Genomic DNA, 57,534 nt, shown 5'->3' with positions numbered 1-57,534 from the left:
ACCTGCGGATCGTCACCGTGTTCCGCCGGCCCGCCTTCGCCGACCTGGCCCGCGAGATCGCCGACCTGGCCCGCGAGACGACCGACCTGGCCGGGGAGACCACCGACCCGGCCGGGGAGACCACCGACCCGGCCGGGACCGAGCGGAGGGGGCACGGCGATGGACCTGGGCGACCCTGACCTCTACCTCGACCCCGACCGGTTCGCCCGCTGGCGCGACCACGCCGCCGCCGACGCCGTGCTGTGGAGCGATGCCGGCACGTCGCCGGGCGGCTTCTGGTCGGTGTTCTCGCTGGCCGCGTGCCGGGCGATCCTCGCGCCGAAGGCGCCGTTCACCTCCGAGTACGGGATGATGATCGGCTTCGACCGCGACCACCCCGACAAGGCGGGCGGCGGGATGCTCGTGGTCGCCGACGGACCCCAGCACGGCCGGCTGCGCAGCGTGATCATGCCGTTCCTGTCCCGGGCGATGGCCGAGTCCCTCGACGACGTCGTCCGGCAGGAGGTGCGCCGGCTCGTCGCCGACGCCGTCTCGGCCGGCGGCGTCGACGTCGCCGCCTCGCTCGGGCCGGTGATCCCGGCGAGCGTCGTCTGCCGGATCCTCGGCGTGCCGGCGGACGACCGCGACATGCTCATCGAGCTGACCAACCACGCGTTCGGCGGCGCGGACGACACCTTCGACCGGATGTCGCCGGAGGCGGCCCACTCGGAGATGATCCTCTACCTCGCCGACCTGGTGGCCGACCGGCGGCGCAGCCCGGGCGACGACCTGATCAGCGCGCTGGCCGCCGACAGCCGGTTCGACCTGCGCGAGGTGCTCCTCAACTGCGACAACGTCCTCGTCGGCGGCAACGAGACGACCCGCCACGCGATCGCCGGCTGCTTCCACGCGCTCGCCACGTCCCCGGGGACCCTCGCCGGTCTGCGGGCCGACCCGGGCCTCGTCGGGCCGGTCGTCGAGGAGGTCATCCGGTGGACGTCGCCCGCGATGCACGTGCTGCGGGTCGCCACCGACGACGTCGACCTGCCCGGCCAGCGGGTGTCGACCGGCGACGCGGTCGTGGCGTGGCTGCCGGCGGCCAACCGGGACCCCCGCCACTTCGACGCCCCCGACGAGTTCCGCCCCGGCCGCACCGCCAACCACCTGGGCTTCGGGTACGGCCCGCACCACTGCCTGGGTGCGGCGCTGGCCCGGCTGGAACTGCGGGCGCTGCTGCTCGCCCTGGCCGAGTTCGCGGAGGCGGTGGCCGTGCTCGGGGAGCCGGTGCCGCTGCGCTCCAACCTGGTCCACGGCTATCGCCACCTTCAGGTGCGGCTGGAACCCGTCGGCCGCCCCGCCAACCACCGAGAGGCGCTGAGTTGAGTGACCGCGTTCAGGGACGGCCGGTTTCGGCGGCTGTACATCGGCGACGCACTGTCGGGCTTCGGCGACACCGCGCTGCTGCTGGCCCTCGGCATCTGGGTCAAGGACCTCACCGGCAGCAACTCGGCCGCCGGTGTGGTCTTCCTGGCCATGGGCCTGCCGGTGCTGTTCGCCCCGCTGGCCGGGCGGCAGATCGACCGGGTACGCCGCAAGACACTGCTGATGGTCACCAACGGCATCGCCGGGCTGGTGGTGCTGGCGCTGCTCGGGGTGCGCAGCGCCGAGGACACCTGGATCATCTACGCCGTCGCCATCGTGCACGGCTGCGTCGCCACGGTGCTCACGGCGGGGCGCAACGCCCTGCTCAAGGACCTGCTGCCCGACCGTGACCTGCCGTCGGCCAACGCGGCGTTCGGCACGCTGTTCGGGTTCACCCGCATCCTCGCGCCGCTGGTCGGCTCCGGCATCTACGCCGCGTTCGGCGGCCACCTGCTGGCGCTGATCGACGCGCTGACCTTCCTCGCCGCCATCACCGCGCTCGCGTCCGTACGCGTCAACGAGTCGCCGCCGGAACCCACCGGCGAACGGTTCGGCACGGAGCTGCTCGCCGGCCTGCGGCACATCCGGTCGGTTCCGCTACTGTCCCAGGTCACCCTGGTCAGCGCCGTCGCGTTCGGGGCGGTGGGGTTCCTGGAGCCGATCATCTTCGTGGTGGTCGAGGACGGGCTGCACCGGCCGGCGGCGTTCTTCGGGGTGATCGTCAGCGTCCAGGGCATCGGCTCCATCGCCGCCGGGTTCACCGGCGCGTGGCTGCTGCGCCGCGCCGGCGAGGCCCGGGCCATCGGCGGGGCGCTGGTCGGCCTGGGGATCGGCTGCGCCGCCCTGGCCGTCGGCGCGACCCCCGTCGTGCTGGGCGGGGCGATCGGGATCGGGCTCGCGGTCACCTGGTTCTCGATCGGCTGGAACACCCTGCTGCAGCGGCACACCCCCTCGCGGCTGCTGGGCCGGGTCTTCACCACGGCGGGCATGCTGGTGACGGTCCCGCAGACGGCGTGCATCGGGGTGGCCGCCGTCCTCATCGGCGTCGTGGACTACCGCGTCCTGCTGGCCGTCCTGTCGCTGGTGATCCTGCTGTCGGGGCTGCGGCTGCTGACCCGCCCGAGGCCGACGCCCGCGCCCGCCGAGGAGAAGACCGACCAGACCGAGTTGGAGGTGGCCCCGTGACCGCGGCCGAGACCCCGACTCTCCACCGGACGGTGCGGGTGCCCTTCGCGGGGCACCGCGCGGGCCGCTGGCCGCTGCCCCACGGGCAGAGCAACGTCTTCGACTGGATGCCGCACGAGGGCACCGGCGCGGTGTTCGTCGTCCACGCCGACCTGCCCGCCGGCCGCACCGTCGACGACGTGCTCGACGCGGCCGGCGCGCTGGTGTCCCGCCACGAGGGACTGCGGACGGTCTACGAGGTGGGCCCCGGCGTCGAGCGGGCCCAGGTGGTGTCCCGGTCCGGCCACGTCGAGGTGACGCTGCTCGAACTCGGGCCGCAGGCGCGCGACCGCACCTGGATCACCGATCCGCCCCGCCCGTTCGACCACGGCGCCGACTTCCCCGTCCGGATGGCGGTCACCACCGACGCCGGGGTGCCGGTGCGGGCCGTCTTCGAGTTCTCCCACACCGTCGCGGACCTGGTGGGGGCGAACATCGTGCTGGACGAGTTCGTCGGGCTCGTCGCCTCGCCCGCCGACCGCACGGCGGGCGGCCACGCTGACCAGCATCGAGCCGACCCGCCGGCCTGGCAGCCCGCCGACCAGGCCGAATACGAGCAGACCCCCGAGGCCCGTCGGCGGATGACGAGGACGCTCGACTACTGGCGCAGGCAGCTGGAGACCATGCCGCCCTGCCTCGTCTCCACCCCGGCCCGCCGGGAGGGGGAGCCGGAGCACCGGCTCGCGACGCTGCGCTCCACCCCCGTCGCCGCGGCCCTCGCCGAGATCGCCAAGCGGGCCAGGGTCACCCCGGCCAGCGTCCTCGTCACCACCACGGCGACGCTGCTGTGCTGGTGGACCGACACCGACCGGGCGATGCTGGAGGCCCTCTACAGCAACCGGGCGCTGCCCCGCATGCAGAACTTCGTCGGCAGCATCGCGCAGAGCGCGCTGGTCCCGTTCGCGCCGGCCCCCTCGTTCCACGAGACCCTGCGGCAGACGCACCTCAACATCTTCAACGCCTACCAGTACGCCTACTTCGACGCGACCGCCGTGGAGGAGCTGGTCCAGTCGATCGGCTCCCAGCGGGGCTGCCAACGGCACCGTGACCTCGTGATCAACGACATGAGCACCTCCCGGGGTGGCGTGTTCGACGGGCGGGCCGGGGTGCCGGTGCGGGGCACCGAGGTGGAGAGCGGCCTGGAGACGCAGACCACCGGCCCGGTGCAGCTCGTCATCCTGCGTACCCGGCCCACCGTCGTGGTCGGCCTCACCCACGACGTACGGCACGTCACCACCGACGAGGCGGCGGAGCTGCTGTGGTCGATGGAGCGGATCCTGCTGACCGCCGCCGAGCGGGACATCGACTACAGCATGCTCGGCGACCTCGTCGGGCTCGACCGGGTCATGCGCGGCGACAACTGGGTGGAGATCGACTCCGCCTGGATCGACCTCGCCCTCAGCGAGCGGGTGCTCCGGGAGGCGACCGGCGACCCGTACGCCAGGATCGTGCTGCGGAACGGGCCCGTCGGCGCCCGGTCGCTCGTCGGGTACGCCGCCCCGGCCGACCCGCGCGTCGACCCGCGCGACGTGCACCGGGCGATCATGGCGACGCTCGGCGGCCGGCACGGCGCGACCGCCCCCGACTCGTACGTCCTCTGCGCCCACCCGCCCCGCCACCCCGAGGACCCGGCCGCCTGGCAGGCGCAGCCGTTCCGCGCGGCGGGCACGGGCAGGTAGGGGCAGCGCCCGTCGAACCTTTGCCGCCCCGCGTCCGTACCACTGTGCGGGAGGTCGACACCATGGCCGTACGCCGCACGTTCGCCGCCGCCGCGGTCGCCGCCGCGACCGTGGCGCTCGCCGCGCCCCCGGCGTACGCCCACGGGGCCCCCACCGACCCGCTGAGCCGCGCCGCCGCGTGCCGGCCCGGCGGCCCCCACGCCGCGACCCCCGCCTGCCGGGCGGCCGTGTCGGCCGGCGCGGCGGTCCGCGAGTGGGACAACATCCGGGTGGCCCGCATTGACGGGCGGGACCGGCAGCGCATCCCCGACGGGGAGCTGTGCAGCGGCGGGCTGTCCGCCTACCAGGGGCTGGACCTGGCACGCTCCGACTGGCCGGCGACCGAGCTGACGGCGGGCGCGAAGTTCACCTTCCGCTACCGCACGACGATCCCGCACCGGGGCACGTTCCGGCTCTACTCGACCGTCGACGACTACGACCCGAAGCGGCGGCTGACCTGGGTCGATCTGGAGGCCGAGCCGTTCCTCACGGCGACCGACCCGCCGATCCGCGACGGGGCGTACACGATGACGGGCCGGCTGCCGGCGGGCCGTGCCGGGCGGCACCTCATCTACACGATCTGGCAGAACTCCGACACCCAGGACACCTACTATTCCTGCTCCGACGTCATCTACCGCGAAGCTGCGGCCCCTCGCGGTGGCGCGGCGGCGGAGAAGCCGGCGACCACCGCCGCCGCCTCCGCGGGGGAGTCGGGGCCGGCGAACGCGCCCGAGGTGCTGGCCGCCGACGCGGGCACGCTGGGCGAGACCGTCGGGGGCGCGCCCGGGGTGCCGGTGTCGTCGGTGAGCCGGCTCGGCCCGGGCGGGTGGCCGGTCGCGGCCGGCGCGGCGGTCGCGCTGGTCGTGCTGCTGGCCGCCCTGGTCGTACGCCTGCGCCGGCCCGCCGCCCCGCCACCCGGCCGCCCCTGCGGGGTACGCAACCACCGCGCGGGCCGCCGCCGGGTCTGGTGACGTTGCTTAACCGAGGCGGCTGTCGATCTCGGCCGGCTTCTCGACGGGGACCAGGACACCGCTGCCGGACCAGTTGATGTCCTCGCTGGCGAGGGCCTTGTCCGGCTCGCCGTCCTCGTCCAGGGTGGAGTAGCCGGCGTGGTAGCGGCCGAAGCCGTATCCACCGGCCGCCAGGGTGGCCAGCGCCCAGGGCAGCAGCCCGTCGCGCAGCTTGTCCGGCACCTGCTGGTCGACGGGCACCCGGACGACCCCGAGCAGGTCGTACCACTCGTTGGGCGTGCCCGCTTCGCGCACCCGGCAGAGCGAGAACGCGTGCCGCACCTTCGGCTCCAGACCAATCCACCTGACCTCGTTCAACATGCTGCCTCCTCGGTGACGGTCTTGGAGAGAGCATCGCCGATGATGGCGCTTATATCAAGGGCGTGGTGTGCGGCGAGTCTTTGTACTATGGTCGCCAATGTGCCTGCGACCGTGAACGGATGGGGTTGAGATGACGACGAACGCCGCAAGAACCCGCCGCAAGTCGACGCCGCCGCTCGCGTCGCCCACGGTGCAGGCGTGGGAGCTGGGGCTGCGCCTGCGGGAGCGCCGCGAAGAGGTGGGCATGACGGCGGTCGCGGCGGGCCGCGCCAGCGGCATCACGCAGGCGTACATCTCCGGGGTGGAGGCCGGGCGGGTCAAGCTGCCGGGCGACCGGCTGGCCCAGCTCGTCAAGATCTACGAGATCGACCCATCGGACGCCGCCGAGCTGGAGGAGCTGCGGGTCGGTGCGATGCAGCGGGCCTGGTGGCACCAGTACTCGCAGCTCTTCCCGGCCGATTTCCTCCGCTTCCTCGGTTACGAGGCGGGCGCATCACACATCCGTACCTATGACAACGAGCTGCTCCACGGGCTGTTGCAGACCGAGGGGTACGCCCGTGCGGTCATCCGGGGCGGCAACACCTATGTCCGGCTGACCGAGATGGACCGGCGGGTCGCCGCCCGGATGGCGCGGCAGCGGCGGCTCGGCGACGACCACCCGATCCGCGTGACCACCGTGATCGCCGAGGGCGTGCTGCGGCAGCAGGTGGGCGGCCCGGCGGTGATGCGCGCCCAGCTCGACCACCTCGACCGGCTGCTCACCGAGCGCCCCGAACAGATCGAGATCCGGGTGATGCCCTTCACCGCCGGGGCGCATCCCGCGCTCGGTGGTCCCTTCCAGATCCTGTCGTTCCCCTCGCCCCGGCTGCCCGACCTCGTGTGGCAGGAGGTGCTCACCTCCAGCGACATCATCGACCAGTCCAGCCGGGTCGCGGACTATGTCGTGACGTTCGCCGAGGCGCGGGAGCGGGCGTTAGGCTCGGCGGAGTCGCTGGAGCTGATCCGGCGGATCGCGAAGGAGATGACGTGATGGCCGCTCTCCCCACCCCCGACCGTGGCTGGTTCAAGTCCTCCCGCAGCTCCAACAACGCGGCGTGTGTCGAGGTGCGGTTCGTCGGCGGCGCGGTCGACGTCCGCGACACCAAGGACCGCACCGGCCCGACGCTCGCCTTCGACAGCCGCTCCTGGGCGAGCTTTGTCGCCGGGTTCAAGGCTGGCGCGGCGAGCTGACGAGTTCTCTCCCGCCTGCGCCCAGAGCCGCCATCCCTCCGGCGCTGGCGGCCACGAGGGATCGAGCGGCGAACCGGGGGTGAATCTTGGAAGAATTCGGCCCCCAGAGGGGCCCTTTGCTTCCAAGATCTCCCATTTCCGACCGCACCCCACCCTCTCGGGTGGTGACGCTCAGCCGAGGTGGCCGTCGATCTCGGCCAGCTCCTCGGCGGTGAAGTCCAGGTTGTCCAGGGCGGCGACGTTCGCCTCCAGTTGGGCGACGCTGCTCGCGCCGATGATCAGGCTGGTCATGCGCGGGTCGCGCAGCGCCCAGGCGAGCGCGAGCTGGGCCAGGGACTGCCCGCGCCGCGCCGCCACCTCGCCGAGCGCCCGGATGGTGGCCATCTTCTGCTCGTCGAGGTCGCTCTCGTTGAGGAAGACGCTGGTGCGTACCCGGGAGTCCTCGGGGATGCCGCTCAGGTAACGGTCGGTGAGCAGCCCCTGGGCGAGCGGGCTGAACGCGATGCAGCCGGCACCCACCCGCTCCAGCGTGTCCAGCAGGCCGTCGCGCTCGGTCCAGCGGTCGAGCATCGAGTACGACGGCTGGTTGATCAGCAGCGGCGTGCCGAGGTCCCGCAGGATCGCGGCGGCCCGCTCGGTCTTCTCCGAGTCGTAGTTGGAGATGCCGACATAGAGGGCCTTGCCGGAGCGGACGATCGCGTCGAGCGCGCCCATCGTCTCCTCCAGCGGGGTGTCCGGGTCGAACCGGTGCGAGTAGAAGATGTCGACGTAGTCCAGCCCCATCCGGCGCAGCGACTGGTCCAGCGAGGCGATCAGGTACTTGCGGGAGCCCCACTCGCCGTACGGGCCGGGCCACATGTCGTATCCGGCCTTGCTGGAGATCACCAGCTCGTCCCGGTAGGGCTTCAGGTCCGTGGCGAGCATCCGGCCGAAGTTCTCCTCCGCCGATCCGGGCGGGGGGCCGTAGTTGTTCGCCAGGTCGAAGTGGGTGATGCCGAGGTCGAAGGCGCGCCGGACGATGTCCCGCTGCCGCTCGTACGGCCGATCCGGCCCGAAGTTGTGCCACAGCCCGAGCGATACGGCCGGCAGCCGCAGCCCGCTGCGCCCGCTGCGCCGGTAGGTCATCGTCTGGTAGCGCTCGTCCGAGGCAAGGTAGGTCACGGTTTTGACCCTATCGCCGGGCCGGTGGCCGGGACAGCGGCAGCTCGTCGGCGCTGCCCCGGCCATCGTGCGGCCGTCAGACGGCGATGCAGCTCAGGGTGGGTGCGGTGGCGGGGCCCGTGCCGATCATCCCGAAGGCGGTGCTGGCCCCCGGGGCGATCCGGCCGTTCCAGTCGGTGTTGCCGATGGTGACCACGCCGTCGATGGTCGACGAGATCGTGGCGTTCCAGATGTCGCGTACGCCCTGGCCCTCGGGGAGCGTCAGGCGCACCGCCCAGCGGGCCATCGGCGAGGTGCCGGTGTTGCGCACCGTCACCTCGGCGTGGAAGGCCCCCGGCCAGTCGCTGACCAGCCGCCACGTCGCCGAGCAGCGGAGCGCGGTCGTCGGCGTGGGGGTGGGGGTCGGGTAGTCGGTCGGGTACGGCGGGCCCGTGGTCGGCGTCGGCGTCGGGTTCATCGGCGTCGTGCTCGGCGTCGGGGGAGCCGGCGTCCAGGCCGGCACCACTGCGGGCGGGGCGGCGGCACCGGCTGCTCCCGCCGCCTCGGCGGCGGTGGCCGCCGAGGCGAGGCTCGGGGCGACGGGCGCGAGCAGCAGCGCGCCGGCCAGCACCAGCAGGCCGGGACGGAATCTGGGACGCGGACGGTTCATGGCGGCCTCCGGGACGGGAGCGGCGAGTGGTGTGGTTGGGAGCGCTCCAACCATCGATGTGCGCCTATCAATTTGTCAATCGGTGATCCGTCTCGTCGCGCCGGTCCCGCCGTTCACGGCGGTTAGGAAGGGGCCCTTCCTCTACAGAATGCGTTAACAGGGGGCCCTTCCTTGCAACGAGGGCGCGCTAGCGTGGGTCGGGTGACTGAGCCCAACCAGGTTCTCCCGGTCCCGCCCGCCGACCTGCCCGCCACCCTCGGCGCGCTGCGGGCCGCCGGGCACCACTACCGCACGGTCAAGCAGGAACTCCGCGACAACCTCCTCGCCCGGCTGCGCGCCGGCGGGGACCGCTTCCCCGGCATCGTCGGCTACGACGACACGGTGCTGCCCGAGGTCGAGCGGGCGCTGCTCGCCGGCCATGACATGGTGCTGCTCGGCGAGCGCGGCCAGGGCAAGACCCGGCTGATCCGCTCCCTGGTGGCGCTGCTCGACGAGTGGACCCCGGTCATCGCCGGCTCGGTGCTCAACGAGCACCCGATGCACCCGCTCACCCCCGCGTCCCGCGCCCTGGCCGCCGAGGCCGGCGACGACCTGCCGGTCGCCTGGCTGCACCGCAGCATGCGGTACGGCGAGAAGCTGGCCACCCCCGACACCAGCGTCGGCGACCTGATCGGCGACGTCGACCCGATCCGGATCGCCCAGGGGCGCACCCTCGGCGACCCGGAGACCATCCACTTCGGGCTGGTGCCGCGCACCAACCGGGGCATCTTCGCCGTCAACGAGCTGCCCGACCTGGCCGAGCGCATCCAGGTGGCGCTGCTCAACGTGCTGGAGGAGCGCGACATCCAGGTGCGCGGCTACCAGCTGCGGCTGCCGCTGGACCTGCTCCTGGTGGCCAGCGCCAACCCGGAGGACTACACCAACCGGGGCCGGATCATCACCCCGCTCAAGGACCGCTTCGGCGCGGAGATCCACACCCACTACCCGCTCGGCCTGGAGCTGGAGCTGGCCCTGATCCGGCAGGAGGCCGACCTGGTCGCCGACGTGCCGGAGCACGTGCTGGAGGTGCTGGCCCGGTTCGCCCGCGCGGTGCGCGACTCCCCGTCGGTCGACCAGCGCTCCGGCGTGTCGGCCCGGTTCGCGATCGCCGCCGCCGAGACCGTCGCCGCCGCCGCGCTGCGCCGTTCCGGCCTGCTCGCGGCCGGTGCCACCACCGACGGGGTACGCGAGGAGGCGCCCGTCGCGCGGGTCGGCGACGCGGTGTCGGTGACCTCCACGCTGCGCGGCAAGGTCGAGTTCGAGAGCGGCGAGGACGGGCGGGAGGTCGAGATCCTCGCCCACCTGCTGCGTACCGCGACCGCCGACACCTTCCGGGCCCGGCTCGCCGGGCTGGACCTGTCCGGCTTCACCGCGCTGGTGGACGACGGCCGGGTCGTGGAGACCGGCGAACTGGTCGCCTCGGCCGATCTGCTGCGCCAGGTCGGCACCGTGCCGGGGTTGGCCAAGGCCCTCGACCGGCTCGGGCTGGGCGACGCGCCGACGCCCGAGCAGGCGGCGGCCGGCGTCGAGTTCGTGCTGGAAGGGCTGCACCTGACCCGCCGGCTGGGCAAGGACGTCACCGACTCCGGGCGCACCGTCTATGGTGGCCGGGGCTGAGGTGGCCGGCAACCGGTTCCGGTACGGCCAGTGGCGCGGCGGCCCCGACCCGCTCGCCCCGCCGTACGACGTGCGGGCCGCCGTCGACTCGGTCGGCGCGGAGGTGCTGGCCGGCGGCAACCTCCGCGAGGCGCTGCGCGACCTGCTGCGGCGCGGCCCGCAGGGGCGCGGCGGCCTCGACGACCTCGCCGCCCGGGCCCGGCGGCTGCGCCGCGAGGCGCTGCGCCGGGGCGACCTCGACGGGGCGGTGACCCGCGCCCGGGCGCTGCTCGACCAGGCCCTCGCCGCCGAGCGGGACGAGCTGCGCGGGCGCGACGACGAGGCGGCCCGCTTCGCCGAGGCGGTGCTGGACAACCTGCCCCGGTCCACCGCCCGCGCCGTGCGGGAGCTGGCGGGCTACGAGTGGGCCAGCGAGGAGGCCCGGCAGGCGTACCGGCGGATCCTCGACGGGCTGCGCGGCGACGTGCTGGAGCAGCGCTTCGCCGGTCTGCGCGACGCGGCGCGGGCCGCCGGCGACCCGCAGGTCCAGCGGCAGCTCGCGGAGATGATGCGCGACCTCAACGAGCTGCTGGCCCGGCACGCCCGGTCGGAGGACACCACCGACGCGTTCGCCGAGTTCATGCGTCGCCACGGCGAGTTCTTCCCGGAGCAGCCGAGGGACGTCGACGAGCTGGTCGACGTGCTGGCCCGGCGGGCGGCGGCCGGGGAACGGCTGATGCGGTCGCTGTCGGACCGGCAGCGCGAGGAGCTGGCCGGGCTGATGCGCGAGTCCCTCGGCGAGCGGCTGGCCGGCGAGCTGGCCGCCCTCGACGCGAACCTGCGGGCGTTGCGCCCCGACCTGCACCGGGGCGGCGGCGAGCGGGTCCGCGGCGAGCAGCCGCTCGGCTACGGCGAGGCGACCGGGGCGCTCGCCGAGATCGCCGAGCTGGACGAGCTGCTCGACGCCCTGGACCAGGAGCATCCTGGCGCGACCCTGGACGACGTGGACGTCGAGGCGGTGGCCCGGACGCTGGGCCGCGACGCGGCCGACGACGTGCGCCGGCTGCGGGAGCTGGAGCGGGAGCTGCGCCGGCAGGGCTGGGTGACCCGGGACGCCGACGGGCTGACGCTCAGCCCGAAGGCGCTGCGCCGGCTCGCCGGGACCGCGCTGCGCCAGGTCTTCGCCGACCTGACGGCCGGGCCGCGTGGCCAGCACGACCTGCGTACGGCGGGCGCGGCCGGCGAGGTCAGCGGGGCGTCGCGGCAGTGGGAGTACGGCGACGAGCAGCCGATCGACGTGGTGCGCACCCTGCACCGGGCGGTACGGCGGGCGGGGCCGTCGGTGCCGGTCCAGCTCGCCGCCGAGGACTTCGAGGTGGCGGAGACGGAGCGCCGGGCGTCGGCGGCGGTGGCGCTGTGCGTGGACCTGTCGTACTCGATGATCTCGCAGGGGCGGTGGGGGCCGATGAAGCAGACGGCCCTGGCCCTGTCCCACCTGATGGCGACCCGTTTCCCGCAGGACGCGCTGCAGATCATCGGGTTCGGCCGGCAGGCCGCGCCGCTGACCCAGGCGGAGCTGGCGGCCGTCGAGCCGGACATGCAGCAGGGCACCAACCTCCAGCACGCGTTACGCCTGGCGGGGCGGCACCTGCGCCGGCACCCGGGTGCGGAGCCGGTGGTCCTCGTGGTCACCGACGGCGAGCCCACCGCCCACCTCGATCCCGACGATGGCCAGGCGTACTTCCACTGGCCGCCACTGGAGGAGACGGTCGCGGCGACGATCCGGGAGGTGGACCGGCTGACCCGGGCCGGCGCGATGCTCAACCTGTTCATGCTCGGCGAGGATCCCGGCCTGCGCCGCTTCGTCGACGCGGTGGCCCGCCGGTCCCGGGGCCGGATGTTCACCCCCGACCTCGGCGACCTCGGCGAGTACGTGGTCAGCGACTACCTGCGCGCCCGCCGGGGCCGCCGCTGAGCGCCCGCCGGCCCGGCTGCGCCGGTGACCCGGTCCCGTCCGGGTGACCCCGGTGCGGTAGCGCTGCCCGGCCGGGCCGGCACCGGGGTTGACTGACATCGTGGACAGCGAGGCTCTGCGGCGGGCGTACGACGAGGTGCTCGCCGAGGTGGCGGCCGGCGGGTTCGAGCCGCCCGGCGACGGGGAGCTGAGCGCCGAGCAGATCGTGGCGCACCTGGTGGCCAACGACGAGCTGATGAGCGAGGCGACCGAGGCGGTGCTCGCCGGCTCCCCGTTCGCGTACTACGACCTGGACGCCATCCACCGCCCGCAACTCGACGCCCTCGTCGCCGAGTACGCCGACCCGGGCGCAGGCGGCGTCGGGCCGACGGCGGGCGGCTCGGCTGCGTTGGGTGAGTCGGCTGCGCTGGGCGGGTCGGCTGCGCTGGGCGGGCTGGCCGACCGGCTGCGGGAGACCAGCCGGCGGCTCTGCGCGTTGGTCGACCGGCTGGGTCCGGCGGCGCAGACGCCGGTCGAGACCAGGCTGCACGAGGACGTCGACCTGCGGGTCGACGAGACCCTGCCCTGGGCCCGCACCCTCGACCTGCACGCCCGGGTCCACCTGCCGAAGCACCTCGCCCAGCTCCGGGCCCTGCGCCCGCAGTTCCACGCCCACCGCGCCTGACCCGGCGACGGCAACGGCGACGACGGCGGCGGCCCGGCGGCCCGGCAGCTCTGGCAGGCGCGGCTGGGCCGGGAGCCGCGCCCGAGCACCGAGCCGAATCGCCTTCGGCACGCGCCACCCCCACCAACCGGCAGGTGACACGCTGCAACCGCAGCCGCCGGGGCCACACACCCGCGCGCCCCTTTGCTCTGCACCCGCATACGCAACGCTTACGCTGCGAAATCGCCTCGCCCCCACCCGAAGGCTCGCGCCTTGGGTATCTGGCCAGTTCAACGGCGCTGCTGCGTGGGTGGGTGCAGAGCAAAGGGAAGGGGATCGGTGGGGCGAGGTGGGAGGAGGGTGACGCAGCGTCAGCTCGGCCGGTCGGGCGTGCGCGGGCGGTCAAGGAGTTACGCCGTGTCACCGAGCTGGGTCAGGCGCGGGTCCGGAAGGCCCTGCGGTGTGCCGACGGGGAGACGCCGACCCGGCCGTGCAGGCGTTGGCGCAGTGCGGTGGCGGTGCCGAAGCCGGACCGGTGGGCCACCTGCTCGACGCTGAGGTCCGTCGTCTCCAGCAGCAGCCGGGCGTGGTCGGTGCGCTGCTGCAGCAGCCACTGGGCCGGGCTGAGCCCGGTCTCCGAGCGGAAGTGCCGGGTGAAGGTGCGCACGCTCATCCGGGCGTGCGCGGCCAGGTCGCGCAGGGCCACCGGCTCGTGCAGCCGCTGCCGGGCCCACTCGCGGGTGGCGGCGGTGCCGTTGGCCGGGTCGCGGGGCACCGGGCGCTCGATGTACTGGGCCTGCCCGCCGTCTCGCCACGGCGGCACCACGCAGCGCCGGGCCGCCCGGTTCGCCACGTCGCTGCCGTGGTCGGTGCGCACGACGTGCAGGCAGAGGTCGATGCCGGCGGCGACCCCGGCGGAGGTGAGCACGTCGCCGGAGTCGATGAAGAGCACCTCCGGGTCCAGCTCGATCGTGGGGTGCAGCCGGCGGAACAGCCCCGCGTACGCCCAGTGGGTGGTGGCCCGCCGGCCGTCGAGCAGGCCGGCGGCGGCCAGCACGAACGCGCCCGTGCAGATCGACATGACCCGGGCACCCCGGGCGTGGGCGTCGCGCAGCGCCGCCGCCACGGCCGGGTCCACCGTGCCGTCGGTCATCGGCCCGCCGCCGTGCACCCCGGGCACGACCACCGTGTCGGCGGCGGCGACCAGCTCCAGCCCGTGGTCGGGCAGCACCTGGAAGCCGGCGGTGCTGCGGACCGGGTGGCCGCCCGCCGTGCAGGTGCTTACCGCGTAGAAGCGGTCGCCGTCGGGGGTGCGGGCCGCGCCGAGGACCTGGGCCGGGGTGCCGAGGTCGAGGCCGACCACCCCGTCCACGGCGAGCACCGCGACCCGGTGCGGGGCGAACGTCATGGCCCGATTATTGCGCACCATGGCATTCCGGCCACTCGTCGCCGGGCGGTCGGGGCCCGAGACTCGGTGCGTGACCCGTACCCGTCGTTTCCACCCGGCCTGGGCCGTGGCCGCCGTCGCCTTCGTCGCGCTGGTCGGCGCGGCCGGCTTCCGCGCCACCCCCTCGGTGCTGCTGCACCCGCTGCACGCCGAGTTCGGCTGGCCGCTGGCCACCGTCTCCGCCGCCGTCTCGGTCAACCTGCTGCTCTACGGGCTCACCGCCCCCTTCGCCGCCGCCCTGATGGACCGCTTCGGCATCCGCCGGGTGGTGACCGTCGCCCTGGTGCTGGTGGCCCTCGGCAGCGGGCTGACGGTCTTCATGACGGCGAGCTGGCAGCTCGTCCTCTGCTGGGGCGTGCTGGTCGGGCTGGGCACCGGGTCGATGGCGCTGGCCTTCGTGGCGACCGTCACCGGGCGTTGGTTCGTCGCGCGGCGGGGCCTGGTGACCGGGGTGCTGACCGCCGGCGGGGCCGCCGGCCAGCTCGTCTTCCTCCCGCTGGTCGCCGTGCTCGTGCGCGACCACGGCTGGCGCGCGGCGGCGCTCGTCGTCGCCGGGGCCGCGCTGGCGGTCGTACCCCTGGTGGGGTGGCTGCTGCGGGAGCACCCGGCGGATCTCGGCGTGCCCGCCTACGGCGCGGCGGAGGTGGTCCCGCCCGCGCCGCCGACGGGCGGCGCGGCGGCGCGGGCGGTCGGCGTGCTGGCCGCCGCCGCGCGGACCCGGCCGTTCTGGCTGCTCGCGGGCGGCTTCGCGATCTGCGGCGCGACCACCAACGGCCTCGTCGGCACCCACTTCGTGCCGGCGGCCCACGACCACGGCATGGCCGAGACCACCGCCGCCGGGCTGCTCGCCCTGGTCGGGCTGTTCGACATCGTCGGTACGGTCGCGTCCGGCTGGCTCACCGACCGGTTCGACGCGCGGCTGCTGCTCGGCGCCTACTACGCGCTGCGCGGCGCGTCGCTGCTGGTGCTGCCGAGCCTCTTCGCGGGCACCGCCGAGCCGAGCATGCTGGTGTTCGTCGTCTTCTACGGCCTGGACTGGGTGGCCACCGTCCCGCCGACGGTGGCGCTGTGCCGGGAGTGGTTCGGCGCGTCCGGCGCGGTGGTCTTCGGCTGGGTCTTCGCCGCCCACCAACTCGGCGCGGCGTTCGCCGCGACCGGGGCGGGACTGGTCCGCGACCGGCTCGGCGACTACGCCGTCGCCTGGTACGTCGCGGGCGCGCTGTCGATCGGCGCGGCCGGGCTCTCCCTGCTGCTGCGCCGGCGCGGGCCGGCTCAGTCGACGACCGAGACGTCCTTCCAGAACGCCACCCGGTCGCGGACCATCTCGGCCTCCGGCAGCGGGTCCGGGTAGTACCAGACGGCGTCGGCGCTGCTGCGCCCGTCGTGCTCCAGCGAGTAGTAGGAGGCGGTGCCCTTCCACGGGCAGAAGGTGTGCGTCGTGGACGCGCGGAGCACGTCGTCGCGCAGGGCGGCGCGGGGGAAGTAGTGGTTGCCCTCGACCACCACCGTGTCGTCGCTGTCGGCGATCACCAGGTCGTTCCAGACGGCTTTCGGCATGCGCCCCAGGTTAGCGTCCCCACCGGAACGATCGTTCGCGCGTACAGTGATCTCATGCGCGCAGGCCGTGTGGATCATGCAGTTGACCACGACGGAGCGGTGGACCTGCTGCGGCAGTCGTACGCCGCGGTGCCCGCCGGCGAGACCGTTCGACTCGCCAAACGCACCTCCAACCTGTTCCGCCCGAGATCCGCCCCGAGCGCCCCCGGCCTGGACGTCAGCGGCCTCGGCGGGGTGATCGGCGTCGACCCGGTCGCCCGCACCGCCGACGTGCAGGGCATGTGCACCTACGAGCGGCTGGTCGCCGCGACCCTGCCGCACGGGCTGATGCCACTGGTGGTGCCGCAGCTGCGCACCATCACCCTGGGCGGCGCGGTCACCGGCCTCGGCATTGAGTCCACGTCGTTCCGGCACGGCCTGCCGCACGAGTCCGTCCTGGAGCTGGACGTCCTCACCGGCGCGGGCGAGATCGTCACCGCCCGGCCCGACGGGCCGCACGCCGACCTCTTCGCGGCCTTCCCCAACTCGCTGGGCAGCCTCGGCTACGCCACCCGGCTGCGCATCGAGCTGGCCCCGGTCCGCACGTACGTGGCCCTGCGCAACGTCCGCTTCACCGACCTCGACGCGTTGACCGCGGCGATCGGCGAGGTGACCGCCACCGGCTCCTGGGCCGGCGAGCCGGTCGACGCGATGGACGGGGTGATGTTCAGCCCCGGCGAGGCGTACCTCGTGCTGGCGACCTTCACCGACGACGCGCCGCAGGTAAGCGACTACACCGGCCAGGGCATCTATTATCGCTCGCTGCCCCGGCGCACCCGCGACTGGCTGACCACCCACGACTACCTGTGGCGGTGGGACACCGACTGGTTCTGGTGTTCGGCGGCGTTCGGCGCGCAGCACCCGGTCGTGCGGAGGCTCTGGCCGGCCCGGTTGCGGCGCAGCGACGTCTACCACCGCCTCGTCCGGCTGGAGCACCGGCACCAGGTGGCGGCCCGCATCGACCGGCTGCGCGGCCAGCCGGCCCGCGAGCGGGTGGTGCAGGACGTGGAGATCCCGCTGGAGGGCACCGCCGGCTTCCTGCGCTGGTTCGCCGGCGAGGTGCGGATGTCCCCCGTCTGGCTCTGCCCGCTGCGGCTGCGCGAGCCGGCCGGCCCCGGTTCGGCGCGGGCCTGGCCGCTATATCCGCTGCGTCCCGGCCAGAACTACGTCAACATCGGCTTCTGGGGGACCGTGCCGATCACCGGGGGCGCCGCCGACGGCGACGTCAACCGGCTGGTCGAGCGCGCGGTGTCCGACGCGGGTGGCCACAAGTCGCTCTACTCGGACGCGTACTACGACCGCGAGGCGTTCGACCGGCTCTACGGCGGGGACACCTGGCGCGCGGTGAAGGACCGTTACGACCCGGACCACCGGCTCACCGGACTTTACGAGAAGGCGGTAGCGCGAAAATGAGCCTGATTGACCGAGAACAGGGGGCGGCCGACGTCCCGTCCGTCCCGCCGGCCGGGAGCCGGCGCGCGACCCCGACCGTGGCCGACGTGGTCCGTGCCGTCACGGCCGGGGCCCTGCCGGTCCGGATCACGGGGTACGACGGCAGCTCCGTCGGCCCCGCCGACGCCGACATCACCCTGGCCGTCCGCTCCGAGCGGGGCCTGTCCTACCTGCTGACCGCCCCGGGCGACCTGGGCATGGCGCGGGCGTACGTCAGCGGCGACCTGGAGCTGGGCGGCGTGCACCCCGGCGACCCGTACGAGGCGCTGCGGGTGCTCAAGGACGAGCTGAAGCTGCGCCCGCCGTCGCTGGCCGAGGGGCTGGCCCTGGTGCGCGGGCTGGGCTGGGAGCGGCTGCTGCCGCCGCCGCCTCCGCCGCAGGAGGCCGCGCCGCGCTGGAAGCGGATGGTCAACGGGCTGCGGCACTCCCGCATCCGGGACAGCACCGCCATCTCCCACCACTACGACGTGTCGAACGCCTTCTACGAGCTGGTGCTCGGGCCGTCGATGACGTACACGTGCGCGGTGTTCCGCAGCCCCGACGACACGCTGGAGCAGGCCCAGGCCGCGAAGTACGACCTGGTCGCCGGGAAGCTCGGGCTGAAGCCGGGGATGCGGCTGCTCGACGTCGGCTGCGGCTGGGGCGGCATGGTCCGGCACGCGGCCCGGGAATACGGCGTGAAGGCGCTGGGCGTGACCCTGTCTCGGGCGCAGGCGCAGTGGGCGCAGGCGGCCATCGAGCGGGAGGGGCTGTCGGAGTTGGCGGAGGTGCGGCACCTGGACTACCGGGACGCCCCGCGCGAGCAGTTCGACGTGATCTCCTCGATCGGCCTGACCGAGCACATCGGGGTGCGCAACTATCCGGCCTACTTCCGGGCGCTGGTCGGCCGGCTGCGCGTCGGCGGGCGGCTGCTCAACCACTGCATCACCCGGGCCGACAACCGGGCCCCCCACCGTTCGGGCGCGTTCATCGACCGGTACGTCTTCCCCGACGGCGAGCTGGCGGGGCCGGGCCGGCTGATCAGCGAGATCCACGACGCGGGGCTGGAGGTGCACCACGAGGAGAACCTGCGCCAGCACTACGCGCTGACCCTCGCCGGCTGGTGCCGCAACCTGGTGGCGCACTGGGACGAGTGCGTGGCCGATGTCGGCCAGGGCACCGCCCGGGTGTGGGGACTTTACATGGCGGGGTCGCGGCTGGCGTTCGAGCGCAACGAGATCCAGTTGCACCAGGTGCTGGCCACCCGCAACGGCCCGCGCGGGGCGAACGGCTACCCGCTGCGGCCGGACTGGTCGGCCTGACCGGCGGGCACTGACGAAAGGGGACGGCCGCACCGGCCGTCCCCTTTCGTCGAACCCATTGACAAGAAGTTTTTGTACGTACAAACATGACTGAACCGATGACCGTGCGCGCCTGCCTCGCCGCGCCCGCCGAGGCCGTCCACCGGGCCCTCACCGACCCGGCCGAGCTGCGCGCCTGGCTGGCCGAACACGCCGAGGTGGAGCTGCCCCACCGGTACGCGTTCTGGGGGCGCTACACGCCGGAGGGCGACGCACCGCACCAGCGGCTGCTGCACGCCGACGAGCGGACGCTGCGCTTCGGCTGGCTGCTCGACGGGGTGGAGACCACCACCGAGTTCACCCTGGAGCCGGACGGCGACGCGACGATCCTCACCCTCCGGCAGAGCCACTTCGACTTCGCCGAGGCGATGAGCGGCAGCACGATCCGGGGCGTGCTCCAGACGTACTGGGCGTTGGCGGTCGCCAACCTGGCCGCCCGGCTGGAGGGCCGCCAGCTCCTGCCGCGCACCGACTTCACCTCCGCCGACCTGCGCGGCGAGCTGCTCATCGCCGCCCCGCCGGCCAAGGTGTACGAGTCGCTGACCGACTCGGCGCAGGCCAGCGCCTGGTTCGGCTACCCGATCGGCATCGAGCCCTGGGTCGGCGGCCGGTACGCCATGGGCGGCTTCGAGTCCGGCTACGCGGCCAAGGTCGTCGACCTGGAGCCGGGCCGCCGGATGTCGATCGACTGGGGCCCGACGGGCGTCACCACCTGGGAGCTGGCCGAGTCCCAGGGCAAGACGAAGCTCACCTTCGTGCAGAGCGGCTTCGACGAGCAGAACCCGCCGTACGCGGCGTGGAGCGGCACGGTCGCGGGGTTCGGCGAGCTGGTCCGGTTCCACGAGCTGCCCGACTGGCAGCCGATCTGGCTCCCGGACCCGACCCCGGTGCCGTAGGCATCTGCCCGATCTTCGCCTGGCAGGTGCAGAAGCGGGCGCGGGTGGGTACTGCGGGGCGATGTTCTTCATATTCGGGCTCCGCACCAAGGTCGACCGGTCGGGTGTGGCGCAGCAGGTGTGCCGCAACTGCGGCAACCACGCCGCCCAGGTGATCAGTCGTCGGTCGACGAAGTTCACCCTCTTCTTCGTCCCGCTGATCCCGATCCGCACCCGCTACGTCCAGCAGTGCACCTTCTGCGGCGCCCAGTACGACATCTCCGCCGCCGAGGCCGCGCGTCTCCCGGTCGGGTGATCCGCCGATGGCCCGTTTTCTCTGCTGGCTGATCGGCCGCCGCCCCCTGATCGGCGGCCACCCCGTAACCGGCCCTCAACCAGTGACCGTGCCCGAGACACCTGTGCCCGAGGCGTCCGCGCGCACCGCCTCCCGCCCGCCCTGCACCCCGGGCCGCCGGCCCCGCCGCCGCGCCCGCCGCCCGCTGGCCGGCACCGCCCTGCCCCGCTCGCCCTGGAACCGCTCCGCCGACCGCTGACCGGGCCGCCGACCGCTGATCCGACCGGCAACCGCCGCCGGTTGACCGCTGGCCGCTGCCTGCCTGACAACGGCCCGGGCAGCCCTCGCCCGCCCCGCCCGCGTACCGCCCAGCCCGACCGCCTCCGGCCTGCGGCGATGCGCTGTGATCTCCGCCCCGAAGCCGGTACCGCCCAGCCCACGACACCTAGGCTGGGGCCGCCGCGAAGAACGGGGAGAATCGTGCGCAACCATCCAGCCGTCGTGCTGGTCGCCGTCCTGCTGTCCACCATGTCGTTGCCGATCTCGCTGACCGGCGCGTCGGTCGCGTTGCCCGACATCGGCCGCGACCTCGACGCCGGGCTGGCCGGGGTGCAGTGGGTGGTGAACGGCTACAACGCCACCTTCGCCAGCTTCATGCTCGCCACCGGCGCGCTCGCCGACCTGCTCGGCCGCCGCCGCGTCTACGCCACCGGCCTGGCGCTCTTCGCCGTCGCCGGGCTGGCCGGCGCGTTCGTCGACGACATCGTGCTGCTCGACGCGGCCCGGGTGCTCGCCGGCATCGGGGCGGCCGCCGCCGCGACCAGCGCCGCCGCCCTGTTGGCCGGCGCGTTCCAGGGGGCGGGGCGGGCCCGCGCGTTCAGCCTGTTCGGCACGGCCATCGGCGCCGGCCTCGCGTTCGGCCCGTCGATCGCGGGGCTGCTGATCGAGGCGTTCGGCTGGCGGGCCGTGTTCGTCGTCCCCGCGCTGGTCGCCTGCGCGGTCCTCGGCATCGTGCCGCTGCTGCCGGAGTCCCGCCAGCCGCATGCCGGGCGGGTCGACTGGCCCGGCACCGTGTCGTTCACGGCCGCGCTGCTGCTGCTCATCTTCGGCTTCGTGCAGGGCCCCGAGTTCGGCTGGTCCGCCCCGGTGATCGTGGTGGCCTTCGTCGCGGCGGTCGCCCTGCTGGTGCTCTTCGTGCGGGTGGAGCGCCGCCGCGCCGCGCCGATGTTCGACCTGGCCCTGCTGGCGAACTCCCGGTTCGTCGGCGTCTGCCTGGCGGCGGCCACCATCGTCGCGGTGCTGGTGCCGCTGCTGGTCTACCTGCCGTCGTACCTGACGACCGTCGTCGGGCTGAGCCCCGGGGCGGCTGGCGGCACGCTGATCCTGCTCACCGCGCCGACCCTGGTGCTGCCCCTGCTCAGCGGCGCGCTGACCCGGCTGGTGCCGGCCCCGGTCGTCATCGTGTGCTCCGTGGTGGTGGTCGCGGTCGGGGCGGCCTGGGCAACCGTCATCGCCCCGGACAGCGGCACCGCGTCGCTGGCCGGGCCGCTGTTGACGATGGGCGTGGGCATCGGCCTGTCGATCGGGCTGCTGGACGCGATCGCGATCGGCAGCGTCGAACCGGAGCGGGCGGCCACCGGCGCCGGGATGATCAACACCGCCCGGCTGGCGAGCGAGACGATCGCCATCGCGGTGGTCGGGGCGGTGCTGGCCAGCACCACCGCCGGCCGGCTCGCCGACCCGGGCTTCACCTCCGGCCTGCGTACGGTGCTCTGGGCGATGGCCGGGGCGGCGCTGACCGCCACCGTCGCGGTGGCCGTGCTGCTCTGGCGCGGCGCGGCCCGCGCCGAACGGGCGCGGACCGCCTAAGGTGGCGTGTCGTGACGAGCACCTCGCGGCGACTGGCCGAGATCCGGGGCGGCGGTGCGCCGCGCCGGCACAACGCCCGGACGATCGCCGCGCTGACCGGCAACCCCGGCTGTGACCGCCGGGCCGTGCTGGACAGCGCGGGGGCCGACAAGCCGGGGCTGGCGGAGCGGGTCGGGTTCCCGGCCCGCTTCGGGCAGTCCCGCTTCGCGATCACCCGGGGCAACGCCTTCGAGGCGCAGGTCAAGGCCGACGGTGGGGCCGAGCTGCTGCGGTTGGTCGCCGAGCGGCTGGGCGTGGACCCGGGCGGCCCGGCGACCTGGACGGACCTGGGCGCGGAGAACCGCGGCGACCAGCCCGGCCCGCCCGACGCCACCGGCCAGCCCGGCCGGGCCGCGCGGTCCCGCGCCGCGCTGGCCGCCGCCGCGCCGGCCGGCGCCGACGACCCGGCCGCCCTGTTCGACCATCCGCTGCTCGGCCTCGACGTCGCAGGCCAGCGGGTGCACCTGGAGCCGGACCTGGTGGCGGCCCGCCTCGCCGGCCGGTTCCACGTCGTGGAGATCAAGTCGTTCCCGGTGATCGACGGGCAGGCCGACCCGGGCAAGGTGGCCGCCGCCGCGATCCAGTCGGCCGTCTACGTGCTCGCGCTGCGCGAGCTGCTCGCCGCCGAGGGGCACGACGCGGCGCTGGTCTCCTCCGACGTGGTGCTGGTCTGCCCGCGCGACTTCGCCAACCGGCCTGTCGCCAGCCTGGTGGACGTGCGCAAGCAACTGCTGGTGCTGCGCCGCCAGCTCGACCGGATGGCCCGCGTCGACGACCTGCTGGCCCGGCTGCCCGCCGACTTCACCGCCGACCCGTCGACCGACCCCGAGCGGCTGCGCCGGTCGCTGACGTCGGTGCCGGCCCGCTACGCCCCCGACTGCCTCGCGGCCTGCGAGCTGGCGTACTTCTGCCGGCACGAGACCCGCGCCGAGACGGCCGCGCTGGGCCGGCCCGTCCGCGAGGCGCTCGGCGGGGTCGCCACGGTGGCCGAGGTCCTCGCGCTGGCCGCCGGCTCCGACCCGGGCGCGCCCGGGCAGGCGGAGGCCGCCGCGCTGCTGCGGGCCGCGGCCCGGCTGCGCGCCGACGCCCTGGCCGGTCAGCCCGCATGAGTACGCTGCGCGCGCTCGCGAAGGCCCAGGCGCTCGCCGCCGGGGTGGCGCAGCCGGTGGCCACCGTCCGGCACCTGCACCTGTCGGACCGACCGCTGGTGCTGGTGCCGTTGACGATGGCGGGCGAGGCGAACGCCCCCCTCGCGGCGCTGGTCGGCGACGCCCCCGACGCGGCCCGGCTGCTGATCGTGCCGCAGCCGCGCAACCGCGACCAGCGGTTCGCGTTCGCCGCCGAGCTGGCCGGGATCGTGCTGCCCTACCTGGACTCGTTCCGGGGCGACACGGAGGCGGTCGCGGTCGACCGGGGGCGCGACGTCCGGCACCGGTACGTCGACGCGCCGCAGCTCGTCGTGCCGAACCCGGGCGGGGTGACGTTCCTGCGGCTGTTCGGCCGTTCCACCCGGTTCCGACGCACCGACGGCGACTACCCGGTGCACCCGGCGGTGCCGCTGCTCGGGCGCTGGCTGACGTTCTTCGCCGAGCGGGCCGAGCAGCCCGGCTCGTCGGCGCTGCTGGCGCTGACCGACGCGCTGACCCTGCACTGGGCCACCGGGCAGAGCGCGGTGGAGGACCAGCACCTGCCGGCGGTGCTGGGCTGGCTCGACCCGCCGCCGGGGCTCACCGGGGCACAGGCGGCGGCCCGCGCCGAGGACCCGGCGCGCTGCCCGCCCGCCGGCCCGGCCACCGACCCGGAGTTCGACAACCGGGTGCTCGCCCCGGCCATCGCCGCGTACGCCGACGCGGCCGACGACGAGGCGGCGCGGCGGTCCGCGTACGCGGAGCTGGAGCTGGCGCTGCGCGGCCAGCTCGCGCCCACCTGGGAGCTGGTGTGGCGCGGCCTGGGGCTGCTGGCCGCCCTGCCGCCGGGGGCGCGGGTGGCGGGGCGGTGGGCCGGCGACCGGGACGCCTTCACCGGTTACACGGAGCACGTCGACGCCGGCGGCGGGCCGCAGCCGCGCCGCGACGGCGCGGTGGCGGCGGCCGTGCGCCTGCACCGGCTGGAGCGGGCCGCGGCCTCGTACGCGGTGCAGCGCGCCTACGACGACCCGCTGGTGATGGCCGAGCACCGGCTCACCGGGGAGGCATTCGTCGGGGACGTGACGCTCGCCGACCCGGCGCGGGTCGACGACACCGGCAAGCGCCCGGTGCTGCGCCCCCGCATCCAGGTGGTGACCACCGAGCCGGTGGCGGTGCCGGTCGGCGCGACGCTGTACTCGCCGGCCCGGCCCGGGCAGAAGGCGCGGGTGGTGTTCCTGACCCCGGCGGCCGACGGCAAGACCGAGGTGGTGCTGGAGCTCTCCGGCGGGATGGGCCGGGGGCTGACCGCCCCGCCGGGCACGGTGCCGGAGGTGGGGGAGCGGCTCTGCCTCACCACCCTGTCGGACGGGTTCCTGCCGGCGGGGTCGTTCCCCACCCCGGAGGAGACGCCGTGGACGCACGGCGGCCCGCCGGCCGCCCCCGTCCTCTCCGATCCCGCCCCCGGCCCCAGCCCGGCGGCCGGGCCGGCGGACGGTGACCCGGCGGAGGAGTGGGCCTGACGGTCCTCCGGGCGGGTTCAGCCCTCCCGGCGGTGGCCGGCGCGTCTAGCCCTCCCGGCGGTGGCCGGCACGTTCAGCTCTGCGGGTCGGTGTCGCCGGAAGGGTCCCCACCCGGCCCGGCGAGGTCCGGTTCGAGGAGCGGGAACAGGCGGGCCACGACCGCGACGGGCGCGGAGCCCGGTGGCCGGGTCAGCGGCCGGTGCTCCCGGTGCCGGTAGCGGTTGACGAGCTCCCGGACGGCGGCGCCGATTTCGGTCAGCTCGCGGGGCGTGAGGTAGAGGACCTGGCTGAACGCCTCGTCGTGCCGCCACCGCTGCGGTGCCCGGTCGCGCTGGGCGAGCCAGTTGCGGTAGGCCTCGTCCTCCAGCCCCCGGGCCAGGCCGGACAGCTCCTCCTGCGGCTCCGGCTCGGCGACGGGGGCGGCCAGCCGCCACGGGCGCACCCGGCCGGGGCCGTGCGGCGCCTCCTCGATGAACCCGTAGCGGGCGAGTTGCCGCAGGTGGAAGGAGTGCTGGCCGCTGTTGCCGCCCAGCTCGCGGGCGGCCTCGGTGGCGGTGAGGGTGCCGCGCCGGCGGACGAGGTCGAGCAGCGCCGCCCGCACGGGATGGCTCAGGGCCTCCTCGGCCACCCGGTCGAACCCGCCCTGCTGCGGCGCTTCGGTTTCGTCGGGGGTCTGCGCGTCGGTCACCTTGCAAAGTATCGTGCTTTGCAAACAGAGGGTCAAGCCAACCCGAGAGGAACCCCCATGGCCGTCCTGCCCGTACGCCTGCTCGGCGATCCGGTCCTCACCCAGCCGGCCGAGGAGGTGACCACCTTCGACAAGGAGCTGCACCGGCTCGTCCGCGACCTCACCGACACGCTGGACGACGAGCGGGGCGCCGGCCTCGCGGCCCCGCAACTCGGCATCGGGCTGCGCGTCTTCGTCTACCACGTCGAAAACCTGAAGGGGCACCTCGTCAACCCGGTGCTGCGCTTCCCCGACGAGGAGGAGCAGGACGGACCCGAGGGCTGCCTGTCGATGCCCGGTCTCTACTTCGACACCAGGCGCCGCATGAACGTGGTGGCCAAGGGATACAGCCGGCACGGCGACCCGGTGCAGGTCGTCGGCTCCGGCTACCTGGCCCGGTGCCTGCAACACGAGACCGACCACCTCGACGGTGTGCTGTTCATCGACCGGATGGACACCGAGCGGCGCAAGTCGGCGATGAAGGCGATCCGCGCCGCCCGGTGGTACGGCAAGCCCGAGCCCCGGGTTCAGATCAGTCCCCACCCGATCTTCGGTCGGCTCGCCTGACGGTCGCGCCGGCCGGAGCCTCGCCACCGTCCTCTGTGCACCCGCCTGGCGGCCCGCCCTGCCGCTGGCTACGCTTTCGTGGTTCGCCGTCAATCACCGGTCCTCGCCGTCGAGGGTGCGCGCAGGAGAGAGAGCCGGACGACACTGTGCTGCCCCACGACGCACGTCCCGCCTGCGCGGCTCCCGCCGGGGCGGCCCGGCCCGGCCGGGCCGGGCTCGCCGTGGCCGCGGCGATCCTGCTCGTCGAGCTGACCTGGCTGGTCGTCGCCCTGCCCGGCGCGGCCCTGGTCAGCGACCTCACCGCGATCGCCGTGGCGGGCTGGGCCGGCCACGCCTGCGTCCGGGCCGCCCGCCGGCACCCGGCGCCGCTGCGCCGGTTCTGGGTGCTGCTCGCCGTCACCATGGGCCTCGCCGCCCTCGGTCGGACGGTGTGGACGGTCCAGCGGCTCGGCGACGACGCCCTGCCGCACACGGTGCTCATCGGCGCGTTGTTCACCCTCGGCATCGGCACCGGCACCGCCGCGCTGCTCTGCTGCGCCGCCACGTCCCGCAACGCCGTCGGCCGGGCCCGCACCGTGCTCGACGGGGTGATCGTCGGGCTCGCTCTCATCCCGATCGGCTGGGTGGTGGTGTTCCGGGACATCGCCGACGCCGACCTGGCCGACCCGCTGCGCACCTTCGGGCTGCTCTACCCGATGCTCGACCTGATGCAGCTGACCATCCTCGTCGCGGTGGCCGGCCCGGCCCGCCCGATGTGGCGGCCGCTCGCCGCGATCGGGGCGAGCCTGGGCACCCGGGCGGTCGCTGACGCCGCGTACGTCTCCCTGTTCGCCCACGGCAGCTACGCCCCCGGCCATCCGATCGACGTGTGCTGGCCGCTGAGCTACCTGCTGATCGGCGTCGCCGCCCACTATCCGCCGCCCCCGGCCTGGGACGCCGCCGAGGAGGCCGTCGAGGCGCCGCTGCCGCCGTGGTGGCGCGTCGCCCTGCCCTACCTGCCGGTGGGCGGCGCGATCGTGGCGGTGGTGCTGGCCCGCCGGCCCACCGGACAGACCCCGCACCTGGTCTTCGTCGGCATGATGGCCCTGCTCGGGGTGCTCGCGCTGCGGCAGGGGCTGGCCGCCAACGAGAACCTGCGGCTGGTCGCCCGGCTGCGCCGGCTCGCCTACACCGACCAGCTCACCGGCCTGCCCAACCGGTTGACCTTCACCCGCCGGCTGCGCCGGGCGCTGCGCGACGGGCCCCCGGTCGCCGTCCTGCTGCTCGACCTGGACGGCTTCAAGCAGGTCAACGACCGGTTCGGGCACGTCACCGGCGACGACCTGCTGACCAGCATCGCCGGCCGGATGAAGGCGGCCGTGGCCGACGACGGCACCGTCGTCCGGCTCGGCGGCGACGAGTTCGCCGTCCTCGTCGACGGCGACCGGGAGGTCCGCCCCGAGCACCTGGCCGAACGGCTGCTCGACGCCCTGCAACCCTCCCCCGGCGAGGAGGAGGCCGGCGTGCACCCCTCGGCCAGCATCGGCATCGCCGAGTACGGCCCGCAGCACGCCTCCCACACCGACCTGCTCCGCGACGCCGACATCGCCATGTACGCGGCCAAGGCGGCCGGCAAGTCCGCGTACCGCACGTGCACGGCCGCGCTGCGGGAGGCGGCGGTGGGCCGCGCCGAGCTGATCGCCGACCTGCGTCGCGCCGTCGACGAGGAGCAACTGCACCTGGAATACCAGCCGATCGTCGACCTGGCCACCGGCGAGGTGCGCAGCGCGGAGGCGCTGGTGCGCTGGCGGCACCCCCGGCTGGGGCTGCTCACCCCCGCCCGGTTCCTGCCGCTGGCCGAGGAGACCGGGCTGATCCTGCCGATCGACCGCTGGGTGATCCACGAGGCGTGCCGGGCCGCCGCCACCTGGCGGGACCGCAACCCGGACGCCACCGTCGCGGTCAACATCGCCGCCGCGCACCTGCGCCGACCCGACCTCATCGCCACCGTCACCTCGGCCACCGCCGGCGCCGGCCTCGCTCCCCGCGCGCTCACCCTGGAGCTGACCGAGTCGGCCCTGATCGAGGGCAGCGACGCCGTGCTCGACCGGCTGCGCCAGCTCCGCGAGCTGGGCATCCGCATCGCCATCGACGACTTCGGCACCGGCTACTCGTCGCTGAGCTACCTGCACCGCATCCCGGCCACAGAGCTCAAGATCGACCGGTCGTTCGTGGCCCGGCTCGGCGAGGACTCCCGCGCGTACGCCACGGTGGAAATGGTGACCCGGCTCGCCGACGCGTTCGACCTGACCGTGGTGGCCGAGGGGGTGGAGACCGACCGGCAGCACGAGGCGGTCACGGCGATCGGCTGCGTGCACGGCCAGGGCTGGCGGTACGGTCGCCCCACCGGCCTCGCCGGCCTGCGCGCCGCCCTCACCCCAGCGGCCCGCAACCGCACCTGACCCCCCGCCCGGCTTCCACCCGACGCGCCCCGGCTTCCGTCACGCCACCGCCGGCCGTCGCCCGGCTGTCGGCCCGGCCGTCGCCCCACTGTTGGCTTGGTCATCGCCCGGCGCGGGCCCGTGCCGGCCGGGGCGGGGCGGGTCCATGATGGTCCGGCCTCGGTCGTTCCGGCCTCGGTCGTTCCGGCCTCGGTCGTTCCGGCCTCGGTCGTTCCGGCCCCTAGGGAGCTGAGTCGTTTACGACATCACCGTCGGGCACCGGGCGTGCGCCCGGTCTGATTGCGGCGTGCTCCCGGCCGGGGGCCTGTCTGGAGACCCCGATCTGAATCATCCACGACATCAGCTCCCTAGGGAGCGCGACGACCATCCCCACCTCCGGTCGGCACTGGCGAGCAGGCCGCCCACCGCCCGTAGGCCCACCGCCGGCACGTCACAACAGCAGGTCACAACGGCAGGTCACAACAGCAGGTCAAGCAGCAGCACGCCCGCGAAGCCGACCACCGAGATGATCGTCTCCAGCACTGACCAGCTCTTGATGGTCTGCCCGACGGTGAGTCCGAAGTACTCCTTCACCAGCCAGAAACCGGCGTCGTTCACGTGCGAGAAGAACAGCGACCCGCAGCCGATCGCCAGGGCCAGCAGGGCGACCCCCGGCCGGTCCATGGTCGTGGCGAGCGGGGCGACGATGCCGGCGGCGGTGATCGTGGCCACCGTCGCTGAACCCGTCGCGACCCGGATGCCGACGGCGACCAGCCAGCCCAGCAGCAGCGGCGACAGGCTGGCGTCCTTCGCCGCGTCGGCGACCAGGTTGCCCACGCCGGCGTCCACCAGCACCTGCTTGAACCCGCCGCCGGCCGCGACGATCAGCAGGATGCCCGCGATCGGCGGCAGCGACCCGCCGAGCACCGACGAGACCTGCTTGCGGCTGAAGCCGGCCTGGAAGCCGAGGGTGAACATGGCCACGATCACCCCGGCCAGCAGCGCCACGATCGGGGTGCCGATGATGTCGAGGACCCGGCGGCCCGCGGTGTCCTCGGCCAGGGTCAGCTCGCCGATGGCCCGCAGCAGCATCAGCACCACCGGCAGCAGCACCGTGATCACCGCCGGCCAGAACTTCGGGGCCCGCCGGGCGGTCTCGGTCCCGGAGTCGTCCACGGGCGCGCCGGGGCGGCCGGTGCCCGGGTTGACCAGGTCGTCCTCGGTGAGCAGCTCGCCGTCCACGTCGGCCTGCCGCCGCCCGGCAGCCCCCGGCCCGGCCGCCCCCCGCTCCGCAGCCCCCCGCTCCGCCCCGCCGACGGCGGCCGGCGTGCGGGTCGGCAGGAGCGCCTCGGGGATGGTCGCGGGCACGTACCGGGAGATCATGTTGCCGAAGACCGGGCCGGCGACGATCACCGTCGGGATGGCGATCAGCAGCCCCAGCCCCAGCGTGAGGCCCAGGTCGGCGTTGAGCGACGAGATCGCCACCAGCGGCCCCGGGTGCGGCGGCACCAGGCCGTGCAGCACCGACAGGCCGGCCAGCGCCGGGATGCCGACCTTCATCAGCGACACGCCGGTACGTTTCGCGACCAGCAGCACGATCGGCACCAGCAGCACCACGCCGACCTCGAAGAACAGCGGCAGGCCGATCAGGGCGGCCACCCCGGCCATCGCCCACGGCAGCCCCCGGCCGGAGACCCGGTCGACGATGCGGGTGACGATGCCGTCCGCGCCGCCGGACTCGGCGAGCAGGCCGCCGATCATCGCACCCAGGGCGATCAGCAGTCCCACCCCGCCGACGGTGGAGCCGACGCCGCCGCTGAACGAGGTGACGATCGCCTCGGCACCCACCCCGGCGGCGACGCCGAGCACGCCCGCGCCGAGGATCAACGCCAGGAACGGATGGACCTTGCCCCAGGCGATCAGGACCACCACCGCGGCGATGCCCAGGACGGCCGCGACGATCAGTTGGGCGTCACCGGCGTCGGTGAGGGGTTCCGCCGGTGCGGCGAGCAGTGTGACCACGGTTATCACGACCTTCGGACGGCGTCCGTGCCGGCGGCGGCACGGGCGATCACATGGGTGGGGCGGTGGGTGGTGGCTCCGGCGGGAGGCTCGGGGCCAGCCGCCGCAGCGACGTGAACGTCGGGACGAGCGCGTCGTACAGCTCGGCGTGCAGGGGGAGCAGCGCGGCGTACGTGGCGGCGGCGGCCGGGTCGGGGCGTACCGTCTCGTCGATGCGGACCAGATCGGCGGCGACGTCGACGGACGCGATCAGGCCGAGGGCCTGCATGCCCAGCAGCGCCGCGCCGAAGCTGGACCCCTCGTGCCCGGCGGGGAAGCGCACCGGCATGCCGAGGGCGTCGGCGAGCAGCTGCCGCCACAGCGGGCTGCGGGCGAACCCGCCGCTGGCCCGCACCTCCCGCACCTCGTTGCCGGCGGCCCGCACCGACGCCAGCACCAGGGCGAGCTGCTGGCAGACCCCCTCCAGGGCCGCCCGGACCAGGTGCTCGCGGCGGTGGCCGTGGGTCAGCCCCACGTACGCCCCGCGCGGCAGCGCGCTCCAGTGCGGCGCGCGCTCGCTGAGCAGGTACGGCAGCATGATCAGCCCGCCGGAGCCGACGGGGGCACGGGCGGCCAGGGCGAGCAGCTCCTCCTCGGAGTCCTCGCCCAGCTCGGGGGCGAGGGCGTCGCCGGCCCACTGGAGCACGATCCCGCCGTTGTTGATCGCGCCCCCGACGACCCAGCGGTCCTCGGTCAGCGCGTAGCAGAACACCCCGCCGAGCGGGTCCACGGCGGGGCGTTCGACCATCACCCGCATCGCCCCGCTGGTGCCGATCGAGCAGGCCACGACGCCCGGATGCACCGCGCCGAGCCCCAGGTTTGCCAGCGGCCCGTCCCCGGCCCCGACCACGATCGGGGTGTCCGCGGGCAGGCCGGTGGCGGCGGCGTACTCGGCGGTGAGCCCCGGCAGGACCGTGGTGGTCGCCACGAGCTGCGGCAGCTGCTCCTCGGTGATGCCCGCGATGCGCAGCGCCTCGGCGTCCCAGGCGCGGGTCTGGATGTCCATTAGGCCGCTGGCGGACGCGACCGAGTGGTCGGTGACCAGGGCCTCGCACAGCCGCAGCAGCACGTAGTCCTTGATGCCGACCCAGTGCGCGACCTGCTCGAACAGCTTCGGCTCCTGCTCGGCGAACCAGACCAGCTTCGGCAGCGGCGCCATCGGGTGCACCGGGGTGCCGGTGCGCCGGTGCAGCGCCAGCCCCGACCGGGCGGCGCGCAGCCGTTCGGCTTGCCGGCTGGCGCGGGAGTCCGCCCACGTCACCGACGGGGTCAGCGGCTGCCCGTCGGGGTCCAGCCCGATCAGGCTGTGCATCGCCGTGCTGAACGACAGCCCCGCGACCGGCCCGGGCAGCTCGGCCACCACCGCGCGGACCGTCTCCACCACCGCGTCGAAGATCAGCAGCGGGTCCTGCTCGGCGTAGCCGGGCTGCGGCTCGTCCAGCGGGTAGCCCACCGAGTGGCTGGCGAGCTGTCGCCCGTCGGTGTCGTACGCGACGCTCTTGGTGCTGGTGGTGCCGATGTCGACCCCGATCACCACGCGCGGGTGCTGGTCCGGGTCGGCCACGGCTCCTCCTCGGCGTCGGCGGTGCCGGCACGCCTGCCGCGCCCGGCTGCGGAAGGCGATACCCAGTGATCCACCTCCCCACACGGTTCCCGGCGGGGAACGTGAATCGACGCGCTGTCATCCGCCTACCGTGCTGTTTGGTCCACCGATCGGGTGATTAGCCTGTTTTGGTGGGTCCGTCTGGTTCGTCGCTGCCGTTGATCCTGGTGACACCCCGGTTGGTGGCTCGCGCGGCGAAGGAGTCGGCGTGGCGAAGACTGATTCGACGGGTTCCACCTGGCGGCCTTCGGCGGCCCCCACGTGGCGGTACCGGTGGGCGCACCGGCAGAACGAGCGGCGGCAGCGGACGTACCGCGACGCCGAGCGGGCCTGGCGGCGACGCGACGACGAGCTGCGGCGGCTGCGCGCGGCGGCGGCCGACTTCGGCCGGCAGGCCAGCGCCGGGGCCGGCCTGCCCCTGGAGCTCGCCCCCGGCGAGCGGGTGTTCTGGGCGCTGCCCGCCGTGCAACTGGTCGAGCTGCGGCACACCGCCGTGCTCCCCGCCCCCGACCTGTGCGTCGACCCCGGCCGGTCCGCGCTGCACCACCGCCGCCCCGACGGGGTCAAGGTCACCGACGCCGGCCTCGCCGTGCTCACCGACCGCCGCCTCGTCCTGCTCGGCGGGCGGGGCCGGCGCGACTGGGCGTACGGGAGGATGACCGGTCTGGCCCACGACCCGGCGGCGCCGGTCACGCTGATCCAGGTCCTCGACCGGCGGCGCACCTCCGGCCTGCTGCTGCCCGCCGACGCCGCCGCGGAGTTCCGGTTCACCCTCACCCTGGCCTTCGCCGAGGCCATCGAGCAGCGGGGCGCGGTCCTGGCGCAGCTCGACGAGCTGATCGGCGAACACGACCAGACGCGGCCGTTCCGCCCCGCCATCGCCACCCCCGCGCAGGCCCGGATCACCTCCCTGGTGCCGGGCGGTCGGCGTACCGTCGCGGTGGCCGCCGCCGTGGCGCTGCTGGTGCCCGTGGCGCTGTTCGAGTCGGACCCGCCGGTGCGGCCCGGCTCGGACGTCGCCGCCGCCGCCACCGCAGCGCCCACCCCCGGGGCGGCCGTGCTCCCCACCGCCCGGCCCGGCCCGACGGCGTCGCCGGGGCCGCGGCACGGCACCGCGTCGTCCACCGCTGCGTCGTCCGCCGCGCCGCCGCCCGCCGGCCCGCCGGCCGCGAAGCGCGACGGGCTCTGCGGCGCGCCGGCCAACCCCTTCGGGTACGACTACTGCGGCGGCTCCCGCATCCGCCGGCCCGACGTGCGGGTCTGCGACTACTTCGACTGCGGGCAGGACTTCTGGGCCGGCACGGGCTATCTGGTGCAGTGCCGCGACGGCGCGCTCACCCTCACCGGTGGGCGGCCCGACGTCTGCGCCGCCCACGAGGGGCTGCGCCGTACGGTCTGGTCCTGACTCCTCCGTTCGGTCAGGTGGCGCGCGTGCCGCACCATCGTCGGCATGCTCAACCTCAAGCGGGACCGCCACCGCAAGAAGAAGCGGCGCGGCGTCGACTCCTGCACCGACTGCGACTGCGACGGCCCGGACTGCTGCGACTTCGGGCTCTTCTCGTTCCTGCTCACCCTCGGCTCGGTGGCCGCCGGGGCGACCCGCGCGCCGGTCGTCGACCGGGCCGGCCGGGCCGCGATCCTCGGCTACCGACGGTGGCTGTCGCACCGCTGGCCGGGCCAGTGCCGCTACACCCCGACGTGCAGCGCGTACGGGCTGGCCGCCGTCGAGCGGCACGGCCTGGCCGTGGGCGGGCGGATGGCCGCCGAGCGGCTGCGCCGCTGCAAGCCGCACGTGCCCCGGGGCACCCACGACCCGGTCCGCTGACCGCTCCTTCCCGGGCCGTGGGCGTCCGCCGACCGCCACTACCGGACCTTGGACAGTTGTCGTCCGCCGTGACTATTCAGTCCGCCCGTGACGACAACTGTCCAAGGTCTCGTTGTCACTCCGGGGCGTGGCAGACGGCCTCGACGTTGTTGCCGTCCGGGTCGCGGACGAACGCGCCGAAGTAGGTCGGGTGGTATTCCGGCCACACCCGGGGCGCGTGCAGCACCTCCGCCCCGACGGCGACCGCCGCCTCGTGGAACGCCCGCACGGCCGCCCGGTCAGGGGCGGTGAAGGCGATGTGCGCCTCGTGCGCCGCGCCCGTGGCGCCCGTGGCGGTCGTGGGGCTCAGCCAGAAGTCGGGCTTGTCGCTGCCGTAGCCGAGCACGTCGCCGAACTCCATCAGCCGGCGCGCGCCCAGCGTCGCGAGGACGGCGTCGTAGAAGGCGGCGCTGGCCGGGACGTCGCGGACCTGGATGCCGAGATGGTCGAGCATGGGTGATCTCCTCGCGAGTGATGGGCCGGTTCAACCATCCCGAACCAGTTCCTGACATTCCGTTTCTACGCTCCCGCTATGACATCGAAGCCAACCCCCGGCCGTCTCGGCCGCTTCGGCGTCGCGGGCGCGGTCACCGTGCTCGTGACGACCACCCTGGCCGGGACCGCCCCGCAGCCCGTGGCGGCCAAGCCCGGTCCCGTCGCCACCCACGCCGTGGCCGTCACCGCGGCGGAGCAGCAGGCCGTGCTGGCGTACTGGACTCCGCAGCGGATCGCCGCGCTCAGGACCCCGTCGGCGGAGGTGCCGGCCGTCGCCAGGCCGGACGGCGCACCGTGGACGCGGGCGAACGCCGTCCCGCGTACCGTCGGGCGGCTCTTCTTCACCGACCACGGCGAGGACAGCAGCTGCACGGCGACCGTGCTCGACAGCGCCAACCGCAGCACCGTGGTGACCGCCGCCCACTGCGTGAACAACACCGACCTGATCGGTGAGGACAACCAGTGGTCGAACAACGTGCTGTTCGTCCCCGGCTACCGGGACGGCGGCGCGCCGTACGGCATGTTCGTCGGTCGTCTTTCGGTGGCCCCCTCGACGTGGCTGCGCAACGACCAGATCGACAGCCTCTACGACTCGTACGACCAGGCGTTCGTGGTGCTCCACCCGAACAGCGACGGACGCCGGGTGCAGGACGCCGTCGGCGCGGCCCAGCGGATCGGCTACGACGTGCCCGGCGCGCGGGTGGTGCACCAGTTCGGCTACCCACGGGCCAGCTCGGACAAGGCCCGTGAGGGCCTGCCCGAATACACCGGTGAACGCCTCGCCTACTGCACGGGCCCGGCGGTGGAGCAGCAGTCCACCGAGGACTGGCCGGAGCCGCCCGGCCAGTGGGGCACCGAGTGCGTGATGGGCGGCGGCTCCAGCGGCGGCCCGCGGTTCGCGGACTTCGACCCGCGCACCGGGCTCGGCGTCGTGGTCGGCGACAACTCCCACGGCTGGCTCCCTGGGAAGCGCTACCTGGTGGGCCCGCAGTTCACCACGGCGATCACCCAACCGGTCTTCCACCGGGCACAGCACAGCTGAGCCAACCAGCCGGGTGGCGGCCGAGGCGTACGAGGCAACCCGGATCGCCTTCGAGCTGGACCAGGACCGAAGGTCCCGCCGAACGGTGACCGAACCCCCTGCCGAGACTCCCCGCACCAGAGCAGGCTGAGGGGAGACCGACCAGCGGGGAGGCGTCATGGCCACGCAGCAACGCACCCGACCGGTGGCACGGGCCGTCGACTCGTACCGGCTGCTCGCCGCCGCCCTCACCGCCCTGGCCGCCACGATGGCGACCAGCTCGCTGCTCGGGCCGCTCGGGGCGGGCCTGATGCGCTACCGCACCTCCCCGACCACCCTGCACCAACTGCTCGGCGGCGACGCCGCCGCGCTGCTCGTGGTGACACCGTTGGCCGTGGCCGCCGCCGTGCTCGCGGGCCGCCGGCACCCCGTCGCGCCGCCGCTGGCCGCCGGCATCGCCGGGTACGCCCTCTACACGTACGCGCAGGTCGTCATCGGCCAGGAGTACCTGCGCCTGCCGGGCAACGTGGAACGGTTCTTCCCGCTGCTGCTGACCGCGTTCCTGCTCGCCGAGGCGACGCTGGTGCTCGCCTGGCGGGCGCTGTCGCCGCACCCGCCCGCCCCGTCGCGCCGGCTTGCCCGCGCCGCCGGCGGGACGCTGCTCGGGGCGGCGGCTTTCCTGCTGCTCGGGCTGCACCTGCCGACCATGGTGACCGCCTGGACCGACCCGGCCTCCATGATCGAGTACGCCTCCAGCCCCACCCCGTTCTGGACGGTCAAGCTGATGGACCTCGGCATCGTCGTCCCGGCCGCCGTGGCCGTCGGCCTCGGCGTGCTGCGCGGGGCGGCGTGGGCGCGGCGGATGGCGTACCCGCTGCTCACCTGGCTGACCTGCCTGGGCGCGTCGGTGACCGCGATGGCCGTGGTGATGCTGGCCGACGGCGACCCGGATGCGTCGCCGATGCTGGCGGCCGGGTTCGCGGCCGTCACGGTCACGCTCGCCGGACTGACGGTGGCGTTCGGCCGGCCGCTGGCGGCGCGCCCTAGGCCGACCGCCAGCGCCCTGTGCTACTGCGCCCCGGACATCCCCCGGGACCTCGTCGCACCGCAAGCGGGCAGGGCAGCGCCCCTGCCGTCGACCAGCGCCTCACCCGGGCGGGCACGCTCGCTCAGCGCCTGACGTCTGTCGGCAGGTCAGGCGGCGATCGCGCGGGCCGCCGCGTACAGGTCGGCCGGCAACGGATGCGCCAACTCCCAGACGATGCGCATCGGCCGGTCCCCGGTGTGCCGCCGGTACGCCATCGGCCCGGCGTACAGGTAGGCCGGCGCGCCGAGGTCCCGGTCCGGCACCCGCGTCTCCCGCACGAACAGGTGCACCGTCGAGCCGCGCGAGGCGTGGTGGACGTAGCGCTGCCCGGTCGCCGACGCCGCCGACGTAGTGCTCTGCGACTCCCACTGGAACAGCCGGTCGGTGACGGCCCGGTCCGCGTACATGGTGGTGGGGGAGTAGTGCCGCTCCGACTTGACCAGCGTGACGAAGAACAGGTCCGCCCGCTCGGACTCCAGCCACTTCACCCCCTCCCGCAGCGACCCCGGGTTCGGCATCCCGAACGCGGCACACGCCTCGTTGCGGCTGTAGCGGGCGTGCACCCGCAGCGCGCCGACGGGCACGGTGACCCGGTGGATGCGGTCCCGCAGCACCCCGGCGAGCTGCCGCAGCTCGGCGCAGCGCGCCGGCTCCGCCCACAGCCGCGCGAGCCGTGCGTCCCGGTCCTCCCGTGACGTCAGCGGGGCGTTCGGCCCCCACAGGTCGAAGTGCAGCATGTCCCACAGCCGTCCCGGCTCCGGCCGCTCACCGGCGGCGACCCGGGCCAGCAGGTCCAGCCGGTCGGCGTCGTCCAGGTGCAGCATCCGCCCGATGGCCCGCCCCAACTCGCGGTCGTCCGGGCCGGGGGCCGGGGTGTCCAGCCCGGCGAGCCGCCGCAGCCCGGTCCACCCGCCGACCGAGGCCGACCGGTAGACGTCCTCGACCTCGATGCCGGTCTCCCGCAGGAACCCGGCGAGGTCGACGTCCCCGAGCTGCCGCAGCTCGGCCACCAGGCCCCTCCTCGACGTGGGCAGGGCGCTCTTGAGGTTGGCCAGCACCACCTCCTTCGCCACCCGGTCCAGCTCGACGTGGCAGCCGCTGGGCAGCATGGGAAAGTCCTGCTCGACCGCGTCCCTGACCGCCCGCCGGCTGACCCCGGTCAGGGCCCGCCAGCGCAGGTCGAACCGGAAGTTGGCGTGCTGCCCGCCGATGAAGTCCAGCACCGTGAGGCAGGGCTTGTCGTCGTCCAGGCGCAGGCCCCGGCCGAGCTGCTGGAGGAAGACCGTCGCGCTCTCGGTGGGCCGCAGCATCAGGATCGTGTCGACCATCGGCAGGTCGACGCCCTCGTTGAACAGGTCGACGGTGAACAGCACCCGCAGCTTCCCGGCCCGGAAGTCGCGCAGCAGGCCGTGCTGCGCCGCCCGGTCCGTCCGGGACGTCACCGCCGCCGACGGCACGCCGTGCCGAGTGAACCAGTCCGCCATGAACTCGGCGTGCCCGATGCTCACGCAGAAGCCGAGCGCCCGCATCCGCCCCACGTCCACGGTGTCCCGCACGGCCCGCAGGATCAGCCGCGCCCGCGCGTCGTCGCCGGTGTAGATCGCGCCCAGCTCGCCCGGGTCGTACCCCTGGCCGCGCCGCCACCGCAGGTGCGACAGGTCCACCTCGTCGTGCACCCCGAAATACTGGAACGGGGCCAGCAACTGCCGCTCCAGGGCCTCCCACAGGTGCAGCTCCACGGCGGCGCGGCCGTCGAACCACCGCCGCACGTCGCCGCCGTCGGCCCGGTCGGGGGTCGCCGTCAGCCCCAGCAGTACGCGCGGACGCAGCCGCTCCAGCAGCCGCGCGTACGTCGGCGCCTCCGCGTGGTGGAACTCGTCGACGAGCACCATGTCGTACGCCCCGGGGTCGATCTCGCGGCGGTGCAGCGACTGGATCGAGGCGAAGACGTGCGTCCAGTTCCTCGGCTCGCTCCCGCCGACCAGCAGCTCGCCGAAGCTGCCGTCGCCCACCACCTGCCGGAACGTCGACAGGCTCTGCCGCAGGATCTGCTCCTGGTGGGCGACGAACAGCAGCGAGTCGACGGTCTTGTTCCTGCTTAGCCGCCGGTAGTCCAGCGCCGCCACCACCGTCTTGCCGGTCCCGGTCGCCATCACCACCAGGTTGCGGTGCCGGCCGTGCACCTGCCGCTCCGCGTCCAGCTCGGCCAGGATCTCCGCCTGGTACGGGTACGGCCGCACGTCCAGGTTCGCGATCTGCGTCGGCGATTCCTCGCGCCGCTCCCCGCTGAGCGCCTGCCGCAGCCGCTCGCCGTCCCGCCCGGCGTCGTACGCCTCGAACGCCGGATCGTTCCAGTAGTCCTCGAACGTGGCGGTGAACGTGTCGATGACGTGCGGCTGCTCCACGTTGGAGATGCGGACGTTCCACTCCACCCCGTCGACCAGCGCCGCCTTCGACAGGTTGCTCGACCCTACGTACGCGGTGGTCAGGCCGTTGTCGCGGCGGAACAGCCACGCCTTCGCGTGCAGCCGGGTCGTCCTGGTTTCGTAGGAGACCTTGACCTCGGCGCCCAGCTCGGCGAGCCGGTCCAGCGCCCGCTGGTCGGTCGCGCCGAGATAGGTGGTGGTGATGACGCGCAGCGTCCCGCCCCGGCCGATCAGCTCGCGGATGGCCGGCTCGACGATGCGCAGCCCGTGCCACTTGATGAACGCGCACAGCAGGTCGACCCGCTCGGCCGAGGCCATCTCGTGGGTGACCTCGTGGCCGATGCGCGGCTGGTGGCGGCCGTTGACCAGCAGCGCGCCGGTGGAGAGCGGGGTGGTCGGCCGGGCCGGGAAGGTCGGCTGCGCGGGCGGGGTGGGCGGGGCGGCGATGGCGTGCAGCAGGTTGCGCGCATCGGCGACCAGGTCGTCGGGGCCGGCCGCGTCCGGGTCGAGATCGGTGATGGCCTGCGCGATCCGGTTGGCGAGATCGACCTGGCGGTGCAGCCTGTCGTCGCCGCCGGGGACGGCTTGCAGGGCCCGGCTGATCAGGGCGGCGAGGTGCCGGGTCAGGGGCTGGTGGGAGTCGGCGGGGTCCAGGGGGTGGTGCTGGACGTGGGCCGGGTCGAGGTGGTGGAGGCGGGTGGCGAGCTGGCGGGTGATCAGATGCTCGTAGATGCCGACCTCAGGCTCGTCCATGGGGTCGGAGGCTAGCGCGTCCGTGTTCGATGCGCGCTCATGCCGATGTGCGGGCGTCGAGCCGAAGTGGCGATGTAGCGAAGCGCGGCTTCGCGGTTGCTCGGGTGTCCGGCTCAACCTTGCGATTAGGCGTATACGCCTATAGGTTGTCCAGGTGCCTTTGAACGCGACACAGAACAGCCTGGTGTTGCCGATGCTCGGGCTCCTCGTCGAGCAGCCGGCGCATGGCTACGACATCACGACACGCCTGCGTGAGCGGTACGGGCATCTCTCGGTCACCCGCAGCACGGTCACGTCCCTGCTGAAGGCGCTGGAGAAGGCAGGCCTGATCACCTCCCGGCTCCCCGAGCGAGTGGGCAACCGGCCACCACGGAGGGCTTACGAGTTGACCGCTGCGGGCCTCGCTGACTTCCGCCACAAGGTCGAGGCTGGGGTGCGCGACACCGTAGCCGCGTCCCTGGACTTCGTCATGGCGGTCGCCTACGTCGGGGTACTCCCGATTGACCAGGCGGCGTCCATCCTGGATGGTCGCGCCGACCGGCTCGACCGAGAACTGGCTGCCCTTTCGGGGCTGTCCGACGGTGACGTACCCGAAGTGCACATGCTCGAAGTCGCCTACTGGCGCACCATCGTCGCCGCCGAAGCCGCCTGGATCAGGAACCTGGTAGGGCGGATCCGGTCAAACGAGATCAGCTGGCCGGCCCAGCCAACCGACGAACACCGGAGTGCAGAAGCGTGAAGTTCGGTATCTATCCGGGCGGGCGAGCCGGCACGGTCTCCTCCCACCCACCCGACGTCGCCGCGATCCGCCACCTCGTCGACGACATCGCGGGCGGTCACCCCTTCGTCGTCCGTGAGTACGTGCACTTTTTCGGCGACGCGACACCGCCGGACGTGGTCACCACACTCGGAGCCGAACACGAACTTGCGCACCTCACGATGCCCGACGGATGGTACGTCGAGGGAAACCGCGAACTGGACCTCGTGCTCAGCTACATCCCCCAGACCGCCGACCTCGCCGGATGGCTGGCCTTCCTCGACACTGTCATCGACCGCTACGGTCACCTGACGCGGTACCTCCAGGTGACGCTTGAGCCGAACTTCCCCATCCCGCTGATCGACGGAAGCGCGCCCGGCGTGCGCGAAGCCCTGACCCTCGGCGTCCCGCACGCCCGCGCTGCACTGGACCGGCGGGGTCTCCAGCACGTACAGATCGGCTTCTCCGTCGCCGAACCACCGGAATGGCTGGGTGGCGACGACCAGTTCTGGTCATACCTGTCCTCGGTCCCATACCGGGACTTCGCGGCCCACGTCGACTACGTTGGCCTGGGCCTGTACCCCGATGCCTTCTCACCCGTCGCGCCGCGGGGCAACCCGGGAGACACCGCATCCCTCACCACCCACGCCCTGCACCACTTGCGGGGCAGGTCGCTGCCACGCGCGCACATCCCGCCCAGCACCCCCATCCACATCGTCGAGAACGGCACCCCGAGCGGGTCACCCCGCACCGAGCAGGCACAGCGCGACTCACTGTCGGACATGCTTGGTGTCATCCTCGCCGAACAGGAGTATCTGAACATCACCCAGTACGAACTGTTCAGCCTCAGGGACGCCGACAGCAGTTCCACTGAACCCACCGGGACACTGGGCATCGTCACCGACACCTACCGGCCCAAACCCGCTCTCGCCGTCTACCGTGACATCGTCCGTAGCACCGGCCAGCCTGCTACCCCACATCCCTGAGCGGCGGACCGCACCGCAGCAAGGCCGGCCAACGTCCACTCTCTCGGCCCGTCCGCACCGGTCTGAAGTACCGAGACGCGACGCGCTGTCAAACGTCGTGTGTCACGCTGATCAACGTCCGCACATGCCGCCGTTCGAGCGCGAATGCTGTGCCGACCGATAGCGTCGCTGATCAGTCCTCACTCAGGGCCGCTCCCACCAGCGTCAGCACCTGATCAGTCAGGCCGGGCGCGATGCCGAGGGTCATGGCCGACCGAGCGCAGTGGTTGCTTCCGTCGCGGTCGAGCAGAACCGCACCTGCCTCCCGGGCGATAGCCGTTCCGCCAGTCATGTCCCACGGGTGGTTGGACAGGGTCAGCGCCGCGTCGATTCGGCCCTCCGCCAGCCACGCCAGGTCCAGCGCCGCTGTCCCGGTCATCCGCACTCGCTGCACCACCTCGGCCAGCCGGGCCGTCAGGGCGAGCCGGGACCGGTTCTTGACTGCGGCGTCCGGCCCGACGGCGTAGTCGCCGATCGCTACGACCGCGTCGCTCAGCCTGCTGGTGTCGCTCACCCGGATGGGCTTCCCGTCGACTGTCGCGCCGCTGCCGCGGGCGGCGGCGTACCGGTTTCCCAGGAATGGCACCTCGACGACACCGAGGACCGCGTCGTCCCCATGCAGCAGCCCCAGCGACACCGCGCACAACGGAATCCCACGCACGAAGTTCGCCGTCCCGTCGATCGGGTCGAGGACCCACTGCATCTCGCCGGTGGCGTGGACCCCGTCCTCCTCGCCGAGGAAGCCGATCTCAGGAGTGGCGGCCTGGAGGAAGGCGCGGACCTCCCGCTCGATCTCGTAGTCGAGCTGCGTCGCGAAGTCCCGTTCACCCTTGGCGGTGAACGGGCCGGGGGAGCGGTGCCGCATCATCTCGGCCGCCCGAGCTACCGCCGCCTCCGCTACCGGAAGCAGGTGCCGGTATCCGCTCATAATTGCCGCCCCCGCTGCCACTGCGATTCAAAGAGCTGCTCGAAGACCGGATACAGGCGGCCCGCGCCTGCGGCGGATACCCCCCCCGCGTCCTGCGGGCGCGTCGCCGGATCGGAGGAAGCCGCCGTTGGTCGCTAGCCGTACGTCAGTCGTCGTCGTGCCGCATTCTTGGTCGGCGTGGTCAGATCAGCGAACGGCGTCCAGCGCGTCCCATGATCGTCCTCGCGGACAGAACGGAGACGCCGGTCGAACTCGGCGGTGACCTCCTCGGATGCGGCAAGAAGAGGCACAGCGGCGACGATCATCTTCAACTCGCGTGCCTCCCGTAGCAGCCGCCACGAGGGGTCGGAGGTCACGTCGCAGCCGTAGGCGGCGGCCAACGCCTCGTGTGCCCCCGCGCGTGCGAACCGCTTCTCGCCCACCGCGACCGCCGCCAGGTCAACCTGCCAAGGGCCAACGCAGGTGGCGTCGAAGTCACACATCACAGCCCGGCCCGATTGCTGTCGGAGCAGGTTGCCGACATGAGCGTCCCCGTGGATGAGACTCCGTTCCGCGCGCTGGTTCAGGGCGGCTATCTGTGGCTCCAGGCGGTCGCACCACCGCACCAGGAAGTCACGGTCACTCCCGCGAAGGCCGTCGGCGTCGGCCAGTCGTCTGCGCGCGTCATCTACCGGGTCCCAGGCAGGAAGCGGAAACGGTGGCACGCCGAGCGAATGGAGCTCCCGCAGCACAAGGCCGAGGTTTTCCACCGTCGGGGCGGGCGATCCTGGTGGGACGTACTCCCACACCGAAGCGACCAGTTCGCCGACCTCGACCGGCTGCTGGACGCCCGGTGCCAGGCGGATGGTCGGCGCGTCGATGTCGGCGAACCAGCGTGCAAGCTGGACGACCTTCGCCACTCGGTCGCGGAGCCGGTGCGTACGGGCGATCCGGATAACGACGCCCGAACTCGGCAGGGCGAAGACAGCGTTGTTGGTCAACCGCAGCAACTGTGCGTCCCCGCAGGGGACGCCCAGGATGCCCGCGACATCTCGCATCGCCTCCGTCATCACCTGCTCCGAGAACCGCCCGCTCATGCAGCGGCCAAAGCGCGGGCGGTGAGCGCTCGCTCGAAGGCGGCCACCTCCGGAAGCTCCCGATGCCGCGACAGATCTCGACGCAGGTTGACGACACGATCGGTCACCCGCCGGGAGCTGATCCCACGTATCTGCTCCAGCACCTGGGCACCCACGGCGAGGGCTCGTTCTGGCTCGTCTGCGAGGAACAGCGCGCTGCACAACCCGACCTCGTTCAGCATCGTGCTGCGCACGTTGGCCAAGTCGAACGACGCGACGGCTTCTTCGGTCCAACGCACCGCCTCGCGCGCGTGTCTGCTGTCCTGCCGTGCCCTGTCCCGGTAGACGCGGCCGTACTGGGCGAGCAGCTCACCTCGGTCGTAGAAGCCCATCCACTCAGGCTCACGTTCGTGGCTGATGCGATCGAACTGATCATCGGCCTTGCCCAGCGTGGTCACCGCAGTTTGATGATCGCCAAGCGCGGCAACGGAGGCGGCCTCCGCGCCCCAGAAGAGGGCCTTGACCGCCGGGGTGGCCTGCGATCCGAGTTGGGCGTGCGCGAGCTGAAGCGTCGCGAGGGCGTCCCGGTTGTGTCGCAGGTGCTGAAGCTGCTTGGCCTGCGCATAGCGGATCATCGCAGCCAATGGCGCATCTCCAGCGGTGACGGCGGCCCGTTCACCAGCGACGAAGTGCCGTTGGGCGTCATCGTGCCTACCCGCGTCGAAAGCCGTCCAGCCGGCCAACTGGCGGGCTGCCGCGACCGCTGCCACCAGCCGTGGGGTGAGCCCAGCCGGGTGCGTCCAGTCGAGCATCCGGTATACCGACTCGGCGAAGCGGGCCACCTCCTGATATAGCAGGCTGCCCCCGCATTCGCGATCCACCGATCGATAGAGCGTCAGCACGGCATTCAGGCGCGCGACATCCGCAGCACCGATGCGTCGGGGCTGCACGTTGATCGTGTTGCCGATCAGCCCTGCGCCCGCCGCTACGGCGGCGATGCCAGCCAACAGCGCTCGCCGGCCCTCGTCCGGCCCCGGAGGTTGTGGCTCGCGTTCGGCGGCAACACCCGTCATGTGGCTCCGGCCTGGCGGGCTGAACCACAGGTAGGCCGTAGGGATGCCGAATACCCCTGCCCAGTGGGCCAGTCGGTCCAGGTGCACCAGCGGTGGACCGTTCTCCACCCGGCTCAACTGCGCCTGGGTGATCCCCATCCATCCCCCCACCACGGTCTGCGGCAGCGGGTGCCGCCCGTGGTAGGGATGGCACCGGTACGCCCTGATCACCCGCCCGAGGTGCCGCTCGGCGAGCGCCTGTCGTACCGGCTGGTGCTCCCAGAAGGAAGCGGGCACCACCGGCGGCGTGCTGAGCCGGTCTCGCTCGGCGGCCTGGCAGGGCGTGCAGCGTCCGCTGTCGTTGTCGCGGGCGAGTCGCCCGCCGCAGCGTGGACAGTTCGCAGGTGTCACCGGGAACCTCGCCAATCGCGGGCGGCTGAGTCCGAAGTCGAGCGTATCCAGTCAACCCGCTCCGTGGGGGTTCGGTATACGTAGCGCGCATATCGAGGACGTCCACACGCTCGGCGGCTGCGAGTGATCGGCCAAATGCTCAGCGCGCATGACGTTCACGATCATCAGTACATGGTGGAACCCCTGGCCAGCGTCGATCGTCGACCGCATGGCCCGGGGCGGGTGCTGGGTTCCGGGGCGTGTCGACCCCAACGACGCGACCTCGTCCCCGCCCGCCCCGGCGCCCACTCCATCCGGCACGACATCCAGGGGCGCAGACACCATGGGCATCACCGCAGCAGACCTCCCCATAGGGCCACCAGGCGACGGGCGTCACGGCGTGACGCCGGCCGAGATCGTCCGCCGGTGGCTGCGGCTGGTGGTGGCGGACGCGGAGCTGTCCCCGTACCTCGTCGGGGTGGATCTGGACCGGATCGCGGCGCACCTGACGGCGAGCCTGACCGCCGCGCTCGCCGATGAGCCGGCGGACGCCTGGGGTGGGCTCGGCCTGTCGGAGGCGCAGCGCCGGCGAATCGGTGACTACCTGGCCGGGGTGTGCTGGGCGGCCGACCTGCCCGGCGAGCGGATCGCCCAGGCGCGTCGGGCGGTGGCCCGATGAGCGCCGCCGAGGTGTGGGCCGGTGACGGCGTGCCGGCCAGGGTGATCGATCACGACCGGCCGTGCCCCGGCATCGCCGTCCTGACCCTGCGCCCCTGGGCGCGGCTGCCGCACCGCCCCGGCCAGGCCGTCCCCGTCCAGACCCCACGCCACCCCGGGCGGTGGCGCTGGTATTCCCCGGCCAACGCGCCCCGCCCCGACGGCACCGTCGAGCTGCACGTCCGCGCCGTGGCCGCCGGCGCCGTCTCGGGCGGCCTAGTCCATGACGTACGCCCCGGCGAGCTGCTGCACCTCGGCCCGCCCCGGGACACCGGCCTGTGCCTGCGCGACGGCGACCTGCTGCTGGTGGCCGGCGGCACCGGGCTGGCCCCGCTGCGCGCCCTGGTCGAGCAGGTCGCCGCCGCCCCCGACGGCCGCCGGGTCACGCTGGTCGTCGGCGCGCGCACCTTCGCCGAGCTGTACGACGCGATCGCCCTCGACAGGCTTCAGCGCGCCCACGACTGGCTGACCGTCGTGCCCGCCCTCTCCCACGACCCGCACGCCGATCCGGCCGAGCAGGGCGACGCGCTCGCCCTCGCCCTGCGCCACCACCGGCCGCACCAGCAGGTGTACGTCTGCGGCCCGCCCGCCATGGTCGACATCGCCCGCTGCTGGCTGCCCCTCGCCGGGGTGCCCGAGGACCACCTCCACCTGCCCGACCCGGCGGCCCTGAAAAGGATCCTGCCGCAGCAGACGGCGTAGCCTCGCGGGATGCCGGACTCCACTCTCGACGGTCTGCTCGCCGCCTTCACCGACCCGATGCCGTTCACCCGGGAGACGGTCGCCCAGGTGCCGCTCGCGCCCGGAGCGCACGTCGTCACCTGCGACGGTGACATCGTCTACGTGGGTGAGACGGGGCGGAGCCTCCGGGAGCGGCTCCGTGCCCACCTGCGGGGCAACCGCGGCTCGTCGGTGCTGCACAAGCAGGTTGGTGAGCTGCTCGACGAGGAGTTCGGACGGCAGGCGAGCACCGACGAGATCGCCGCCTGGCTCGGCAGGTGCGAGATCAGGTGGCGGGAAGCGGCCGACCCGAAGGCGCTAAAGGATGCGTTACTCGCCGTGGTCGCGCCACGGTTCAACCGGCTGGGCTCCGGGCAGCGGGGCGCGTCCACGGATCCCGTGAGCCGCTTCGAGCGGTTGGCGAACGGCCCGTACTTCAGCTCCGTGGTGGCCGCCAACCGCGCCTACCTCGACGCGGTCGTGCCGGACGCGGCTTCCACGGAGCGGGACCGCTGGGCGCTCTCCTGCCTGCCCAGCACCAGGACGGACCCGCGCCGGCTGTCGGCGATCTCCATGAAGACGATGGAGACGTTCGTGCTGCACGAACCGACCGAGCCGGGCGTCGGTGCCCGGGCCGAGGGCTTTCTGGTCGTCCGCAGGTCGGTGCTCGACAGGCACTGGACGCCCGCAGGCTTCCGGGCGGCCCATCCTGCCCTCACCACCTGGCGGTCGGACTACGTCGATGCGGGGCCCGACCAGGAGTGCCTCGCCGGTGACGTCGAGGATCTGATCGCGGCGCTCGGGGACGAGCGGGTCGTCCTCGCCGCCCGCGCCCTCACCGAGCCGCTGCTGCGATCCCGGACCTTGCACGCGCGTGGGCACTGTCAGCCACTCGCGGACGCGGTGCTGGGCCGGCGCGAACCGACCGACTGGATCTATCCGGTGGACATGGGTGACAGCCCTTCAGGGAGGAGCCGCGACGTCTGGGAGTGCTTTTCCACCGACGCGGTGGTCGACTGGCAGCTCTCCGCCGGCTATCACCAGATCGCCACCGGCGACCGGATCTGGGCGTACGCCGCCGAGCCGTCCGCCCGTCTCGTCGCGGCGGGCGTCGCCTGGGACGACCCCTATCGACTGGCTGCGGAGGGCGGGCTGGAGTGGCGGGTGGCGGTCCGGTGGGACGCCGAACTGACCCGTCGAATCCTCGGCAGCGAGCGGGGCGTGCCCGTCGTGCCGGCCGGGTCGGCGCGGGGCGTGCGGGCGATGAGCGCGACCGAGCGCGACCGGCTCGCGGACGCGCTGAAGGCGATCAGGGCGCCCCAGCCCGACGAGCTGCCGGCGGGGCGCCGTCGTCGGCTCGCGGAGGTCACCGCCCGCCAGGGGCAGGCCGACTTCCGACGCAGGCTCATCGAGGCGTACGGGGGGCGCTGCGCGATCACCGGCTGCGACACCGAGGCTGCTCTCCAGGCCGCCCACATCTCGCCCTACGACGGGCCGACCACGAACCGGGTGACCAACGGTCTGCTGCTCCGGGCCGACGTGCACAACCTCTTCGACCGGGGCCTGATCTGGGTCGACGAGCAGTTCCGTGTCCGGGTCAAGGCGGAGGCGGGACACTATGGGAGCTGGCACGGCGAGAAGCTGCGCCCACCGGCGCACGCGGGGGACCACCCGGATGCCGCCGCGCTGCGGGCCCACCGTCAGGAGGTGGCCGGGATGCGGTGAGACCCCTGGCCCGGCATCGACCTTCGTGAGACCGTCTATGTCGGAACGTGTGCGACAGGACACGAGGGGTGATCGGTGTGGGTGTTGCCGACGGGCCGTCGCGATGGTCGATCGAGACGTTCGGGTTCGCTCAGGCGGTGGCGCTGCGCAAGCGCGTCCCGGCGGCCCTCAAGCGGGCGGTGGAGCGCGCCATGGATGCCCGGGAGGCGTCCGAGATGACCAGCGACCACCTGGCACTACTCCACCAGGAGCGACGCCGATATCGCGCGGACCCGGCCGGAGCGCACCCTCAGCCGCTTCGCCCGCGCCCTGCTCGCCCTGTGCGGCCCGGAGCCGCGCTACCAGCAGGACACCCTGCCGCTCATGCCGTTCACCGATCAGGAGGCCGATGCTCGGTCGGAGCTGCGGGAGGCCGTCGAGCGGCTCCCTGTCGAGCCGAAGGTGCTGCTGATCGGGTACGCCTGCAACTCGGAGGCCGGCCTGCTCCGCGTGTGCTGGGGTGGGGCGGCGTTGCGGGGGAACGGCGACCTGGAGTGGCAGCACGTGGAGGAGCTGCCGATGCCGGGTGACGCGGCCCAGGGGCGGCGTGCCGTCGCCGCCTGACCGGCGGCCCTCTACAGTCGACGGGGTCTGTTGATCTTGCGGCGAGAGGATGCGGATGCGGATCGGCATCAACACGTGGGCGTGGGCGGCCCCGCTGACCGACCGGGCGCTCGCCCGGTTGGCCCCCCGGATCAGGGCGTGGGGCTTCGACGCCATCGAGCTGACCGTCCAGGCGCCCGGCGACTGGGATCCCGCGTCAGCGGCCGACCTGCTCGCCGGGTTGGAGCTGGCCCCCGCCGTCTGCGCGGGCCTGCTGCCCGAGCACGACCTGCTCGCCGACGACGAGGAGGTGCTGCGGCGTACGGCGGAGTTCGTGCGGCACTGCGTGCGGGTCGCGGGCCGGGTGGGCGCCGTCGTGGTGGCGGGCCCGCTCTACGCCCCGGCCGGCCGGCGGTGGCTGCTCGACGCGGACGCCCGGCGGGCCGCCACCGCCCGCCTCGTGGCGCGGCTGCGGCCGCTCGCCGACGAGGCCGCCGGGCAGGGCGTGACGATCGCCCTCGAACCGCTCAACCGGTTCGAGACGAGCCTGCTCAACACCGTCGAGCAGGCGCTGGAGGTGGTGGACGGCGTCCCCGGGCTGGGCCTCGCGCTGGACACCTTCCACCTGAACATCGAGGAACGCGACCTGCCGGCCGCGATCCGACTGGCGGGCGGCCACCTCGCGCACGTCCAGGTGTGCGGCAACGACCGGGGAGCGCCCGGCGGCGACCACCTCGACTGGCCGGGGATGTTCGACGCCCTGACCGGCATCGGCTACTCCGGCCAGGTGAACATCGAGTCGTTCACCGCCGAGGCCCTGGCCGTGCCGATGTCCGTGTGGCGGCCCCTCGCCGCCGGCCCCGACGCGCTCGCCGTCGAAGGGCTGGCGTTCCTGCGTGGCCTGACCGGGCGTGATCTCCCGTAGACCTCGGGCGGGCGTCCCGCGTGGCGCGCCAGGGAAATCCGCTACAGATCACCCTGACATGTATAGAGTTTCCCCGTGGGTTCAGTGGATCAGTCGGGGGCCGGGGGCAGGGCACTTGCCCGTCTCCCTGCCACCTTCAGCTACTCCGAGGCTCTAGCCGCCGGCGTTACTGAGTGGCGGCTGTACCAGCTGCGCGATCAAGGACTCATCGAGTCCCTCGGGCGGGGCCTGTACCGTCGTCGTGACGCCGAGGCAACGGACCTTGACCTCGTCGAGACTGCCCGCCGTGCGTCAGCGGCTACGCTCTGCCTGACCACCGCCCTGGCTCGCCACGGCCTGACCGACGAGATTCCCGCTCGCATCGACGTCGCGTTGCCTCGCGCGCGGCACCGACCGGTCACCGTCGCGCCGGTTGCCTGGCACTGGTTCGATCCCGCCACGTTCCAGATCGGGCGTACGGAGTTGCCGCTCGATGCTGAGACGTCCATTGGGCTGTACAGCCCCGAACGCAGCATCATCGACGCCGTTCGGCTGCGGCACAGAGAGGGGCCGGACTTGGTCTACGCGGCGCTCAGGCGGTGGTTGAGACGACGGGACGCTTCACCGTCAAGCCTGTTGGGGATGGCCCGGAACTTCCCCAGGGCGGAGCGACCACTCCGAGAGGCGCTGGAGATCCTGCTGTGACCGTTCGTCCGACGCGGGCCACTGTCGCCGGCCGCGTCTACCTTGACCTCCAGAACCTTGCCCGCCGTACTGGCCGGCCGACCGACGAGCTGCACCAGATCTACGGGTTAGAGGGATTCCTCCTACTCCGCCCGGCGCCCCACGCGGGACGTGGACCTCCAGGGCCGATGGATCTCGAATGACAGTGGCCAGGTGCTCGACATCGTTCGACATGTCGCAGCCGTGGAACTTGACGACGGCTTGGTGCTCGATGCGGAGGCTGCGACGGCCGAGAAGATCCGGGATGACGACACCTACGCCGGGGTGCGGGTCAGTCTTACCGGAAGCCTCTCCGCGGCGCGGCTGACCTTCCACGTCGATGTCAACGTTGGCGACCCGATCTGGCCGGAGCCGCAACCGATCAAACTGCCGCGCCTCCTTGACGGAGAGATCGTCCTAACGGGCTACCCGTTGGCCATGGTGTATTCGGAGAAGCTGGTGACGGCGTTGCAGCGCGGCCTGGCGAACACCCGCTGGCGTGACTTCGCCGATGTCTACCTGCTCTCAAATCGCCACGATATCGACGGTGACGAACTAGTGACGGCCATCCAGCAGGTTGCCCAGTACCGGCAGGTGGTGCGTGAGCCGCTGAGCAAGGCCCTTGACGGCTATGCGGCGCTCGCGCAGTCGCGGTGGGCTTCGTGGCGGCGTAAGCATCGCTTGGACAGCCAGCTTCCCCCGGAATTCGACGTGGTGTTGCGGCGTGCGTCCGCACTCGCCGACCCCGCGTTGACCGGGCGTGCACGGGGCCGAACCTGGATCGCAGCGACCTCGGGTTGGGCTATGTGACGCCGGGAGCGGTCAAGGTCAGCCTGGTAGAGTGCGGATTCGCTGGGGGAGGTGGGCAGTGACCGTCGCGCTGGAGGTGCCGCCGTCCGTCGAGGCGGAGCGGGTCGTCAACGCGGTGCTGGCCGACCTGCGCACCGGTGACCACCGGGGCGTCGTCGTCGACTCGCCGCCCGGTGCCGGCAAGTCGACCCTCGTCGTCCGCGCCGCCGTCGAGCTGGCCGCCGCCGGGGAGCCGCTGATCATCGTCGCGCAGACCAACGAGCAGGTCGACGACCTCATCGACCGGCTCGCCCGCAAGGCCCCCGGGCTGCGCATCGGCCGGCTCTCCGCCACGGAATACAAGCCGACCGACCGGGTGAAGGACCACCCGACGGTCAAGGTGGCGGCGAAGGTCGCCGACCTCGGCGAGCCGGCCGTCGTCATCGGTACGGCCGCCAAGTGGGCCATGGTCACCGAGGGCTGCTGGCCGTGGGCGATCGTGGACGAGGCGTACCAGATGCGGTCTGATGCGTTGTTGCGCGTGGCCGGCAGGTTCGAGCGGGCCCTGTTCGTGGGGGATCCCGGGCAGCTCGACCCGTTCTCCACGGTCGAGACCGTGCGCTGGACGGGCCTGACCTGGGACCCGATGCAGTCCGCGGTGGCGGTGCTGCTGCGGCACAACCCGCAGTTGCCGGTGCACCGGCTGCCGGTGTCGTGGCGGCTGCCTGCGTCGGCGGCGCCGGTGGTCGCTGCGGCGTTCTACCCGTTCACCGGGTTCCGGGCGGGCACCGGCCGCGACGACCGGGTGCTCGCGTTCACCGACGCCGGGCCGGGGGACGCCGTCGACGCGGCGGTGGAGCTGGCGGCGTCGACGGGCTGGGCGCTGTACGAGCTGCCGGAGCGGCACACCCCGCGTACCGACTCCGAGGCCGCCGCCGCGTGCGCCGCGCTGGCGCTGCGAGTGCTGGCGCGCGGCGCGGTCGCCGTCTCCGAGCACGCGCCGGCCGGCGCGCCGGTCACCGCCGACCGGATCGCCGTGGGGGCCGCGCACCGCGACCAGGTCGCCGCCATCCGCGCACACCTGGGCGCGGCCGGGGCGGGCATCACCGTGGACACCGCCAACCGGCTCCAGGGTCGCGAGTACGACGTGACGATCGTGCTGCACCCGTTGTCGGGCCGGCGGGACGCGACCGCCTTCCACCTGGAGTCGGGGCGGCTGTGCGTGCTGACGTCCCGGCACCGGCACGCGTGCGTGGTGGTGGCGCGGGCGGGCATCGCGGAGCTGCTGGACGCGCACCCGTCGACCGAGCCGGTGCACCTCGACGTGCCGGTGAAGTTCCCCGACGGCTGGCAGGCCAACCAGGCGATCCTCGACCACCTGCACGGCTCTGCCTAGCCCGACCCGGCGGGCTTCGATGGGACGATCCGAGAGTACGGGGCGCTCAGCGCCTTATCTCGTACCTGGCCAGGAGCACGCCGTCGGAGACCGTCCGGGTCTCCACCAGGGTCAGGTTCACCCAGTTGTCCAGGGCCGTGAAGAACGGCGTGCCGCCACCCATCAGGGCCTGCGGAGCGCCACACGCAGACGCCCAGAGAGCGCGCCATCCCACCGCCACCCGGGCAGTTAAGAAGGGGCCCTTCCTCTACCGAATGCGTTAACAAGGTGCCCTTCCTTGCATCTGGGCGGGGTCAGGGCACACCGAGGGCCGCGGTTGCCCACAGCGCCATGCCGGCCAGGGCGAGCAGCGCTGCCGCGAGCAGGCACCAGAGGAGCACCTGGCGCGGTGACGCTCCCGGTGACCTCGTCCGGGCCGCCGGGACGGCGGGAGCACCGGCGTTCGGCGGGCTCACCGGCCACCTGCCCACGGCGGTGGCGGGGGCGGCCGAGGCCGCGTACCCGACGGGGTTCTCGTCGAGGTGGGCCTGCATGGCCCGCGCCGCGAGCCGCAGACACCACAGGCCCCGGTCGGGCCGCAGGTCCTCGAAGGTGGTGCAGGTCAGGGCCTGGGCGATCAGGGAGACCCGGGCCTGCCTGCGCCACGTGGCCGTGTCACCGGGCCCCGCGTAGGCGGTCCCCACCTCGTCGGCGATCCGGACGAGTTCCGCGACGGGTCCGGGCAGCGCGCCCGGTCGCCCCCGCTGCGGGTGGACGAGGTAGTCGATCAGCGCCTCGGACTCGTCGCGGGTGAGTCCAGGGACGTACCGGAGCACGGTGGCCAGCAGCAGGGCGGCGACGTCGCGGGTCAGCGGGGCGTCCGCGTCGACGGCACTCACCCCGACCAGCGAGAACCGCTCGGGGTACGACCGGCCGTCGGCCCCGCAGGGCACGAGCACGTTGCCGCCGTGCAGGTCGCCGTGGGCGAAGCCGGCATGGAAGTCGACCGGCTGGCGGTGGTGCGGCGACGCGGGGTCAACGGGCCGCAGCGGGTTCGGCAGGGGCCGCGAGTCGATGAGCAGCGACTCGGCGCCGCCGTGGAACCCGAAGATGCTCAATGCGTGATGGATCTTCTCCCACGCGCCGGCCGCCCGCAGTTCCCGTTCGAGGTACGGGCCGAGCGTCGTCTGGCGCGTCGGCGGGCCGGCGGTCGGTGCGACCTTGTTCCACTCGTGCAGCACCGCCTCCAGCACGGCCCGGAAGGCAGCGAGCAGGTCGTCGCCGTCCAGCTCGTCCAGGCCCCGCACCCGGGCCTCGTCGTCGGTCGGCTCCTGGAAGTCGCTGGTCGGCTCCTGGAACATCAGCCGGCGGCCGTCGCGCAGGTCGATCGGCGGGAAGATCTGCTCGGCCAGGTGCTGCCGGGCGAAGTCGCCCACGGTGGCGCGCGCGGTGGCCCGTGACCACTGCTGGCCGCGCACCTCCCGGTGCCGCGAGCGGGCCGGCAGGACCTTGACGAAGACCTTCCGGCTGGGCTCCCGGCCCGGCGGCGCCGGCTCGGTGAGCCGCGCGACGAAGAGTGTGCCGCCGCCGTAGCCCCGGTCGAGGCGGGTCTGCGGCGGGACGCTGATCTCCCGGTCGCACTGCTGCCCGAAGTCCTCCAGCGCCGCCCTGAGCGTGGGGTCGGGTACGTAAGGTTCGAGGGGTTCGCCCATGTCCGCCGTCGGGCCCTTCACGAGTGAAAGTGAATGTGGACGATCGGGATGCGTCGTCCAAGAAGGGTGTCGCGCGCGGAGTAGAAGCTACCTCAGGGCGGGGCGAATCAGGGGGATACTCGCAGCGAGCTGCCAACGTACTTAAAAGTGGCTCCGGCCGGGCTCAGCCGGCGTACTGGTCGCCGAACTCGCGGACACCGTCGACGTCGACGGTGATCCGGCTGTTGTCGGCCCAGGTGCCGGTGGCGGCCCGCCAGCTCGGGTCGTCCCGCTCGTCGATGGCGGTCCAGTTCTGCCGGTGGAAGCGGAGCTGGATCGGCCCGCTCGACTCGCCGGGGGCGAGGGTCCCGCCGGTGAAGGTGAGCCGGACGTATCCGGGTACGGGCGTGCCCGGCACCGGGTACCGCGTCGCGGTGGGGACTGGCGTGGGGCTGCTCCCCGGGGGCGGGGGCGGCGGCGCGGGCGGCGGGAAGTAGAACAGCTGCCGCTGGATCCTGTCGCAGCCCAGCGCCGCCCAGTCGCACTCCGTCACGAGGGACGTGTTGCCGCCCTCGAAGCGCACGTGGTAGTCCACCCGCACGGTGCGCAGGTCGAGCGGCTGCGTGCCGGTGTTGACGACCTGCGCGACGAACTGGACCTGGTTGTCCGTGGGCGCCCAGTCGAGGTTGAGGTAGCTGACCTTCGCCCGGCCGTACGCGGTGCGCAGGTCGGTGGTCGCCGACGTGTCGGAGTATCCGCCCAGGGTGTGGGCCTGGATGGCCACCTGGTATTCGGTGCCGGGCGGCAGGGCGGTCAGCGTGATCGAGGGCGTCTGCGTGCTGCCCAGTCCCCGGTACGTGTTGGGGCCCAGCGGCACCAGCACCTCGTACGTGATGGGTTCGGTGCCACCCGGCTCGCCCACCCACGCCGACGGCGTCCAGGTGAGGGTGAGCTGGTGCGGCTCGTTGGCCACGACGACCGGCGCGCCGGGCGTGGTGAGGGCCGGGCCGTCGTCGGCGCGGGCGGCGGTGACGGCGAGCAGGCTCAGCAGGCCGGCGACGGCGGCTGCGGCGGTGACGCGACGGGCACGCATGACCGGTAGCCTATTGGTCGATGTCCGTCGATGAATATGGCCGACCGGTCCGATGCGGCCGTCCGACCGTCCAGGGGCGGCGGGGCCGCGCCCACGCCCCTACGATCGGTCGATGTTCCGTCCGACCTTTCCGATCCGCACCGCCCGGCTGGCCCTGCGCCCGGTCGCGCTGGACGACCTCGACGACGTGCACGCCTACCAGGGCCGACCCGACGTCACCCGCTGGATGCTCGACGCCCGGCCACGCACCCGCGCGCAGGCGCTCGCCTCGGTGACCGCCATGGCGGGCGAGGACGCGCTGCGCGCCGAGGGCGACTGCCTGGCCCTCGCCGTGGTCGCCGACGCGCGGGTGGTCGGGACCGTCGAGCTGGTCTGGCGCAGCGCGGCCGACCGCACCGCCGAACTCGGGTACGTCCTGCACCCCGACCACCACGGGCGCGGGCTGGCCACGGAGGCCGCTACGGCCCTGCTGGACTGGGGGTTCGGCGAGTTCGGGCTGCACCGGGCCTACGCGCGGTGCCACGCCCGCAACGAGGCGTCGGCCCGGCTGATGGCGCGGCTCGGCATGCGCCAGGAGGCGCGCCACGTCGAGAGCTACCTGTTCCGCGGGGAGTGGGCCGACCGGCTCGTCTTCGCGATCCTGGCCCGGGAGTGGCGGGAGCGCCGACCGCCGCAGGGGTGATCGACTGATCACCCTCGGTCAATGGGGTGAACCATCGATGGTCACCGTCCGTACCCATCGCCGTGAAGACGACCGAGCTGCGAGCGGGGCCGACAGTCAGGGTGGCGGAGACGATCCGGGCGGTGAGCGCCGACCTCGGGCCGTCCTGGGCGGCGACCGCCGCCGCCGTCGACCGGGCCGCCGCCAACTTCCTGGACACCGTGAGTGACCGCCTGCCCGGCCTGCTGCCCGAGCGGGACCACACCGTGGTCTTCGCCGCGCTGGGCCGGCTTGCCGGCGGCGTCGACGACACGGCCGGGCGGGCCGCCGCGCTGGCGGTCCTGGCCCGGGCCCACCGCGGCGTCGGCCTGCTGCCGCAGCACGCCGACCTGCTCGGCGACGCCCTGCTCGCCGCCGTCGCCCGGGAGAACCGGGCACACTGGACGGCTGCCCTCGCCACCGGCTGGGAACGCGGGCTGCGTCGGGCGGTCACCGCCGTGCGCCGGGCCGCCGCCCGAGTCGGCGACGGGCCGGCGTGGTGGCGGGCCGAGGTGGTCGCTCACGACCGGGCCGCCGACGGCGTGGCCGTGCTCACCGTACGCCCGCGCCGGCCGCTGCCGTACCGGCCGGGGCAGGCGGTGCCGGTCTGCGCCCCGAGCCGTCCCGGCGCCTGGCGGTGGTACTCCCCGGCGAACGCGCCCCGCCCCGACGGCACGATGGAGTTGCACGTGCGCGCCGTCGCCGCCGGCACCGTCTCCGGCGCCCTCGTCGACGGGGTACGCCCCGGCGAGCCGTTGCTGCTCGGCCCGCCGTGCGGGATCAGCCTGCTGCTCGACCCCAGCCCCTGGCACGACCTGCTGCTCGTCGCCGGCGGCACCGGACTGGCACCCCTGCGCGCCCTCGTCGAGCAGCTCGCCGCCGCCCCGGACGGTCGGCGGGTGACCCTGGTCGCCGGGGCGCGCACCCCGGCCGACCTCTACGACCGGGCCACCCTCGCCGAGCTGGAGGCCGCCCACGAGTGGCTGACGGTGGTGCCCGCGTACTCCCACGACCCGGCGGCCGGCCCCGCCGAGCAGGGCGACGCGCTCACCGTCGCCCTGCGCCACCACGCCGGCGACCAGGAGGTGCACCTGTGCGGGCCGCCGCCGATGGTGGCCGGAGCGCGGCTGCGGCTGCTCGCCGCCGGGGTGCCCGCCGACCGCATTCACCTGCCCGACACCTTCGACCGCTGACGGCCCCGGCCGGACGCGCCGGCGGCGGGCCTGCCGTGGCAGCCCGCCGCCGGGTTCGCCCGCTCAGGCGGGCACGTAGTCGAACGTGTCGGGGTTCGGGCCCTGCCGGCCCGCCTCGCCCCGGTCCAGGCCGGTGACCCGCTCCATCGTCGCGTCGTCCAGCTCGAAGTCGAAGATCTGGAAGTTCTCCGCCATCCGCTTCGGGTTGACCGACTTGGGGAAGACGATGTCGCCGCGCTGCACGTGCCAGCGCAGCACCACCTGGGGCACGGTGCGCCCGACCTCCTCGGCGATGTCGACGAGGGTCGGGTCGTCGAGCACCGCGCCCTGGGCGATCGGCGACCACGCCTCGGTGAGGATGTTGTGCGCGTGGCCGTACGCCCGCACCTCCTCGTTGCCGAGGTAGGGGTGCACCTCGATCTGGTTGACCGCCGGCACCACGTCGGCCTCGGCGGCCAGCCGCTCCAGGTGCGGCACCTGGAAGTTGGACACGCCGATCGAGCGGGCCCGGCCGTCGCGCCGGAACTCCTCCAGCACCTTCCAGGTGGAGACGAAGTCGCCGTC

The 57,534-nt window shown here is 73.7% G+C and carries 52 protein-coding genes and 1 pseudogene (2 of these 53 running past the window's edge); 37 read left to right on the top strand and 16 right to left on the bottom strand.

The features are described from left to right. From LPA42_RS08445 to LPA42_RS08420, 5 genes are all read left to right on the top strand, one after another. Positions 1–179, top strand: the end of a protein-coding gene (locus LPA42_RS08445; RefSeq protein ID WP_077936416.1) for a non-ribosomal peptide synthetase. Its footprint begins 3,427 nt before the window's first position; only the last 179 of its 3,606 coding nucleotides appear in the window; its start codon lies beyond the left edge, outside the window; its stop codon occupies positions 177–179. Then, entirely contained in the window at positions 160–1,362 is a 1,203-nt protein-coding gene (locus LPA42_RS08435; protein WP_077936417.1) for a cytochrome P450, read from the top strand. Before LPA42_RS08445 ends, LPA42_RS08435 begins: the two co-directional genes overlap by 20 nt. Further along, entirely contained in the window at positions 1,363–2,586 is a 1,224-nt protein-coding gene (locus LPA42_RS08430; protein ID WP_077936418.1) for an MFS transporter, read from the top strand. After that, the gene (locus LPA42_RS08425) at positions 2,583–4,304 is read left to right on the top strand and encodes a condensation domain-containing protein (RefSeq protein WP_077936419.1); all 1,722 of its coding nucleotides are present in this window, start codon (positions 2,583–2,585) and stop codon (positions 4,302–4,304) included. Before LPA42_RS08430 ends, LPA42_RS08425 begins: the two co-directional genes overlap by 4 nt. 62 nt (positions 4,305–4,366) lie before the next feature. After that, the gene (locus LPA42_RS08420) at positions 4,367–5,314 is read left to right on the top strand and encodes a lytic polysaccharide monooxygenase (protein ID WP_077936434.1); all 948 of its coding nucleotides are present in this window, start codon (positions 4,367–4,369) and stop codon (positions 5,312–5,314) included. Between the two features lie 6 nt (positions 5,315–5,320). Here the strand turns inward: LPA42_RS08420 and LPA42_RS08415 are convergent, their stop codons facing one another. Then, complete coding sequence (locus tag LPA42_RS08415; RefSeq protein ID WP_077936420.1) at positions 5,321–5,674, bottom strand: hypothetical protein; 354 nt, start codon at positions 5,672–5,674, stop codon at positions 5,321–5,323. Positions 5,675–5,804: 130 nt separating this feature from the next. On the opposite strand from LPA42_RS08415, the gene LPA42_RS08410 reads away from it, so the two are divergent. Next, a complete protein-coding gene (locus LPA42_RS08410) occupies positions 5,805–6,704 on the top strand; it encodes a helix-turn-helix transcriptional regulator (RefSeq protein WP_077936421.1) in 900 nt (299 codons plus the stop codon). Continuing rightward, positions 6,704–6,904, top strand: a complete 201-nt coding sequence (locus LPA42_RS08405) for a DUF397 domain-containing protein (RefSeq protein WP_077936422.1) — start codon at positions 6,704–6,706, stop codon at positions 6,902–6,904. The genes LPA42_RS08410 and LPA42_RS08405 overlap by 1 nt, the downstream gene beginning before the upstream one ends. A 171-nt stretch (positions 6,905–7,075) precedes the next feature. On the opposite strand, the gene mgrA is transcribed toward LPA42_RS08405, so the two are convergent. Both mgrA and LPA42_RS08395 read right to left on the bottom strand, forming a co-directional pair. Then, on the bottom strand, positions 7,076–8,065 hold the full coding sequence (gene mgrA / locus LPA42_RS08400) for an L-glyceraldehyde 3-phosphate reductase (protein WP_077936423.1): 990 nt from the start codon (positions 8,063–8,065) through the stop codon (positions 7,076–7,078). A gap of 76 nt (positions 8,066–8,141) precedes the next feature. Next, positions 8,142–8,714: a cellulose binding domain-containing protein gene (locus LPA42_RS08395; RefSeq protein ID WP_158229383.1), complete on the bottom strand. Its 573-nt coding sequence runs from the start codon at positions 8,712–8,714 to the stop codon at positions 8,142–8,144. A gap of 192 nt (positions 8,715–8,906) precedes the next feature. Between LPA42_RS08395 and LPA42_RS08390 the strand changes: the two genes are divergently transcribed. The 3 genes from LPA42_RS08390 to LPA42_RS08380 all read left to right on the top strand — a co-directional run bounded on the left by LPA42_RS08390 (position 8,907) and on the right by LPA42_RS08380 (position 12,988). After that, positions 8,907–10,370: a sigma 54-interacting transcriptional regulator gene (locus LPA42_RS08390; RefSeq protein WP_198956463.1), complete on the top strand. Its 1,464-nt coding sequence runs from the start codon at positions 8,907–8,909 to the stop codon at positions 10,368–10,370. A gap of 1 nt (position 10,371) precedes the next feature. Continuing rightward, positions 10,372–12,324, top strand: a complete 1,953-nt coding sequence (locus LPA42_RS08385; RefSeq protein WP_228986470.1) for a VWA domain-containing protein — start codon at positions 10,372–10,374, stop codon at positions 12,322–12,324. A 100-nt stretch (positions 12,325–12,424) separates the two neighbouring features. Then, positions 12,425–12,988, top strand: coding sequence for a hypothetical protein (locus tag LPA42_RS08380; RefSeq protein WP_077936427.1), 564 nt, complete (start codon positions 12,425–12,427; stop codon positions 12,986–12,988). A 412-nt stretch (positions 12,989–13,400) separates the two neighbouring features. Here the strand turns inward: LPA42_RS08380 and LPA42_RS08375 are convergent, their stop codons facing one another. Continuing rightward, positions 13,401–14,375, bottom strand: coding sequence for a GlxA family transcriptional regulator (locus LPA42_RS08375; protein ID WP_228986463.1), 975 nt, complete (start codon positions 14,373–14,375; stop codon positions 13,401–13,403). Positions 14,376–14,445: 70 nt separating this feature from the next. Between LPA42_RS08375 and LPA42_RS08370 the strand changes: the two genes are divergently transcribed. After that, a complete protein-coding gene (locus tag LPA42_RS08370; protein ID WP_228986462.1) occupies positions 14,446–15,765 on the top strand; it encodes an MFS transporter in 1,320 nt (439 codons plus the stop codon). Here LPA42_RS08370 and LPA42_RS08365 read toward each other — a convergent pair. After that, entirely contained in the window at positions 15,687–15,971 is a 285-nt protein-coding gene (locus LPA42_RS08365) for a DUF427 domain-containing protein (RefSeq protein ID WP_077936429.1), read from the bottom strand. The two genes, LPA42_RS08370 and LPA42_RS08365, sit on opposite strands and share 79 nt — an antisense overlap. A gap of 54 nt (positions 15,972–16,025) precedes the next feature. Between LPA42_RS08365 and LPA42_RS08360 the strand changes: the two genes are divergently transcribed. The 8 genes from LPA42_RS08360 (at position 16,026) to LPA42_RS08325 (ending at position 24,527) form a co-directional block, all read left to right on the top strand. After that, on the top strand, positions 16,026–17,423 hold the full coding sequence (locus LPA42_RS08360) for an FAD-binding oxidoreductase (RefSeq protein ID WP_077936430.1): 1,398 nt from the start codon (positions 16,026–16,028) through the stop codon (positions 17,421–17,423). Further along, positions 17,420–18,763: a class I SAM-dependent methyltransferase gene (locus LPA42_RS08355; RefSeq protein WP_077936431.1), complete on the top strand. Its 1,344-nt coding sequence runs from the start codon at positions 17,420–17,422 to the stop codon at positions 18,761–18,763. The genes LPA42_RS08360 and LPA42_RS08355 overlap by 4 nt, the downstream gene beginning before the upstream one ends. 86 nt (positions 18,764–18,849) lie before the next feature. Continuing rightward, positions 18,850–19,698 carry an SRPBCC domain-containing protein gene (locus LPA42_RS08350; protein WP_077936432.1) on the top strand — a complete coding sequence of 283 codons (849 nt, stop codon included), beginning with the start codon at positions 18,850–18,852 and terminating at the stop codon, positions 19,696–19,698. 61 nt (positions 19,699–19,759) lie between these two features. Beyond that, complete coding sequence (locus LPA42_RS08345; RefSeq protein WP_077936433.1) at positions 19,760–19,993, top strand: zinc-ribbon domain-containing protein; 234 nt, start codon at positions 19,760–19,762, stop codon at positions 19,991–19,993. An 88-nt stretch (positions 19,994–20,081) separates the two neighbouring features. Then, on the top strand, positions 20,082–20,231 hold the full coding sequence (locus LPA42_RS08340) for a hypothetical protein (protein ID WP_228986461.1): 150 nt from the start codon (positions 20,082–20,084) through the stop codon (positions 20,229–20,231). Between the two features lie 221 nt (positions 20,232–20,452). Next, positions 20,453–21,841 (top strand): MFS transporter, encoded by a 1,389-nt coding sequence (locus tag LPA42_RS08335; RefSeq protein ID WP_077936435.1) that lies wholly within the window; start codon positions 20,453–20,455, stop codon positions 21,839–21,841. 11 nt (positions 21,842–21,852) lie between these two features. Next, positions 21,853–22,989 carry a hypothetical protein gene (locus tag LPA42_RS08330; protein WP_077936436.1) on the top strand — a complete coding sequence of 379 codons (1,137 nt, stop codon included), beginning with the start codon at positions 21,853–21,855 and terminating at the stop codon, positions 22,987–22,989. After that, positions 22,986–24,527 carry a hypothetical protein gene (locus LPA42_RS08325; protein ID WP_228986460.1) on the top strand — a complete coding sequence of 514 codons (1,542 nt, stop codon included), beginning with the start codon at positions 22,986–22,988 and terminating at the stop codon, positions 24,525–24,527. Before LPA42_RS08330 ends, LPA42_RS08325 begins: the two co-directional genes overlap by 4 nt. 73 nt (positions 24,528–24,600) lie before the next feature. Here LPA42_RS08325 and LPA42_RS08320 read toward each other — a convergent pair whose 3' ends face one another. Continuing rightward, positions 24,601–25,215 (bottom strand): helix-turn-helix domain-containing protein, encoded by a 615-nt coding sequence (locus LPA42_RS08320; protein ID WP_198956465.1) that lies wholly within the window; start codon positions 25,213–25,215, stop codon positions 24,601–24,603. Between the two features lie 57 nt (positions 25,216–25,272). On the opposite strand from LPA42_RS08320, the gene def reads away from it, so the two are divergent. Together def and LPA42_RS08310 are read left to right on the top strand one after the other, a co-directional pair. Next, complete coding sequence (def, locus tag LPA42_RS08315; RefSeq protein ID WP_077936438.1) at positions 25,273–25,821, top strand: peptide deformylase; 549 nt, start codon at positions 25,273–25,275, stop codon at positions 25,819–25,821. Positions 25,822–25,967: 146 nt separating this feature from the next. After that, positions 25,968–28,262, top strand: coding sequence for a bifunctional diguanylate cyclase/phosphodiesterase (locus tag LPA42_RS08310; protein ID WP_198956466.1), 2,295 nt, complete (start codon positions 25,968–25,970; stop codon positions 28,260–28,262). Between the two features lie 456 nt (positions 28,263–28,718). Here LPA42_RS08310 and LPA42_RS08305 read toward each other — a convergent pair whose 3' ends face one another. Both LPA42_RS08305 and LPA42_RS08300 read right to left on the bottom strand, forming a co-directional pair. Continuing rightward, positions 28,719–30,263 carry an SLC13 family permease gene (locus LPA42_RS08305; RefSeq protein WP_228986459.1) on the bottom strand — a complete coding sequence of 515 codons (1,545 nt, stop codon included), beginning with the start codon at positions 30,261–30,263 and terminating at the stop codon, positions 28,719–28,721. Positions 30,264–30,312: 49 nt separating this feature from the next. Further along, positions 30,313–31,866 (bottom strand): gluconokinase, encoded by a 1,554-nt coding sequence (locus tag LPA42_RS08300; protein WP_077936440.1) that lies wholly within the window; start codon positions 31,864–31,866, stop codon positions 30,313–30,315. 247 nt (positions 31,867–32,113) lie between these two features. On the opposite strand from LPA42_RS08300, the gene LPA42_RS08295 reads away from it, so the two are divergent. Further along, complete coding sequence (locus LPA42_RS08295) at positions 32,114–33,310, top strand: hypothetical protein (RefSeq protein ID WP_077936441.1); 1,197 nt, start codon at positions 32,114–32,116, stop codon at positions 33,308–33,310. A gap of 45 nt (positions 33,311–33,355) precedes the next feature. Beyond that, entirely contained in the window at positions 33,356–33,730 is a 375-nt protein-coding gene (gene yidD, locus LPA42_RS08290) for a membrane protein insertion efficiency factor YidD (RefSeq protein WP_077936442.1), read from the top strand. Positions 33,731–33,845: 115 nt separating this feature from the next. Here yidD and LPA42_RS08285 read toward each other — a convergent pair whose 3' ends face one another. Next, entirely contained in the window at positions 33,846–34,223 is a 378-nt protein-coding gene (locus tag LPA42_RS08285) for a VOC family protein (RefSeq protein WP_077936443.1), read from the bottom strand. A gap of 78 nt (positions 34,224–34,301) precedes the next feature. Between LPA42_RS08285 and LPA42_RS08280 the strand changes: the two genes are divergently transcribed. Together LPA42_RS08280 and LPA42_RS08275 are read left to right on the top strand one after the other, a co-directional pair. Further along, entirely contained in the window at positions 34,302–35,306 is a 1,005-nt protein-coding gene (locus tag LPA42_RS08280) for a serine protease (protein ID WP_096761592.1), read from the top strand. A gap of 157 nt (positions 35,307–35,463) precedes the next feature. Further along, positions 35,464–36,465 (top strand): hypothetical protein, encoded by a 1,002-nt coding sequence (locus tag LPA42_RS08275; protein ID WP_077936444.1) that lies wholly within the window; start codon positions 35,464–35,466, stop codon positions 36,463–36,465. Positions 36,466–36,479: 14 nt separating this feature from the next. Here the strand turns inward: LPA42_RS08275 and LPA42_RS08270 are convergent, their stop codons facing one another. After that, complete coding sequence (locus LPA42_RS08270) at positions 36,480–39,551, bottom strand: DUF3427 domain-containing protein (protein ID WP_228986458.1); 3,072 nt, start codon at positions 39,549–39,551, stop codon at positions 36,480–36,482. A 154-nt stretch (positions 39,552–39,705) separates the two neighbouring features. Here LPA42_RS08270 and LPA42_RS08265 point away from each other — a divergent pair, with 154 nt between their 5' ends. Both LPA42_RS08265 and LPA42_RS08260 read left to right on the top strand, forming a co-directional pair. Beyond that, positions 39,706–40,290, top strand: coding sequence for a PadR family transcriptional regulator (locus LPA42_RS08265; RefSeq protein WP_077936447.1), 585 nt, complete (start codon positions 39,706–39,708; stop codon positions 40,288–40,290). Then, the gene (locus tag LPA42_RS08260; protein WP_077936448.1) at positions 40,287–41,294 is read left to right on the top strand and encodes a hypothetical protein; all 1,008 of its coding nucleotides are present in this window, start codon (positions 40,287–40,289) and stop codon (positions 41,292–41,294) included. The genes LPA42_RS08265 and LPA42_RS08260 overlap by 4 nt, the downstream gene beginning before the upstream one ends. 172 nt (positions 41,295–41,466) lie before the next feature. Here the strand turns inward: LPA42_RS08260 and LPA42_RS08255 are convergent, their stop codons facing one another. From LPA42_RS08255 to LPA42_RS08245, 3 genes are all read right to left on the bottom strand, one after another. After that, complete coding sequence (locus tag LPA42_RS08255; protein WP_077936449.1) at positions 41,467–42,261, bottom strand: inositol monophosphatase family protein; 795 nt, start codon at positions 42,259–42,261, stop codon at positions 41,467–41,469. Between the two features lie 134 nt (positions 42,262–42,395). Then, positions 42,396–43,337 (bottom strand): aminoglycoside phosphotransferase family protein, encoded by a 942-nt coding sequence (locus LPA42_RS08250; RefSeq protein ID WP_077936450.1) that lies wholly within the window; start codon positions 43,335–43,337, stop codon positions 42,396–42,398. Next, positions 43,334–44,779 (bottom strand): helix-turn-helix domain-containing protein, encoded by a 1,446-nt coding sequence (locus tag LPA42_RS08245; RefSeq protein ID WP_077936451.1) that lies wholly within the window; start codon positions 44,777–44,779, stop codon positions 43,334–43,336. The genes LPA42_RS08250 and LPA42_RS08245 overlap by 4 nt, the downstream gene beginning before the upstream one ends. A gap of 379 nt (positions 44,780–45,158) precedes the next feature. Here LPA42_RS08245 and LPA42_RS08240 point away from each other — a divergent pair, with 379 nt between their 5' ends. The 8 genes and pseudogenes from LPA42_RS08240 to LPA42_RS08205 all read left to right on the top strand — a co-directional run bounded on the left by LPA42_RS08240 (position 45,159) and on the right by LPA42_RS08205 (position 52,314). After that, complete coding sequence (locus LPA42_RS08240) at positions 45,159–45,437, top strand: hypothetical protein (RefSeq protein ID WP_077936453.1); 279 nt, start codon at positions 45,159–45,161, stop codon at positions 45,435–45,437. Further along, positions 45,434–46,177: an FAD-binding oxidoreductase gene (locus tag LPA42_RS08235; protein WP_077936454.1), complete on the top strand. Its 744-nt coding sequence runs from the start codon at positions 45,434–45,436 to the stop codon at positions 46,175–46,177. The genes LPA42_RS08240 and LPA42_RS08235 overlap by 4 nt, the downstream gene beginning before the upstream one ends. A 9-nt stretch (positions 46,178–46,186) precedes the next feature. Then, positions 46,187–47,920 (top strand): HNH endonuclease, encoded by a 1,734-nt coding sequence (locus LPA42_RS08230; protein ID WP_077936455.1) that lies wholly within the window; start codon positions 46,187–46,189, stop codon positions 47,918–47,920. A gap of 363 nt (positions 47,921–48,283) precedes the next feature. Then, positions 48,284–48,523: a hypothetical protein gene (locus tag LPA42_RS08225; protein WP_077936456.1), complete on the top strand. Its 240-nt coding sequence runs from the start codon at positions 48,284–48,286 to the stop codon at positions 48,521–48,523. A gap of 55 nt (positions 48,524–48,578) precedes the next feature. Beyond that, positions 48,579–49,427, top strand: coding sequence for a sugar phosphate isomerase/epimerase (locus tag LPA42_RS08220; RefSeq protein WP_077936457.1), 849 nt, complete (start codon positions 48,579–48,581; stop codon positions 49,425–49,427). A gap of 75 nt (positions 49,428–49,502) precedes the next feature. After that, on the top strand, positions 49,503–50,111 hold the full coding sequence (locus tag LPA42_RS08215) for a hypothetical protein (RefSeq protein ID WP_228986457.1): 609 nt from the start codon (positions 49,503–49,505) through the stop codon (positions 50,109–50,111). A 141-nt stretch (positions 50,112–50,252) separates the two neighbouring features. Beyond that, positions 50,253–50,939, top strand: a pseudogene (locus LPA42_RS08210) (nucleotidyl transferase AbiEii/AbiGii toxin family protein); the annotation flags it as partial. A gap of 58 nt (positions 50,940–50,997) precedes the next feature. Next, entirely contained in the window at positions 50,998–52,314 is a 1,317-nt protein-coding gene (locus tag LPA42_RS08205; protein WP_228986456.1) for an AAA family ATPase, read from the top strand. Between the two features lie 293 nt (positions 52,315–52,607). Here the strand turns inward: LPA42_RS08205 and LPA42_RS08200 are convergent, their stop codons facing one another. Both LPA42_RS08200 and LPA42_RS08195 read right to left on the bottom strand, forming a co-directional pair. Then, positions 52,608–54,026 (bottom strand): hypothetical protein, encoded by a 1,419-nt coding sequence (locus LPA42_RS08200; RefSeq protein WP_077936460.1) that lies wholly within the window; start codon positions 54,024–54,026, stop codon positions 52,608–52,610. 142 nt (positions 54,027–54,168) lie between these two features. Continuing rightward, positions 54,169–55,077: a fibronectin type III domain-containing protein gene (locus LPA42_RS08195; RefSeq protein WP_228986455.1), complete on the bottom strand. Its 909-nt coding sequence runs from the start codon at positions 55,075–55,077 to the stop codon at positions 54,169–54,171. A gap of 112 nt (positions 55,078–55,189) precedes the next feature. Between LPA42_RS08195 and LPA42_RS08190 the strand changes: the two genes are divergently transcribed. Together LPA42_RS08190 and LPA42_RS08185 are read left to right on the top strand one after the other, a co-directional pair. Beyond that, a complete protein-coding gene (locus LPA42_RS08190; RefSeq protein WP_077936462.1) occupies positions 55,190–55,759 on the top strand; it encodes a GNAT family N-acetyltransferase in 570 nt (189 codons plus the stop codon). A gap of 122 nt (positions 55,760–55,881) precedes the next feature. Then, the gene (locus LPA42_RS08185; RefSeq protein WP_077936480.1) at positions 55,882–56,970 is read left to right on the top strand and encodes an FAD-binding oxidoreductase; all 1,089 of its coding nucleotides are present in this window, start codon (positions 55,882–55,884) and stop codon (positions 56,968–56,970) included. Between the two features lie 63 nt (positions 56,971–57,033). On the opposite strand, the gene LPA42_RS08180 is transcribed toward LPA42_RS08185, so the two are convergent. Next, positions 57,034–57,534, bottom strand: the 3' portion of a protein-coding gene (locus LPA42_RS08180) for an aldo/keto reductase (protein ID WP_077936463.1). 351 nt of this gene lie beyond the right edge of the window; the window shows 501 of its 852 coding nt (coding positions 352–852); its start codon lies beyond the right edge, outside the window; it ends in the stop codon at positions 57,034–57,036.

The sequence above is a fragment of the Micromonospora sp. DH13 genome, from assembly GCF_020873825.1.
GTDB classification, from domain to species: Bacteria; Actinomycetota; Actinomycetes; order Mycobacteriales; family Micromonosporaceae; genus Micromonospora; species Micromonospora haikouensis.
This window is presented reverse-complemented; position numbering and strand designations above follow the sequence as displayed.

Coding starts and splice junctions, on each gene's coding strand:
- LPA42_RS08435 (WP_077936417.1), top strand. CDS start 160: ATGGACCTGGGCGACCCTGACCTCTACCTCGACCCCGACCGGTTCGCC.
- LPA42_RS08420 (WP_077936434.1), top strand. CDS start 4,367: ATGGCCGTACGCCGCACGTTCGCCGCCGCCGCGGTCGCCGCCGCGACC.
- LPA42_RS08415 (WP_077936420.1), bottom strand. CDS start 5,674: ATGTTGAACGAGGTCAGGTGGATTGGTCTGGAGCCGAAGGTGCGGCAC.
- LPA42_RS08410 (WP_077936421.1), top strand. CDS start 5,805: ATGACGACGAACGCCGCAAGAACCCGCCGCAAGTCGACGCCGCCGCTC.
- LPA42_RS08405 (WP_077936422.1), top strand. CDS start 6,704: ATGGCCGCTCTCCCCACCCCCGACCGTGGCTGGTTCAAGTCCTCCCGC.
- LPA42_RS08395 (WP_158229383.1), bottom strand. CDS start 8,714: ATGAACCGTCCGCGTCCCAGATTCCGTCCCGGCCTGCTGGTGCTGGCC.
- LPA42_RS08375 (WP_228986463.1), bottom strand. CDS start 14,375: ATGACGTTCGCCCCGCACCGGGTCGCGGTGCTCGCCGTGGACGGGGTG.
- LPA42_RS08365 (WP_077936429.1), bottom strand. CDS start 15,971: ATGCCGAAAGCCGTCTGGAACGACCTGGTGATCGCCGACAGCGACGAC.
- LPA42_RS08360 (WP_077936430.1), top strand. CDS start 16,026: ATGCGCGCAGGCCGTGTGGATCATGCAGTTGACCACGACGGAGCGGTG.
- LPA42_RS08355 (WP_077936431.1), top strand. CDS start 17,420: ATGAGCCTGATTGACCGAGAACAGGGGGCGGCCGACGTCCCGTCCGTC.
- LPA42_RS08350 (WP_077936432.1), top strand. CDS start 18,850: ATGACTGAACCGATGACCGTGCGCGCCTGCCTCGCCGCGCCCGCCGAG.
- LPA42_RS08345 (WP_077936433.1), top strand. CDS start 19,760: ATGTTCTTCATATTCGGGCTCCGCACCAAGGTCGACCGGTCGGGTGTG.
- LPA42_RS08325 (WP_228986460.1), top strand. CDS start 22,986: ATGAGTACGCTGCGCGCGCTCGCGAAGGCCCAGGCGCTCGCCGCCGGG.
- def (WP_077936438.1), top strand. CDS start 25,273: ATGGCCGTCCTGCCCGTACGCCTGCTCGGCGATCCGGTCCTCACCCAG.
- yidD (WP_077936442.1), top strand. CDS start 33,356: ATGCTCAACCTCAAGCGGGACCGCCACCGCAAGAAGAAGCGGCGCGGC.
- LPA42_RS08285 (WP_077936443.1), bottom strand. CDS start 34,223: ATGCTCGACCATCTCGGCATCCAGGTCCGCGACGTCCCGGCCAGCGCC.
- LPA42_RS08280 (WP_096761592.1), top strand. CDS start 34,302: ATGACATCGAAGCCAACCCCCGGCCGTCTCGGCCGCTTCGGCGTCGCG.
- LPA42_RS08275 (WP_077936444.1), top strand. CDS start 35,464: ATGGCCACGCAGCAACGCACCCGACCGGTGGCACGGGCCGTCGACTCG.
- LPA42_RS08270 (WP_228986458.1), bottom strand. CDS start 39,551: ATGGACGAGCCTGAGGTCGGCATCTACGAGCATCTGATCACCCGCCAG.
- LPA42_RS08255 (WP_077936449.1), bottom strand. CDS start 42,261: ATGAGCGGATACCGGCACCTGCTTCCGGTAGCGGAGGCGGCGGTAGCT.
- LPA42_RS08250 (WP_077936450.1), bottom strand. CDS start 43,337: ATGAGCGGGCGGTTCTCGGAGCAGGTGATGACGGAGGCGATGCGAGAT.
- LPA42_RS08235 (WP_077936454.1), top strand. CDS start 45,434: ATGAGCGCCGCCGAGGTGTGGGCCGGTGACGGCGTGCCGGCCAGGGTG.
- LPA42_RS08230 (WP_077936455.1), top strand. CDS start 46,187: ATGCCGGACTCCACTCTCGACGGTCTGCTCGCCGCCTTCACCGACCCG.
- LPA42_RS08225 (WP_077936456.1), top strand. CDS start 48,284: ATGCCGTTCACCGATCAGGAGGCCGATGCTCGGTCGGAGCTGCGGGAG.
- LPA42_RS08220 (WP_077936457.1), top strand. CDS start 48,579: ATGCGGATCGGCATCAACACGTGGGCGTGGGCGGCCCCGCTGACCGAC.
- LPA42_RS08195 (WP_228986455.1), bottom strand. CDS start 55,077: ATGCGTGCCCGTCGCGTCACCGCCGCAGCCGCCGTCGCCGGCCTGCTG.
- LPA42_RS08190 (WP_077936462.1), top strand. CDS start 55,190: ATGTTCCGTCCGACCTTTCCGATCCGCACCGCCCGGCTGGCCCTGCGC.